Source organism: Streptosporangium minutum (assembly GCF_002149035.1).
GTDB lineage: Bacteria > Actinomycetota > Actinomycetes > Streptosporangiales > Streptosporangiaceae > Streptosporangium > Streptosporangium minutum.
In genome coordinates this window covers 1-57,671 of the sequence record NZ_NGFP01000015.1, presented here as the reverse complement: position 1 = coordinate 57,671, position 57,671 = coordinate 1, and the positions used below count along the sequence as shown (strand labels likewise).

At 71.5% G+C, this 57,671-nt stretch carries 48 protein-coding genes (1 of these 48 running past the window's edge); 24 read left to right on the top strand and 24 right to left on the bottom strand.

All coding sequences use genetic code 11. The annotated features are described in order from the left end of the window. From CA984_RS05640 to CA984_RS05615, 6 genes are all read left to right on the top strand, one after another. Positions 1 to 1,593: the 3' portion of an AAA family ATPase gene (locus CA984_RS05640; RefSeq protein WP_086568891.1), read on the top strand. It extends 750 nt beyond the left edge of the window; the window shows 1,593 of its 2,343 coding nt (coding positions 751-2,343); its start codon lies off the left edge, out of view; its stop codon occupies positions 1,591 to 1,593. Between the two features lie 287 nt (positions 1,594 to 1,880). Next, complete coding sequence (locus tag CA984_RS05635) at positions 1,881 to 2,864, top strand: ABC transporter permease (RefSeq protein ID WP_086568889.1); 984 nt, start codon at positions 1,881 to 1,883, stop codon at positions 2,862 to 2,864. 8 nt (positions 2,865 to 2,872) lie between these two features. Further along, entirely contained in the window at positions 2,873 to 3,784 is a 912-nt protein-coding gene (locus tag CA984_RS05630) for an ABC transporter permease (RefSeq protein WP_086568888.1), read from the top strand. Then, a complete protein-coding gene (locus CA984_RS05625; protein WP_242675755.1) occupies positions 3,781 to 5,937 on the top strand; it encodes a dipeptide ABC transporter ATP-binding protein in 2,157 nt (718 codons plus the stop codon). The genes CA984_RS05630 and CA984_RS05625 overlap by 4 nt, the downstream gene beginning before the upstream one ends. 13 nt (positions 5,938 to 5,950) lie before the next feature. Beyond that, positions 5,951 to 7,687: an ABC transporter family substrate-binding protein gene (locus CA984_RS05620; RefSeq protein WP_086568886.1), complete on the top strand. Its 1,737-nt coding sequence runs from the start codon at positions 5,951 to 5,953 to the stop codon at positions 7,685 to 7,687. Between the two features lie 60 nt (positions 7,688 to 7,747). Then, the gene (locus tag CA984_RS05615) at positions 7,748 to 8,836 is read left to right on the top strand and encodes a winged helix DNA-binding domain-containing protein (protein WP_086568884.1); all 1,089 of its coding nucleotides are present in this window, start codon (positions 7,748 to 7,750) and stop codon (positions 8,834 to 8,836) included. Here CA984_RS05615 and CA984_RS05610 read toward each other — a convergent pair. From CA984_RS05610 to CA984_RS05590, 5 genes are all read right to left on the bottom strand, one after another. Then, complete coding sequence (locus CA984_RS05610; RefSeq protein WP_242675754.1) at positions 8,833 to 9,930, bottom strand: 5-oxoprolinase subunit C family protein; 1,098 nt, start codon at positions 9,928 to 9,930, stop codon at positions 8,833 to 8,835. The genes CA984_RS05615 and CA984_RS05610 overlap by 4 nt on opposite strands. 25 nt (positions 9,931 to 9,955) lie before the next feature. Then, the gene (locus CA984_RS05605; RefSeq protein WP_086568882.1) at positions 9,956 to 10,585 is read right to left on the bottom strand and encodes a 5-oxoprolinase subunit B family protein; all 630 of its coding nucleotides are present in this window, start codon (positions 10,583 to 10,585) and stop codon (positions 9,956 to 9,958) included. Further along, a complete protein-coding gene (locus CA984_RS05600) occupies positions 10,582 to 11,337 on the bottom strand; it encodes a LamB/YcsF family protein (RefSeq protein WP_086568880.1) in 756 nt (251 codons plus the stop codon). The genes CA984_RS05605 and CA984_RS05600 overlap by 4 nt, the downstream gene beginning before the upstream one ends. Positions 11,338 to 11,344: 7 nt before the next feature. After that, complete coding sequence (locus CA984_RS05595; protein ID WP_242675758.1) at positions 11,345 to 12,856, bottom strand: hypothetical protein; 1,512 nt, start codon at positions 12,854 to 12,856, stop codon at positions 11,345 to 11,347. Positions 12,857 to 13,053: 197 nt separating this feature from the next. Continuing rightward, positions 13,054 to 13,296 (bottom strand): hypothetical protein, encoded by a 243-nt coding sequence (locus CA984_RS05590; RefSeq protein WP_086568876.1) that lies wholly within the window; start codon positions 13,294 to 13,296, stop codon positions 13,054 to 13,056. A 743-nt stretch (positions 13,297 to 14,039) separates the two neighbouring features. Between CA984_RS05590 and CA984_RS05585 the strand changes: the two genes are divergently transcribed. Together CA984_RS05585 and CA984_RS05580 are read left to right on the top strand one after the other, a co-directional pair. Beyond that, on the top strand, positions 14,040 to 16,133 hold the full coding sequence (locus CA984_RS05585) for a SpoIIE family protein phosphatase (protein ID WP_086568874.1): 2,094 nt from the start codon (positions 14,040 to 14,042) through the stop codon (positions 16,131 to 16,133). 242 nt (positions 16,134 to 16,375) lie between these two features. After that, positions 16,376 to 18,013: an RNA polymerase sigma factor gene (locus CA984_RS05580; RefSeq protein ID WP_086568917.1), complete on the top strand. Its 1,638-nt coding sequence runs from the start codon at positions 16,376 to 16,378 to the stop codon at positions 18,011 to 18,013. Positions 18,014 to 18,259: 246 nt separating this feature from the next. Here the strand turns inward: CA984_RS05580 and CA984_RS05575 are convergent, their stop codons facing one another. After that, a complete protein-coding gene (locus tag CA984_RS05575) occupies positions 18,260 to 19,000 on the bottom strand; it encodes a YaaA family protein (RefSeq protein WP_086568913.1) in 741 nt (246 codons plus the stop codon). A gap of 63 nt (positions 19,001 to 19,063) precedes the next feature. Between CA984_RS05575 and CA984_RS05570 the strand changes: the two genes are divergently transcribed. Beyond that, positions 19,064 to 19,774: a GNAT family N-acetyltransferase gene (locus CA984_RS05570; RefSeq protein ID WP_086568872.1), complete on the top strand. Its 711-nt coding sequence runs from the start codon at positions 19,064 to 19,066 to the stop codon at positions 19,772 to 19,774. Between the two features lie 3 nt (positions 19,775 to 19,777). Here the strand turns inward: CA984_RS05570 and CA984_RS47715 are convergent, their stop codons facing one another. Next, the gene (locus CA984_RS47715) at positions 19,778 to 20,008 is read right to left on the bottom strand and encodes a DUF7455 domain-containing protein (RefSeq protein WP_012893512.1); all 231 of its coding nucleotides are present in this window, start codon (positions 20,006 to 20,008) and stop codon (positions 19,778 to 19,780) included. Between the two features lie 239 nt (positions 20,009 to 20,247). Between CA984_RS47715 and CA984_RS05560 the strand changes: the two genes are divergently transcribed. Beyond that, positions 20,248 to 22,320 (top strand): DNA gyrase/topoisomerase IV subunit B, encoded by a 2,073-nt coding sequence (locus tag CA984_RS05560; RefSeq protein ID WP_207620746.1) that lies wholly within the window; start codon positions 20,248 to 20,250, stop codon positions 22,318 to 22,320. Positions 22,321 to 22,822: 502 nt separating this feature from the next. Here CA984_RS05560 and CA984_RS05555 read toward each other — a convergent pair. Next, a complete protein-coding gene (locus CA984_RS05555) occupies positions 22,823 to 23,317 on the bottom strand; it encodes a beta-class carbonic anhydrase (RefSeq protein ID WP_242675753.1) in 495 nt (164 codons plus the stop codon). A 166-nt stretch (positions 23,318 to 23,483) separates the two neighbouring features. Between CA984_RS05555 and CA984_RS05550 the strand changes: the two genes are divergently transcribed. Further along, positions 23,484 to 23,801: a hypothetical protein gene (locus tag CA984_RS05550; protein ID WP_086568864.1), complete on the top strand. Its 318-nt coding sequence runs from the start codon at positions 23,484 to 23,486 to the stop codon at positions 23,799 to 23,801. Positions 23,802 to 24,116: 315 nt separating this feature from the next. Then, on the top strand, positions 24,117 to 24,482 hold the full coding sequence (locus CA984_RS05545) for a VOC family protein (RefSeq protein ID WP_086568862.1): 366 nt from the start codon (positions 24,117 to 24,119) through the stop codon (positions 24,480 to 24,482). A gap of 93 nt (positions 24,483 to 24,575) precedes the next feature. Here CA984_RS05545 and CA984_RS05540 read toward each other — a convergent pair whose 3' ends face one another. Continuing rightward, the gene (locus tag CA984_RS05540; protein WP_086568860.1) at positions 24,576 to 27,071 is read right to left on the bottom strand and encodes a DNA gyrase/topoisomerase IV subunit A; all 2,496 of its coding nucleotides are present in this window, start codon (positions 27,069 to 27,071) and stop codon (positions 24,576 to 24,578) included. Between the two features lie 320 nt (positions 27,072 to 27,391). Beyond that, positions 27,392 to 27,997, bottom strand: coding sequence for a GNAT family N-acetyltransferase (locus CA984_RS05535; RefSeq protein WP_086568857.1), 606 nt, complete (start codon positions 27,995 to 27,997; stop codon positions 27,392 to 27,394). 271 nt (positions 27,998 to 28,268) lie between these two features. Between CA984_RS05535 and CA984_RS05530 the strand changes: the two genes are divergently transcribed. Beyond that, positions 28,269 to 29,117 (top strand): TauD/TfdA dioxygenase family protein, encoded by an 849-nt coding sequence (locus tag CA984_RS05530; RefSeq protein WP_031170059.1) that lies wholly within the window; start codon positions 28,269 to 28,271, stop codon positions 29,115 to 29,117. Here the strand turns inward: CA984_RS05530 and CA984_RS05525 are convergent. After that, on the bottom strand, positions 29,087 to 30,760 hold the full coding sequence (locus CA984_RS05525; protein WP_133061556.1) for a SulP family inorganic anion transporter: 1,674 nt from the start codon (positions 30,758 to 30,760) through the stop codon (positions 29,087 to 29,089). The genes CA984_RS05530 and CA984_RS05525 overlap by 31 nt on opposite strands. A gap of 140 nt (positions 30,761 to 30,900) precedes the next feature. On the opposite strand from CA984_RS05525, the gene CA984_RS05520 reads away from it, so the two are divergent. After that, on the top strand, positions 30,901 to 32,970 hold the full coding sequence (locus CA984_RS05520) for a RecQ family ATP-dependent DNA helicase (protein ID WP_086568910.1): 2,070 nt from the start codon (positions 30,901 to 30,903) through the stop codon (positions 32,968 to 32,970). Positions 32,971 to 33,289: 319 nt separating this feature from the next. Here the strand turns inward: CA984_RS05520 and CA984_RS05515 are convergent, their stop codons facing one another. After that, entirely contained in the window at positions 33,290 to 34,735 is a 1,446-nt protein-coding gene (locus tag CA984_RS05515; RefSeq protein ID WP_086568851.1) for an MFS transporter, read from the bottom strand. 152 nt (positions 34,736 to 34,887) lie between these two features. Between CA984_RS05515 and CA984_RS05510 the strand changes: the two genes are divergently transcribed. From CA984_RS05510 to CA984_RS05490, 5 genes are all read left to right on the top strand, one after another. Continuing rightward, the gene (locus tag CA984_RS05510) at positions 34,888 to 35,568 is read left to right on the top strand and encodes a TetR/AcrR family transcriptional regulator (protein ID WP_086568848.1); all 681 of its coding nucleotides are present in this window, start codon (positions 34,888 to 34,890) and stop codon (positions 35,566 to 35,568) included. A 48-nt stretch (positions 35,569 to 35,616) separates the two neighbouring features. Continuing rightward, positions 35,617 to 35,817: a ferredoxin gene (locus CA984_RS05505; RefSeq protein ID WP_086568846.1), complete on the top strand. Its 201-nt coding sequence runs from the start codon at positions 35,617 to 35,619 to the stop codon at positions 35,815 to 35,817. Continuing rightward, positions 35,814 to 37,004, top strand: a complete 1,191-nt coding sequence (locus CA984_RS05500) for an NAD(P)/FAD-dependent oxidoreductase (protein WP_165781113.1) — start codon at positions 35,814 to 35,816, stop codon at positions 37,002 to 37,004. The genes CA984_RS05505 and CA984_RS05500 overlap by 4 nt, the downstream gene beginning before the upstream one ends. Before the next feature lie 139 nt (positions 37,005 to 37,143). Further along, positions 37,144 to 38,370, top strand: coding sequence for a cytochrome P450 (locus tag CA984_RS05495; RefSeq protein WP_086568844.1), 1,227 nt, complete (start codon positions 37,144 to 37,146; stop codon positions 38,368 to 38,370). A 52-nt stretch (positions 38,371 to 38,422) separates the two neighbouring features. Then, positions 38,423 to 38,617: a ferredoxin gene (locus CA984_RS05490; RefSeq protein WP_031170073.1), complete on the top strand. Its 195-nt coding sequence runs from the start codon at positions 38,423 to 38,425 to the stop codon at positions 38,615 to 38,617. Between the two features lie 73 nt (positions 38,618 to 38,690). On the opposite strand, the gene CA984_RS05485 is transcribed toward CA984_RS05490, so the two are convergent. Beyond that, the gene (locus CA984_RS05485; RefSeq protein WP_086568842.1) at positions 38,691 to 39,584 is read right to left on the bottom strand and encodes a carbohydrate kinase family protein; all 894 of its coding nucleotides are present in this window, start codon (positions 39,582 to 39,584) and stop codon (positions 38,691 to 38,693) included. Between the two features lie 148 nt (positions 39,585 to 39,732). Between CA984_RS05485 and CA984_RS05480 the strand changes: the two genes are divergently transcribed. From CA984_RS05480 to CA984_RS05465, 4 genes are all read left to right on the top strand, one after another. Then, on the top strand, positions 39,733 to 42,378 hold the full coding sequence (locus tag CA984_RS05480) for a bifunctional acetate--CoA ligase family protein/GNAT family N-acetyltransferase (protein WP_086568840.1): 2,646 nt from the start codon (positions 39,733 to 39,735) through the stop codon (positions 42,376 to 42,378). 236 nt (positions 42,379 to 42,614) lie between these two features. Then, on the top strand, positions 42,615 to 43,205 hold the full coding sequence (locus CA984_RS05475) for a DUF5998 family protein (RefSeq protein WP_012893495.1): 591 nt from the start codon (positions 42,615 to 42,617) through the stop codon (positions 43,203 to 43,205). Further along, complete coding sequence (locus tag CA984_RS05470) at positions 43,202 to 44,317, top strand: alkaline phosphatase family protein (RefSeq protein WP_086568838.1); 1,116 nt, start codon at positions 43,202 to 43,204, stop codon at positions 44,315 to 44,317. Before CA984_RS05475 ends, CA984_RS05470 begins: the two co-directional genes overlap by 4 nt. Beyond that, the gene (locus CA984_RS05465) at positions 44,314 to 45,126 is read left to right on the top strand and encodes a sulfurtransferase (RefSeq protein WP_086568836.1); all 813 of its coding nucleotides are present in this window, start codon (positions 44,314 to 44,316) and stop codon (positions 45,124 to 45,126) included. The genes CA984_RS05470 and CA984_RS05465 overlap by 4 nt, the downstream gene beginning before the upstream one ends. On the opposite strand, the gene CA984_RS05460 is transcribed toward CA984_RS05465, so the two are convergent. The 4 genes from CA984_RS05460 to CA984_RS05445 all read right to left on the bottom strand — a co-directional run bounded on the left by CA984_RS05460 (position 45,066) and on the right by CA984_RS05445 (position 49,637). Then, on the bottom strand, positions 45,066 to 47,489 hold the full coding sequence (locus CA984_RS05460; RefSeq protein WP_086568834.1) for a CHAT domain-containing protein: 2,424 nt from the start codon (positions 47,487 to 47,489) through the stop codon (positions 45,066 to 45,068). The genes CA984_RS05465 and CA984_RS05460 overlap by 61 nt on opposite strands. Next, the gene (locus tag CA984_RS05455) at positions 47,490 to 47,954 is read right to left on the bottom strand and encodes a hypothetical protein (RefSeq protein ID WP_086568832.1); all 465 of its coding nucleotides are present in this window, start codon (positions 47,952 to 47,954) and stop codon (positions 47,490 to 47,492) included. Further along, complete coding sequence (locus CA984_RS05450) at positions 47,951 to 48,523, bottom strand: RNA polymerase sigma factor (RefSeq protein ID WP_086568906.1); 573 nt, start codon at positions 48,521 to 48,523, stop codon at positions 47,951 to 47,953. The genes CA984_RS05455 and CA984_RS05450 overlap by 4 nt, the downstream gene beginning before the upstream one ends. Positions 48,524 to 48,584: 61 nt before the next feature. After that, positions 48,585 to 49,637, bottom strand: a complete 1,053-nt coding sequence (locus CA984_RS05445) for a S8 family peptidase (RefSeq protein WP_086568830.1) — start codon at positions 49,635 to 49,637, stop codon at positions 48,585 to 48,587. Between the two features lie 205 nt (positions 49,638 to 49,842). Between CA984_RS05445 and CA984_RS05440 the strand changes: the two genes are divergently transcribed. Beyond that, positions 49,843 to 50,337 (top strand): DUF3145 domain-containing protein, encoded by a 495-nt coding sequence (locus tag CA984_RS05440; protein WP_086568828.1) that lies wholly within the window; start codon positions 49,843 to 49,845, stop codon positions 50,335 to 50,337. A gap of 404 nt (positions 50,338 to 50,741) precedes the next feature. Here CA984_RS05440 and CA984_RS05435 read toward each other — a convergent pair whose 3' ends face one another. The 7 genes from CA984_RS05435 to CA984_RS05405 form a co-directional block, all read right to left on the bottom strand. Then, on the bottom strand, positions 50,742 to 52,163 hold the full coding sequence (locus CA984_RS05435; RefSeq protein WP_086568826.1) for a carboxyl transferase domain-containing protein: 1,422 nt from the start codon (positions 52,161 to 52,163) through the stop codon (positions 50,742 to 50,744). Positions 52,164 to 52,176: 13 nt separating this feature from the next. Next, positions 52,177 to 53,409, bottom strand: a complete 1,233-nt coding sequence (gene fabF, locus CA984_RS05430) for a beta-ketoacyl-ACP synthase II (RefSeq protein WP_086568824.1) — start codon at positions 53,407 to 53,409, stop codon at positions 52,177 to 52,179. A gap of 52 nt (positions 53,410 to 53,461) precedes the next feature. Beyond that, the gene (locus tag CA984_RS05425; RefSeq protein ID WP_012893485.1) at positions 53,462 to 53,701 is read right to left on the bottom strand and encodes an acyl carrier protein; all 240 of its coding nucleotides are present in this window, start codon (positions 53,699 to 53,701) and stop codon (positions 53,462 to 53,464) included. A 91-nt stretch (positions 53,702 to 53,792) separates the two neighbouring features. Continuing rightward, entirely contained in the window at positions 53,793 to 54,749 is a 957-nt protein-coding gene (locus CA984_RS05420) for a beta-ketoacyl-ACP synthase III (protein WP_086568822.1), read from the bottom strand. 74 nt (positions 54,750 to 54,823) lie between these two features. Next, on the bottom strand, positions 54,824 to 55,729 hold the full coding sequence (locus CA984_RS05415) for an ACP S-malonyltransferase (protein ID WP_086568820.1): 906 nt from the start codon (positions 55,727 to 55,729) through the stop codon (positions 54,824 to 54,826). A 117-nt stretch (positions 55,730 to 55,846) separates the two neighbouring features. Continuing rightward, the gene (locus CA984_RS05410; protein WP_165781114.1) at positions 55,847 to 56,956 is read right to left on the bottom strand and encodes a PucR family transcriptional regulator; all 1,110 of its coding nucleotides are present in this window, start codon (positions 56,954 to 56,956) and stop codon (positions 55,847 to 55,849) included. A 242-nt stretch (positions 56,957 to 57,198) separates the two neighbouring features. Continuing rightward, positions 57,199 to 57,671, bottom strand: a 473-nt coding sequence (locus tag CA984_RS05405; RefSeq protein ID WP_242675752.1) for a DUF350 domain-containing protein, incomplete at its 5' end; no start/stop codon positions are given.

Genomic DNA, 57,671 nt, shown 5'->3' with positions numbered 1-57,671 from the left:
TACTCCACCGAGCCGCCGATGCGCCACTTCGTGTTCGTCGGCCCCCCGGGCACCGGCAAGACCAGCGTGGCCAGGACCGTGGCGAAGATCTTCTACGCGTTCGGCCTGCTGGAGACCCCCTACGTGGTGGAGGCCCAGCGTGCCGACCTCGTCGGGGAGTTCCTCGGCGCCACCGCGATCAAGACCAACGAGCTGGTGGACCGGGCGCTGGGCGGGGTGCTGTTCGTCGACGAGGCCTACAGCCTGATCAACTCGGGCGACGGCCAGCCCGACCGCTTCGGCGCCGAGGCCGTGCAGACGCTGCTCAAGCGGGCCGAGGACGACCGCGACCGCCTGGTCATCATCCTGGCCGGCTACGAGAAGGAGATGGCCTCCTTCCTGTCCTCCAACCCCGGCCTGTCCAGCCGGTTCGCCAGCCGGGTCCGCTTCCCCAGCTACGCGCCGGAGGAGCTGCTCCAGATCACCGAGCTGCTGCAGCGGCGGCGCGGCGACCGGATGGCCGGGGACGCCGGGCCCGCGCTGCTCGCCCGCTTCGAGGACGTGCACCGGCGCACGATCGTCGACGAGCTGGGCAACGCCCGGTTCGTGCGCAGCCTCGTGGAGGCCGCGGCCCAGGCCCGGGACGTGCGGGTGGTGGGCGCGGGCGGCTCGCCCACCACCGAGGACCTGGTGACCACCTCCGCGCACGACGTCGCCAAGGCCTTCGACGAGCTCACCGCCCGCTTCCGGGGCTACCAGGCCACGCCCAGCCTGGAGGAGGCGCTCGCCGACCTGGACCGGATGGCCGGTCTGGAGCCGGTCAAGAGGCAGGTGCACGCGATCACCGCGCAGCTCAGGGTGGCCAGGATGCGCCAGGAGCGAGGACTGCCGACCCCGGTGCAGATGCGGCACTTCGTCTTCGCCGGGCCGCCGGGCACCGGCAAGACCACGGTGGCCCGCATCCTGGGCCGCATCTTCGCCGCGCTGGGGCTGCTCGCCCAGCCCGACGTGGTGGAGGCCCAGCGTGCCGATCTGGTCGGCCAGCATCTCGGCGCCACCGCGATCAAGACCAACGAGCTGGTGGACCGGGCGCTGGGCGGGGTGCTGTTCGTCGACGAGGCCTACAGCCTGATCAACACCGGCTACGCCGGGGGTGACGCCTTCGGCGCCGAGGCCGTGCAGACGCTGCTCAAGCGGGCCGAGGACGACCGAGACCGGCTGGTGATCATCCTGGCCGGATACGAGCGCGAGATGGACGGGTTCCTGGCGACCAACCCCGGCCTGGCCAGCAGGTTCAGCCAGCGCGTGCAGTTCCCCTCCTACCAGTCGGGTGAGCTCGCCGAGATCGCCGAGCTGCTCGCCGAGAGGTCGGGTGACCGGTTCGACGAGGCCGCCCGCCGGGACCTGGCCGAGGTCTTCACCTGGGTCTGCGACGAGGGCCTGATCGACGGCCTCGGCAACGGCCGGTTCGCCCGCTCGCTGTTCGAGCGTGCCGCGATGCGCCGCGACGTGCGTCTGGCCGCCCTGGGCGGCGGCACCGCCAGCGCCGCTGACCTGACCACGATCACCAGTGCCGACCTGCGCGCCGCCGTGGACGAGCTCGCCGGACGGTGACCCACGTGCCGTCGCCGGACGGCGCCCGGGGCGTCCCGGGAGCGGTCGTCGGACGGCTCCGCCGGACGGTGATGCCCGGCGGGCCGTCGTGGACAGGCCCGTCGCGCGGTGACCTGCGGGCCGTTGTGGACGGACCCGCCGTGCGGCGCCCGCGCGCTCATGACGCGCGGGCGGCGAACACGGCCCTTGACTGAGATCGCACCCCCGATTGAGAACTCTCTGTAGTTGAGTGGACGCAACATGTAGCAGGATGGCCACCGACAGCAGGGACCGCGGAAGGGGAGGCGATGGCGGGATTCCTTCTGCGCCGGCTGCTCAACTACCTGGTGCTGATCGTCGTTGCCACGAGCCTGGCCTACATGCTGGCGGCCGGCGCGCTCGATCCCCGGTCCAACTACGAGGGCCGCAACCCGCCGATCCCGCAGGCGGTCATCGACGCGCGCCTCACCGAGCTCAACCTGAACGACAGGACGCCGCTGTTCGACCGCTATCTGACCTGGGCGGGCGGCGTCGTCCACGGAGACTTCGGCAAGACGGTGGCCGGCGGCTCGGTCGGCGAGGACCTGGGGCGGCGGGCCGGTGTCACCCTGCGCCTGATCACCATAGGGCTGATCCTGGGCAGCGTCACCGGCGTGTTCGTCGGCGCCTACGCGGCGGTCAAGCAGTACGGCGTGTTCGACCGGCTGTCGACCGGCGCCTCCTTCGTCGTCCTCGCGGTCCCCACGGTCGTGCTGGCCAACATCCTGATCATCGCCGGGGTCTGGTTCAACGGGCTGGTCGGCGCGCAGGTCTTCCTGGTCAGCGGCGAGGCCACCCCCGGGCTGCAGGGAGGCTTCGCCACCCAGGCGGCGGACCGGCTCCAGCACCTGATCCTGCCCACCCTGTCACTCTCGCTGGGGCTGATCGCCGTCTACAGCCGCTACCAGCGCAACATGATGCTCGACGTGCTCGGCGCCGACTTCATCCGTACGGCCATGGCCAAGGGGTTGCGCCGCCGTACCGCGCTGACCAGGCACGCGTTGCGCACCGCGCTGATCCCGGCGGTCACCTACTTCGCCTTCACCTTCGGCTCGCTGCTGGTCGGCACCACCTTCACCGAGAAGATCTTCGGCTGGCACGGCATGGGCGAGCAGCTCGTCAACTCCATCTCCACCAACGACGTCAACACCGTCGCCGCGATCAGCTGCTTCGCGGCCTTCGCGGTCCTGGCGGCCTCCCTGGCCTCCGATGTCCTCCATGCCGTCCTCGATCCCCGGGTCCGGGTGGGGTGAGCGAGAAGATGACCATCTCCGACGAGGAACTCGCCGAGCAGCGGGCGGGCATCGACAGGATCAAGGCGCCTTCGCGGCTCCGGGTGGTGGCCGGCCGCTTCTCGCGCTCGGTCCAGGGACGGATCGGGTTCGCGCTGCTGGCGCTGATGTTCCTGCTGGCCTTCGCCGGCCCCTACCTCGGCAGGTGGACCTACACCGACAAGGACTTCATGGCCTTCCTGCAGCCGCCCTCCGCCGAACACTGGTGGGGCACCCTGCAGACCGGCGCCGACGTCTACGCGGTCACGCTGCGCGGCATGCAGAAGTCGCTGATCGTGGGCCTGCTCGCGGCGGTGATCGGCACCACGCTGGCGGCCGTGGTCGGCGCCTTCGCCGGATACTTCATGGGCTGGGCCGACAGGTCGCTGACCTGGATCACCGACCTGATGCTGGTGCTCCCGGCCTTCCTGATCCTGGCGATCATGTCGCCCCTCTTCGCCGAGGGCCAGTGGCCGCTGTTCGTGCTCGTCCTGGCGCTGTTCCTCTGGATGGTCACCTCGAAGATCGTCCGGAGCATGACCATCTCGCTGAAGGAGCGTGAGTTCATCCAGGCCGCCAGGTTCATGGGCGTGTCGCCGGTGAGGATCATCTTCCGGCACGTCATCCCGAACATGTCCTCGCTGCTGGCCGTGGACGCCACGCTGAACGTCAGCGCCGCGATCCTCACCGAGACCTCCCTGTCCTACTTCGGCTTCGGCATCCAGCCGCCCGACGTCTCGCTGGGCAGCCTCATCGCCGACGGCGCCAAGACGGCCGTCTACGCCCCGTGGACGTTCTGGTTCTGCGCCGGCCTGCTGATCGTCACCGTGCTCGCGGTGAACCTCGTCGGTGACTCCCTGCGCGACGCCTTCGACCCCACCGCGAAGAGAGCGGGACAATGAGAGAGTGTGACGAACGCCAGGCGGGCACGGGAGCCCGGCCAGGCACGAACGGCCGGGCAGACCTGGCCGACCCGGTCCTCGAGGTGACCGACCTCGATGTCACCTTCGGGTCCGGCCCTGACGCGGTGCGCGCCGTCCGGGGGGTGAGCTACGCGGTCCGCCCGGGCGAGGTGCTCGGCATCGTCGGCGAGTCGGGGTCCGGCAAGTCGGTCACCTCGCTGGCGGTGATGGGCCTGCTCCCGCCGCACGCCCACGTCACCGGCTCGGTCCGGCTGCGGGGCCAGGAGATCCTCGGGGCGACGGAGAAGACGCTCACCGCATTCCGGGGCAAGACGATCTCGATGGTCTTCCAGGACCCGCTCTCCGCGCTCACCCCGGTCTACCGGGTGGGCGACCAGATCGCGGAGGCCGTGCGGATCCACCAGAAGGTCACCGGGCAGCAGGCCGCGAGACGGGCCGTCGAGCTGCTCGACCTGGTCGGCATCCCCAACGCCGCGCAGCGCGCCAAGGCGTTCCCGCACGAGTTCTCCGGCGGCATGCGCCAGCGCGCGGTGATCGCGATGGCGATCGCCAACGACCCCGACGTGATCCTCTGCGACGAGCCGACCACCGCGCTCGACGTCACCATCCAGGCCCAGGTGCTGGAGGTGCTGAAGAGGGCGCAGCGGGAGACCGGCGCGGCGATCGTCCTGATCACCCACGACCTGGGGGTGGTGGCCGGGTCCGTCGACCGGGTCCTGGTCATGTACGCCGGGCGGCCCGTCGAGGTCGGCTCGGTGGACGACGTCTACTACCGCGTGCGCATGCCGTACACCATGGGCCTGCTCGCCTCCGTCCCGCGACTGGACCGGGGCGGCGGGCAACCGCTCGTCCCGATCGAGGGGAACCCGCCGTCGCCGTCGGCGCTGCCACCCGGCTGCCCCTTCGAACCCCGCTGCCCGATAGCCGTCCCTGCCTGCGCCGAGGCGGAGCCGGCGCTGGAGCCGGTGGGCTCGCCCGGCCATCTGGCCGCGTGCGTCCGCGCGGGCGAGATCGAGGCCGAGGGCTGGTCGCCCGCCCAGGTCTACCACGCCGGGACCGGCGGCCCGGACGAGCAAGGGCCGGAGACGCCCCCCGTCCACCTGCGGCCGGTACGGCTGCCGCGCGACGAACGCGACGTGGTCCTGGAGGTGAAGGACCTGACCAAGCACCACCCCCTGATGAAGGGGGCGCTCTTCAGGCGGCGGGTCGGCACCGTCCACGCGGTGGACGGCATCAGCTTCGACATCCGCAGGATGGAGACGCTCGGCCTGGTCGGCGAGTCGGGCTGCGGCAAGACGACCACGCTGATGGAGATCCTGCAGCTGACCAGGCCGCAGCACGGCACGATCGCGGTGCTGGGACACGACACGGCCAGACTGACCGCCCGCGAGCGGATGGCGATCCGCCGGGACATGCAGGTCGTCTTCCAGGACCCGCTGGCCTCGCTGGACCCGAGGATGACCGTCTACGACATCATCGCCGAGCCGCTGCGCACGCACGGGATCCGGGACCCGGGGCCGAGGATCAGGGAGCTGATCCGCCTGGTCGGCCTCGACGCCGCCCATGCCGCCCGCTACCCGCAGGACTTCTCCGGCGGCCAGCGCCAGCGCATCGGCATCGCCCGGGCACTCGCGCTGGAGCCCAGGCTGCTCGTGCTGGACGAGCCGGTCTCGGCGCTCGACGTGTCCATCCAGGCAGGCGTGATCAACCTGCTGGAGGACCTCAAGAACCGGCTGGGCCTGTCCTACCTGTTCGTGGCGCACGACCTGGCCGTGGTCAGGCACATCGCCGACCGGGTCGCGGTCATGTATCTCGGCAAGATCGCCGAGATCGGCCAGGTCGGCCAGGTCTACGACGCCCCGATGCACCCCTACACCCAGGCGCTGCTGTCGGCGATCCCGCTGCCCGACCCCGGAAAGGAACGTTCCAGGAGACGCATCCTGCTCGAAGGCGACCTGCCCAGCCCGGCCAGCCCCCCCTCCGGCTGCCGCTTCCGCACCCGCTGTCCCAAGTTCAAGACCCTCGACGAGACCGACCAGGCGCGGTGCGTCGACGAGGAGCCCCAGGTCCGCCGGCTCGGGGAGGACCACGGCGTCTCATGTCACTTCGCAGAGAAGCTCGACGTCGTATGACCCAGGAGGAACCGTGATATCAATCCGGCGCGTGGGCGCGTTCGCCGCCGCCCTGAGCGTGGCCGGCTCGTTGGCGCTGGCCGGCTGCGGCAGCCAGGGCGGGAGCGGCGGAGGCGGCCGGAGCGGCACGGGAGAGGAGTCGTCAACCGGGTCCGCCTCGGCGGTCAAGGCCTACGACATCAACCCGGTCCCCCGGGACAGGGTCCGCGACGGAGGACTGCTCCGCTGGGGGCTCAACGAGTATCCGACCAACTGGAACCTCAACCACGTCGACGGCAACCTGGCGATGGTCAAGAAGGTCATCGACGCGCTCATGCCCTCCGCCTTCCGCTCCAACGAGAAGGGGGAGATCTCGGCGAACACCGACTACCTGTCGGAGGGGGAGATCACGGCCCGCAAGCCCAAGCAGGTCGTCAGGCTGACCCTCAACCGGAGCGCCCGGTGGTCCGACGGCAAGCCGATCACCTGGGAGGACTACAAGGCCCAGTGGCAGGCGATGAACGGTAGGAACGGCGACTACCGCGTCGCGGGCACCACCGGCTACCAGGACATCGAGAGCGTGGCGAAGGGCAAGGACGACCACGAGGTCGTCATCACCTTCGCCAAGCCCTTCGGCGACTGGCAGTCGCTGTTCGGGCCGCTCTACCCCAAGGGGACCAACGCCACCCCCGACGGGTTCAACAACGGATGGCTGAACAAGATCCCGGTGACCGCGGGCCCGTTCAAGTTCGTCTCGTTCGACCAGACGGCCAAGACCGTCACCATCGTCAGGGACGACGCCTGGTGGGGGGACAGGGCCAAGCTGGACCAGATCATCTACCGGGCGCTGGAGAGCGACGCGCTGGTCGGCGCCTTCAGCAACGGCGAGCTCGACACCTTCGACGTCGGCCCCTCCGCGCCCGACTACGCGCGGGCCAAGAGCACCCAGGGCGCCATCGTGCGGCAGGCGGCCGGCCCCGACTTCCGGCACATCACGATGAACGGCGAGAGCGCCGTGCTCTCCGACGTCAACGTCCGCCGGGCCGTCGCGATGGCCATCAACCGCCAGGCCATCGCCCAGTCCGACCTGCAGGGCCTGGACTGGCCGATCGTCCTGCTGAACAACCACTTCTTCATGAACACCCAGGAGGGCTACCAGGACAACGCGGGCGAGGTCGGCGTCTACAACGTCGACAGGGCCAGGCAGCTGCTGGACGCCGCCGGCTGGAGGCTGGAGGGCCAGACCCGCAAGAAGGACGGCAGGGAGCTGACCCTGCGTTTCGTGATGCCCTCAGGCCTGCAGCTCACCAAGTCCGAAGCCGAGATCACCCAGAGCATGCTGGCCCAGGTCGGCGTCAAGGTCACCCTCCACGCGGTGCCCAGCGACGACTACTTCACCAGATACATCATCCCCGGCAACTACGACATCACCGCCTTCGCCTACGTCGGCACACCCTTCCCCGTCTCCAGCGGCTACGGCCAGTACGCCGACGCCACCAAGGACTCCAAGGGCCGGCCGCAGTGGAACGCCAACCTCGGCCGCATCGGCTCCCCGCAGATCGACGCCGCCATGGACAAGGCGACCGCCGACCTCGACGGCGCCCAGGCCATCGCCGACACCAACGCCGCGGACAAGCTGATCTGGGAGGCGGTCAACGTGGTGACCCTCTACCAGCGCCCGCAGAACGTCGCGGTCAAGAACACCCTCGCCAACTACGGCGCCCGCGGCTTCTACGACCTGAGGTACCAGGACATCGGCTTCACGGGCTGACGCCCTCGCCGCTCGGGGAGGGCACGGCTTCTGTCGGAGCGGTGGTGTAGGAGATAGTCCATGACGATCTCAGTGACCTGGCCCCAGGTGCTCGCATGGCGGTTGAAGCGCCAGTTCGTCGATCCGGCGACCGGCCCTGACGCGGTGTCTGTCGTCCGGCGGCTCACCGGGGTCCAGGCCCAGGTGGCCTCCTCGGCGGAGCTGGCGGTGGCCGTACGGCACTCGGACCCGCGTCCCGGCGAGATCGACGGCGCCCTGTGGCAGGACCGCACCCTGGTCAAGACCTGGACGGCGCGCGGCACCCTGCACCTGGTCCCCGCCGACGAGCTGCCCTCCTACACCGCGGTCCTGGGCGCCTTCCGAAACTGGGACAAGGGGTCCTGGCAGCGCGGTCACGGCGTCACCGCCGCCGAGGTCGCCGCCATCCTCGACGCGGTCCCCAAGGCGCTCGACGGCCGTACCCTCACCCGGGAGGAGCTGGTGGAGGGGGTGATCGAGGTCACCGGCGACGCCCATCTGAAGGAGGCGCTCACCTCCGGCTGGGGCGCCCTGCTCAAGCCGCTGAGCTTCCTCGGCGAGCTCTGCTACGGCCCGCCGCGCGACGGCCGCGTGACCTTCGTCAGCCCCCGCGACTGGGTGCCCGGCTGGCCGGCCGAGCCGCTGCCGGCGGAGGAGGGCGGCATGCGCCTGGTCCGGTCCTTCCTCGGCGCTCACGGCCCCGGCACACCGGAGACCTTCGACGCCTGGCTCTACCGGGGCGCCGCCCGCAAGGCCATGCTGCGCGGCTGGTTCCGCGACCTCGCCCCCGAGCTGGCGGAGGTCGAGGTGGAAGGCCGGCCGATGGTCCTGCTCGCCGAGCACCTCGACGACCTGGTCGCGACCACGCCCTCCACCAGGGTCCATCTGCTGCCCGGCTTCGACCAGTACATCCTCGCCGCCCCCCGCGACCTCGAACCGCTCCTGCCCAAGGAGGCCAGGCCCAGGGTGAGCCGGGCCGCCGGCTGGATCTCCCCCGTCGTGGTCCACCGGGGCAGGGTGGCAGGGGTCTGGGAGGCGAAGAACGGCGAGCTCGCCTTCGACCTCCTGGAAGACGTCCCCGCCGACGCCCTGGCCGCCGAGGCCCGGCGGGTCGCCGCGCTCCTGCCCTAGAGCGACGCCCCGGGCCCCCGGCCGAGACGGAAGCGGACCCGGTCCCCGGGGCGGAGCTGCGCGGCTCCGGCGAGGTCCGCCGAGACGAGGACGGCGATGACCGGGTAGCCGCCCGTCGGCGGATGGTCGGCGAGAAACACGATCGGCAGGCCGTCCGGCGGCACCTGGAGAGCTCCGGCGACCATGCCCTCACTGGGCAGCTCCCCGTCGTGGACGCGCTCCAGGCGGGCGCCCTCCAGCCGCACGCCGACCCGGTTGCTGTCCTGGCTCACCCGGTACGGCCCGGCGCACAGGGCCGCCAGCGCGCCGGGGACGAACCAGTCGTCGCGGGGGCCCGGCAGGATCCGCAGGACCTCCGGCGGGGCCGCGGTGGGCGGCGCCGCGTCCACGTTGATGGCCGACAGCGCGCCGGTCGGGCCGACGGGCAGGACGGTGCCGGGGCGGAGCGGGGGAGGGCCGAGGCCGGAGAGCGAGTCGGTCGAGCGGCTTCCCATGACGAGGGGCGTGTCGAGACCGCCCCGGACCGCGACATAGGTCCGCAGGCCGACCGGCGGCGTCCCGACCCGGAGCTCGCCTCCCGCCGGGACCCAGACGGGCGCGTACGGTCCCACGGCCCTGGTCCGAGGCCCCGGCCCGCCTGGCGGGAGGCCCTCCCGCCCCGCGCCGCCCGGAAGCCCGGTGCTCGGCAGCTCGCCGGTCCGGAACCCGGTGCTCGGCAGCTCGCCGGTCCGGAGCTCGGTGCTCGGAAGCCCGGTGCCCGGCAGCTCACCGGTCCGGAGCCCGGTATCCGGAAGCCCGGTATCCGGAAGCCCGGTGGCCGGAAGCCCGGTGGCCGGGGGTCCGGCGGTCCGGAGCTCGACGGGGCAGGGGGCTCCGGTGACGGCGGCCCAGGCTCCGGAGGTGAACCGCAGGCAGGCCCCGCCGAAGGTCAGCTCGATCCCGGCGGCACCCTCCGGATTGCCGACCAGGCGGTTGGCCAGCCGCAGGCTCGGCGCGTCGGCGGCGCCGGACCGGGGGACGCCGAGATGGCCGTAGCCGGGCCGGCCGAGATCCTGCACGGTGGCGTACGGCCCCGGCACGAGCACCTCGATCACGGGACGTCCCGGAGCGGAGGACAGGTCATCCCGCGACCGCCCGGAAACGCACCCGCGTGCCCGGCGTCAGGACGGCGGGCGGGTCGGCGGTCACGTCCCACACCGCCATGAGGGAGCGCCCGAGCAGCCGCCAGCCTCCCGGCGAGGCCGAGGGGTAGACCGCCGAGTAGGGACCGGCGACCGCCACCGCGCCGGCGGGCACCGCGGTCCGGGGGGTGGGCAACCGGGGCACGTGCAGCGCCGGGTCCAGCCCGGTGAGGTAGGCGAACCCCGGCGCGAAGCCGAGCCAGCCCACCACGAGCTCCCGCCGGGTGTGCCGCTCGACCACCTCCTCGGCGGACAGCCCGCTCAGGGCGGCCACGTCGGCCAGGTCGGCGCCGTCGTAGACCACCGGGACCGTCACGGACCTTCCGGCCATGGAGGCGCCGGCGCCCGCGTCGCGTGCCGTGTCCAGCAGGTGGGAGAGCAGGGAACGGAGCCCGGACAGGTCGGCGCCCGGCGCGGTGACCAGGACGGTCTCCGGGCCGGGCACGATCTCGACCACCCCGGCCGGGCGGTCGGCCCGCAGGAGGGCGTCCAGCCGGTGGGAGGCCTCCAGCGACCCGGTCTCCACCAGCAGAGAGTCTTCTCCGGCCCGGCGGATCCGGGACGTCAAGTGAAGGCCTTCAGGGTCACCCCGGCGGCGATCAGGCCGTCGCGGACGGCCCGCGCCAGCAGCACGGCGTCCGGGGTGTCGCCGTGCACGCAGATCGAGCGCGCGTCCACCGGGACCTGGGAGCCGTCCACCGCGGTCACCGTGCGGGCGGTCGCCATGCGCACGGCCCGGGCCGCGACCGCGGCGGGGTCGTGCAGCACCGCGCCGGGGGAGCGCCGGGGGAGCAGGGTCCCGGCGGGGGTGTAGGCGCGGTCGGCGAAGGCCTCCGTGACGGTGGCGACGCCCTCCCTGGCGGCGATCTCGTGGACGGCCGAACCGGGCAGGGTGAGCAGCGGCAGGTCGCGGTCGTAGTCGGCCACGGCCTCCACGACCGCGTCGGCCTGCTCGGGGTCGCGGCAGATCCGGTTGTAGAGCGCGCCGTGCGGCTTGACGTAGGAGACCCGGCCGCCCATCGCCCTGGCGATCCCGTCCACCGCCGCGAGCTGGTAGAGCACCTCGGCGCAGAGCTCCTCCGGATCCACCTCCATCTCGCGCCGCCCGAATCCGGCCAGGTCCCGGTAGGACACCTGGGCGCCGATCATCACCCCCCGGTCCACCGCGGCCGCGCAGGTGCGGCGGATGGTCAGCGGGTCGCCCGCATGGAACCCGCAGGCGATGTTCGCGCTGGTCACCACGTCGAGCAGGGCCATGTCGTCGCCCAGCCGCCAGATACCGAAGCCCTCACCGAGGTCGGCGTTGAGGTCGATCACCATGGCTCACCTACACCGGAGGCTCGTCGGGAATGTCAGCGATGTCGTCGAGGGCGATGGCCAGCTCCTCGGGGTCGTCGCCGATCCGCTCGGCGATCTCGATCAGCACGTGCAGCACGTCGTGCCGGTCGTGGCCGAGATCCAGCAGCCGCTGGGCGGCCTCCCAGAGCTGCGGAGGGTCGCCCTCCCAGAGCCGGCCGGCGATCTCCTCGTGCCAGGCGAGGTGCTCGTCGTAGTCCGGCCGGTTGAGCTCGCCCCCGTGGTCGATGCCCAGCAGCACCCGCCGGTCGGTCTCGTCGGCCGGGTTCAGCAGGTCGAGCTTGACCTCGCCGTGTGTGCCCTGCAGGAACGGGAACGCGAACACCCGCCGGGCCAGCGCCGACAGGTCGCCGTCCGGCAGCAGCCGGTCCAGCAGGCCCTGGTCGAGGCCGAAGGTCGTCGGATCGCGGTAGGTCTCGGCGAACCTGGCCGTCGTCTCCCAGATCCTGTCGAGCGTGGCGCGCAGGCCCTCGTCCGCCAGCCCGGTCCGGCGCGCGGCGAAGCGCGCCCAGGCCCCCAGCACGTACGGCACGGCCTCCTGCTCGGCCGGGCTGAGCAGGACCTTGCGCGGCAGCCAGTCGAGCAGGAACGTCTCGCACTTGGTCGGGCTTACCCGCAGCGGGCGGCCGAAATCCTGGTCGCAGCCGTAGTCGATGATGTGGTCGGCGCAGCGCGAGGCCGCCGAGGGGTCCGACAGGTGCTCGGCCGCGTCCGAGGAGAGGAACTCCGCGGCCAGCATCGCCCGGCGGTCACGGCTGTAGGGAGCCTCGCTGTGCAGCGGCGCCGGGCGCTTGCGGCCGGGCGGCAGCGCCTTGATCCGGGACCGGGCGAAGGCGTGGTAGGCGCTGTAGCTGTCGCTGACCGGCGCGGTCGTCCTGCGGTGGCCGTACTCCACGGTGGCCTTCATGGCGGATTCGAGCAGCGCTCTGGCCTGCTGCGGCTCGATCTCCTCGAACCTGAGCATCGGGTTGGCCTCGGCCTCGGCCGCGGCCTGCTCCAGGAGCTTCTCCACGTGTGAGGAGACCCAGGCGTCGCGGGCGATCCCCCGCATGTTGTAGTCGACGATCACGACCAGCGCGTGCCGGTCCTCGCCGCTGTCGGCGCCCCGGTAGGCGAAGGTGCACACCACGGTGTCCTGGTCGCCGTAGGCGTCGCGGGAGACGAAGCACCCGGTCGGCTTGACCGCGCCCAGCCGGTCGGCCCAGCGGGGTCTGGCCACGTCGCGCTCGATGAGCGCCAGCGCCGCGCCCTCGGCCTTGGCCGCCTGGCGGGCCGTACCGAGATAGGCCAGGGCGATCAGCAGGGTCAGCGCGGCCGGCGACCCCGCCTTGGCCGCGTAGTCGACCAGCCCCTCGCCGAGGACCTGCTCGGCGTCCCCGCGCCGCAGGCGCCGCCCCCACCAGGCTCCGACCATGTCGGAGACCATGAGCTCGGCGTCCAGCGGACTGCGTACGGCCAGCAGCTCGCGAGCGGCCAGCAACATCTCGGAGAACACCTCGTCCGGGGACTGGCTCTCTCGGGGATCTCGACGGTGTCGCCGGCTCAAGCAGCCTCCTCCGTCGGCCGTATGAGCCCAGTGCCGCCGCGCTGATTGGCTCGCTCGCTTCGCTCGCTCACGTCCCAACCTTCTCGCATTCCCGGGCCAAACGGTGCGTGGAACACGGCCCGGTGATCCCGATGTTACCGGGGACTTCGCGGTGGCGGCGCGGAGTTCACGAGGGCGAGCAGATGCTCGCGGGCGACACGTTCGATCACCTCGGGCGTCGCGTCGACCCCCAGATGCTCGGCGCAGGCCCGTACGTCGGCCACGCACCGTGCCACGGTGCCGAGCGGGACGGTGAGGAACTCGGCGGTCAGACGGGCGCTCACCGGGTCGTGGAACGTCGTTGTGCCGCCGGTGAAGCGGATCGCGAGAGCGGGCATGGGCGTCGCATTCCTCCGGGTTTCCGGGGGGCATCACCCCGGATGGACGGCGGGGACGTGCGTTTTCATTCCACAACTTATCCCGTGAGTGTCAACCCTTGGATGGGTGACATGCGAAGCTGACCCCAACCCTGACTCGATTTGTCGACCCGGGAGTAAACGAGTGTCCCCGAAGGGGCAGCCAAATCGCCAACGAGTCAGTAGCCTGATCTTGCTTGGGACGCTGACGGAGGCGAGGTGGGCAGTTGTCGGGACGGTCCGGCTTGATCCTGCTAGGGTCCTGGCCGCATACGTTCGAAGGCGTCGGCGATGATCACGCCGGCGTTCCGGGAGGGCAGTGGGAGCGGCGTCAAGCCCAGGTCGGCGCAGGTCGGCGGGGGTGAGGACGCGAAGCAGTCGGAAGAGTCCGGAACCGGGCCGATCGCACCGCGGTGCGGCTGCCGCTGCGGCCCCCGGAGGGGGGCGGACGCGGTGGGAGACGGCACCACCATTCGGGATCGGCGGAATGCCGGTCGGACGGCGCCCATGCCGGGGAGCCGGCGCGTTAGCGTGGGGATCCCGGTCTTCGGACCCGGGAGGTTCGCGGGATGCGCTGACCGCATCACGGGCAGGGCTTCCGTCCGCACGCACCCATCGCCGATGATGTACTGCAGGATCCGGTCCCCCGGAGCTGCGCTACGCCAATTCGCAAGTTTGGAGATGTGCCTCGTGGGAGACCCTGGCACGCGACGGAGGTGCCGACCATGAGCGCCGAAACCTCCGTGCCCCGTCCCCGGGAGTCGGGTGTGGACATCTCAGACCCCGGCCTGTTGCAGGGCCTGTTGTCGCAGTCGCCGTTCGCCTTCGCGTTCTTCGACCCCGACGGCCGCTTCCAGCGGGTCGACGAGGTCTTCGCCGACGTGGTCGGTCTCCCCGTCGAGCGCCTGGTCGGCCGGGCCCCGGGCGAGCTGCTCTCCGCCGACCTCACCGCGCTGGTGGAGGGGTCGGTCCGCGGCGTCGTCGAAGGGACCGGGGCCGAGGCGGACCAGCGGATCCGGGTGCGCACCGCCGACGGGCAGACCCGTCACTGGTCGCTGACGTTCTCCCCGATCCACGACGACAAGAGCGAGCTCCGCGCGGTCTGCCTGGTCGGCGTGGACATCACCGAGAGCAGGCAGGTCGAGGAGGACCTGCGGCGCAGCGAGGAGCGCTACCGCTCGCTGGTCGAGGCCCAGTCCCAGCTCGTGTGGATCACCGCCCCGACCGGGGCCGTGGTGGAGGACGCGCCGCAGTGGCGCGCCATCACCGGCCAGGGCCTGGAGGAATACCTCGCCCATGGCTGGCTGGAGGCCGTCCATCCCGACGACCGGCCGCACGCGGAGGAGGCCTGGCGCGAGGCGCTGCGCGGCCGGACCATGTTCGAGTGGAACTACCGGGTCCGCACCCGGGCCAGCGGTTACCGCCACTTCGAGGTGCGCGCGGTCCCGATCATCCGCCACGGCCGGGTGGTCGAGTGGGTGGGCGCCAACACCGACGTCACCCCCCAGCGTGAGGCCGAGGAGATGCGCGGCCGGCTCACCGACCAGCTCGGCGCGGCCGCCCTGCGTACGGCGCGGCTGCAGGGCGCCACGGCGCAGCTCGCCGAGGCGCTCACCGTCGAGCAGGTCGTCCAGGTCATCATCGACGTGGGCCGTACGGCACTGGCGGCCGACCGCTCGGCGGTGGCCCTGCTCGACGTCGAGCGGGCCGCGCTGAAGCTGGTCAACAGCGGCGGCATCCCCGATGTTCCCGGTGCGCCCGGCGAGGAGATCCCGCTGTCGCACTCCAGCGTGATGACCATGGCGGTCAACAGCCGCCGTCCGGTCTTCGCCGAATCGCCCGACAGCCTGCGCTCCCAGCTCATGGACGCCGGGGGCGACGACGAGGCCGTCACCGGTTTCATCGACCACAGCGACGAGCGGGCCTGGGTGGGCCTGCCGCTGCTGGCCGCGGGACGCGCGCTCGGCGCGCTGAGGTTCTCCTTCACCCGCCCGCAGAAGATCTCCCAGGAAGACGGCGTGTTCCTGGAGGCGCTCGCCGGGCAGTGCGCCCTGGCCGTGGAGCGCGCCACCCTGTTCGAGCGCGAGCACCGCACCGCCGAGACGCTCCAGCGCAGCCTCCTGCCCGATCGCCTGCCGGTGGTGCGCGGCCTGGTGCTGGCCCAGCGCTTCCGTTCGGGCAGCCGCCACGTGCAGGTCGGCGGAGACTGGTACGACGCGTTCGTCCTGCAGGACGGCCGGGTCGCCGCGGTGGTCGGCGACGTCATGGGCAAGGGCGTCAAGGCCGCGGCCGGCATGGGCCGCATCCGCAACGCCATGCGGGCCCTGGCACTGACCAACCCGCCGCCCGCGGCGGTCCTCACCGGCCTGGACCGGGTCTTCGAGGCCACAGAGGAGGAAGAGCAGGTCACCACCCTCGCCTACATGGTCGTCGAACCCGGCACGGGAGAGGGCACGCTGGCGCTGGCCGGTCACCCGCCGCCCCTGCTGGTCTCACCGCAGGGCATGCCGCTGCTGTGCGACGGCGAGCCGGGCACCCCGCTCGGCTGGCCGACGAGCCGCAGGCAGTTCCGGTTCTGCGTCCCACCGGGGCACACCGCTGTCCTTTATTCGGATGGTCTGGTGGAGAACCGGAAGCGTGGGCTGGATGCCGGACTTGCCGAACTTTGCTCTGTTGTGACCGAAGCGCCGCCCGAAGTCGTGGGAAGTCCGCATATGTTGCTGGATTTCCTTGTGGATCGGATGCTGTCGGGGTATGAGCAGGATGATGACGTCACGGTGCTGGCGATTCACGTTCCTCCGGCCACGAAGAGTGACTGAATGAAACAGTCATAACGGTTGCTTTCGGGTATCGGTGCCTCGCTTCCGTACGCACTACTCTCTTGGTCGGCCTAGGGTGGAGGGCAACCGCCAGGAGGCGGCCGTATGGATCACGGTGTCGTGCCACAATGCTGGACAGGTGCGTCGCGGTTCGCGGCCTCGTTCATCATGACAACTAGAGGTATCTGCCCCTAGTGGGCATCTGGGTCCATTCTCGTCACGCTTTCCTTCGAGAGGTGTTCGTGTCGCCTGCAAGTTCGACTCGCTCGAAGCCATCCGAGCTGAACGAGCCCGTCATTCAGCAGCTGATGGAGCGGGGGCGCTCGCAGGGGTTCCTCGAGTCCGAGGATGTCCGCAAGGCCGTCGAGGAAGCGGACATTCCGATGGCGCAGGTCGCTGGAATCCTGCGCAGCCTCAGCAAAGAGGGCATCACCGTACGACTGACTGCTGAGGACTCCGCGGCTCCCAAGAAGTCTCGGACTTCGACCAAGCGCCGTACCCCCGCCGCTCCCGCCACAGTCAAAAAGACCAAGACCGCCGCGGCGGCCAAGGAGCAGCCGGAGACCGTCACCGCGGTCGTCGGCGGCTCCGAGCCCACGCCCGCGGCCAAGAAGCCGACGGCTCCCGCCAAGAAGGTCGCCCCGGCTGCCAAGAAGCCGATCCCCGGACCGCCGCCGAAGAAGGCCGGACCCGAGGGGCCCGCACTCGCGGCCAAGTCCGAGCCCAAGCCCAAGACGGCCGGCGGCGAGGACGACGAGGTCATCGAGCTCGAGGACGACGTCGAGATCGAGGACTTCGACCTCGAGGTGGAGGTCGAGACGGAAGTCGAGGTCGAAGTCGAGGCTGAGACCGAGACCGAGACCGAAGAGGAGCCGAAGGTCGAGGCCGTCGAGCAGAACGAGGACGAGGTCCTCATCCTCTCCGACGACGACGACGACGCCCCCGTGCCGCAGGTCGCCGCCGCCGGCGCCACGGCCGACCCGGTCAAGGACTACCTCAAGCAGATCGGCAAGGTCCCCCTGCTCAACGCCGAGCAGGAGGTCGAGCTCGCCAAGCGCATCGAGGCAGGTCTGTTCGCCGAGGAGCAGCTCGGCACCGACGGGGACAAGCTTCCGGTGGACGTCCGCGCCGAACTCGAATGGATCGCCGAGGACGGCCGCCGGGCCAAGAACCACCTGCTGGAGGCCAACCTCCGTCTGGTGGTCTCGCTGGCCAAGCGCTACACCGGCCGCGGCATGCTCTTCCTGGACCTGATCCAGGAGGGCAACCTGGGCCTGATCCGTGCGGTCGAGAAGTTCGACTACACCAAGGGTTACAAGTTCTCCACCTACGCCACGTGGTGGATCCGGCAGGCGATCACCCGCGCCATGGCCGACCAGGCGCGGACCATCCGCATCCCGGTCCACATGGTCGAAGTGATCAACAAGCTCGCCCGGGTCCAGCGGCAGATGCTGCAGGACCTCGGCCGTGAGCCCACTCCCGAGGAGTTGGCGCGCGAGCTCGACATGACCCCTGAGAAGGTCGTCGAGGTCCAGAAGTACGGTCGTGAGCCGATCTCCCTGCACACCCCGCTGGGTGAGGAGGGCGACAGCGAGTTCGGTGACCTCATCGAGGACTCCGAGGCGATCGTCCCGGCCGACGCGGTCAGTTTCACGCTCCTGCAGGAGCAGCTCCACTCCGTTCTGGACACCTTGTCCGAGCGTGAGGCGGGCGTGGTCTCGATGCGTTTCGGTCTCACCGACGGTCAGCCGAAGACGCTGGACGAGATCGGCAAGGTCTACGGGGTGACGCGCGAGCGCATCCGGCAGATCGAGTCCAAGACCATGTCCAAGCTCCGCCACCCGTCCCGGTCCCAGGTCCTGCGCGACTACCTGGACTGAGGTCTCTTCCGGCGAGGGCCCGTGCCATCCGGCGCGGGCCCTGCGTCGTTGGAGGAGGAGAGGCCGGGCTCCCGGCCGGACGCGACGTCCCGGCGCTGTCCCGCGGCGTGTCGCGACGCGGCCGGCAAGGGCCTGCCGGATGCCGTGACGCGGCCGCGGATCACAGCGTGCCGGATGTCGTGACGCGCCGCAGGTCGTGACGCGCCGCAGGTCGCACCGTGCCGGATGCTGCGACGTGGTCGCGGGTCACACCGTGACGTCGAGAGTCCATGACCGCCTGCCCGTGGGGGCCTGGCCGAGGGCGACGGTGTGGCCGAGGCTGTCCAGGACCTTGACCAGCTCCTCCGGGGTCTGCGGGTCGCAGTCTCCCTCCAGGAGGGAACGGGCGATCACTCCCCGGGTGGCCTTGGCCATGTGGCTGACGACCTTGCCGTCCTTGAGCACCCGTACGGCCACGGCCCGGCCGCCGGGCTGCCAGGCCGTCGCGTAGGTGCTGGAGCGCATGTCCACCACCAGGCCGGGTTCGGCGTCGAGAACCGGGGTGACGGACCGGCGCCAGTAGGCGCCCAGTCCGCCCAGCGGCGGCAGCTTCACGCCCATGGACAGGCGGTACGGCGGCACCCGGTCGCCGATCCGCAGCAGACCCCAGAGACCGGAGAAGATCACGAGGCTCTCCGCCGCGCGCCCGGCCGCCCCGGAAGACAGTGAGGCCAGGCCGAGATGGTCGTAGAGCACCCCGGTGTAGAGCTCGGCGGCCGTCAGGGTGGGTGCCCCCCGCAGATCCCGGTTCTTGCCGATCTCGCCCAGCTGTCCCTGCGACAGTCCGAGCACGGTCTGCGCCCCGGATCTCGCGCAGAGCGCGGCGAGCGCCTCCAGGACGACCTCCCGGGAGGCGTTCAGGGACGGGAAACTCAGCCGGGACAGCTCAAGAGCGGGGCCGTTGCCCAGCTCGGCCTTCCCCTCCGACGGCGGCAGCAGAATCAGCACAGTCACCGAGGGTAGTGCGACGGACGGTGGCTAGGCTCCACGGCTATGAACGGATCCACGGCTGTGAACGATGAAGTCTTCGCCCGTCTTGTCGATCAGGCATGGCCCGCCGCCGACCGGGTGGATACGGGGGGATGGGTGCTGCGTGCCATGGACGGGGTGACCAAGCGGGCCAACTCGGTGCTGCCGCTGGGGGAGCCGGAGGATCTGGAGGCGGCCATCGCCGAGGCCGAGAAGTTCTACGCCGACCGGGGGCTGCCGAGCGTGTTCTCCATGGGCGGAGGCGCGACTCCCGGGCTGGACGAGGCGCTGCGGGCGCGTGATTATCGGATGGTGGACCCCACACTGGTGATGACGGCGCCGCTGGCGCGCGCCGTACCGGCAGCGGAAGGGGTCGAGCTCGCGCAGACGCCGTCACAGGCGTGGCTGGACACCTGGTGGAGCGTGGACGGGAGATTCGGTGACGAGGGCTTGGCGACGGCCGCGCGGATCCTCACCGGCGTGCCCGCTGTGTACGCCTCGCTGGGACGCCAGGCCGTCGGGCGGGGCGTCAAGCAGGGAGAATGGTTCGGGATCTACTCCATGGCGGTGGTGCCGCACGCGCGGCGCCAGGGCCATGGCCGAGAGATATTGCGTGCCCTGCTCTCACATGCGCGGGAGCAGGGCACACGGAAGGCATATTTGGTCGTGGTGGAATCGAACGCCGCGGCCCGGTCGCTCTACGAGCAACAGGGCTTCACGGTGTCGGGCCGATATCACTACCGGGTCCGGTGATTCCTACCGTTCGTCATTGTTCGCGGTTGCAGGGGTGTCGCTGAGGCGTGCCGACTCGTCCTGGATGTCGGCGCCCTTGGCTCTCAGCACAGCTACGTGCTGCCGCCCGTGGTGGGCGCAGAAGAGCAGCTCCCCACCTACGGGCAAGGTTGCGCGGATGTAGGCCTGGGCGCCACACCGGTCACAGCGGTCCGTGGCCGTCAGCTGCTTGGCGGGGGCGAGGGTTCCAGTCACGTATCGCCTTTCAGGTCATCCCCTTGTGGAGGATCTGGCGTCAGTCACTTGAGAGAACATCTAACCCGATGCGAACGTTCCCAACCGACCCCCCGCTACGCCGAGAGCGGAAAGTGTCCGAAAGTAACGGCGAGCACGCCGGAAGTAACACTGTTGGCTACCGGATGGCAAGCTTGTACACGCCGCGCCGGGAAGGACGGTAGGCTGCGCACACGTGTTCGAGCAGAGTGGGAGTGGGTGTGACCGCAGTTAGCGTGGAGGCGGGTTATACAGCCCGTCATCTGTCGGTTCTGGAGGGTCTCGAAGCCGTCCGCAAACGCCCGGGCATGTACATCGGGTCGACCGACAGTCGCGGTCTCATGCACTGCCTCTGGGAGATCGTGGACAACGGGGTCGACGAGGCCCTGGCCGGGCACTGCGACCGCATCGAGGTCGAGCTGCACGCCGACGGATCGATCGAGGTGCGCGACAACGGCCGGGGCATCCCCGTCGACGTCGAGCCCAAGAGCGGCCTGGCCGGAGTCGAGCTCGTCTACACCAAGCTGCACGCGGGCGGGAAGTTCGGCGGCGGCTCCTACGGCGCCTCGGGCGGCCTGCACGGCGTCGGCGCCTCCGTGGTCAACGCCCTGTCCTCCCGGCTGGACGTCGAGGTCGACCGCGACGGCCGGATCCACGAGATCAGCTTCCGCAGGGGCGTTCCCGGCGTCTTCGACGGCGACGGGCCCACCGCCAAGTTCAAGAAGAAGTCCGGTCTGCGCGACGGCGGCAAGCTCGCCCGCAAGGTCACCGGCACCCGCGTCCGCTTCTGGGTGGACCACCAGATCTTCCTGCCCGAGGCCGAGGTCTCCCTCGACGAGATCCACGTCCGCCTCCGCCAGACCGCCTTCCTGGTCCCCGGTCTCACCCTGGCCGTGCGCGACAGCCGGGGCGAGGAGGCCACCGAGGAGGAGTTCCACTTCGACGGCGGGATCTCGGAGTTCACCGAGTTCCTCGCCCGCGACGAGGGCGTCTGCCAGGTGCTGCGGCTGCAGGGCGTCGGCCACTTCCACGAGACCGTTCCGGTCCTCGACGACCTGGGGCACATGACCCCCACCGAGGTCCAGCGCGAGCTCACCGTGGACGTCGCGCTGCGCTGGGGCAAGGGCTACGACACCACCGTCCGGTCCTTCGTCAACGTGATCGCCACCCCCAAGGGGGGCACCCACGTCAACGGCTTCGAGCGCGCCCTGGTCCGCACGCTCAACGAGCAGCTGCGCGAGACCCGTCTGCTGAAGAACGGCGACGCCCCGGTCACCCGGGAGGACATCCTGGAGGGCCTCACCGGAGTGGTGACCGTCCGGGTGCCCGAGCCGCAGTTCGAGGGGCAGACCAAGGAGGTCCTGGGCACCTCGGCCGCCTCCCGGATCGTCTCCCACGTCGTCTCCCGTGAGCTCAAGGAGTTGTTCACCAACCCCTCGCGCGCGCTCAAGCCGCAGTTGCGGGCGGCCCTGGAGAAGATCGTCGCAGCGGCCAAGGCCCGCATCGCCGCCCGCGAGCACCGCGACAACCAGCGGCGCAAGACCGCCCTGGAGAACTCCGCGCTCCCCGCCAAGCTGGTCGACTGCCGTAGCGACGACGTGGACCGCAGCGAGCTGTTCATCGTCGAGGGCGACTCGGCGCTGGGCACCGCCCGCGCGGCGCGTGACTCGGAGTTCCAGGCGCTGCTGCCGATCCGCGGCAAGATCCTGAACGTGCAGAAGGCGTCCGTCGCCGACATGCTCAAGAACACCGAGTGCGCTGCGATCATCCAGGTCATCGGCGCGGGCTCGGGCCGCTCGTTCGACATCGAGGCCGCACGCTACGGCAAGGTCATCCTGATGGCCGACGCCGATGTGGACGGCGCGCACATCCGCTGCCTGCTGCTCACCCTGTTCCACCGCTACATGAGGCCGATGGTCGAGGCCGGCCGCGTCTTCGCCGCAGTCCCGCCGCTGCACCGGATCGAGGTCACCAACCCCGGTCGCGGTCAGAGCAAATACGTCTACTGCTACTCCGACGCCGAGCTGCACCGGGTCCTGCGCGACCTGGAGCGTCGCGGCAAGCGCTGGAAGGACCCTGTGCAGCGCTACAAGGGTCTGGGTGAGATGGACGCCGACCAGCTGGCCGAGACGACCATGGAACCCCGTCACCGGACCCTGCGCCGGGTCAGGATCGAGGACATCGAGGCGGCCGAGCGCATCTTCGATCTCCTGATGGGCAGCGATGTGGCCCCCCGCCGGGAGTTCATCGTGGGCAGCGCGGCCGAGGTCGACCGCGACCACATCGACGCCTAGCCCCGCCTCCGCACGCAACCCCCGTCGACCTGGGAAGACTACGTGCAGCGTTGGCTCTTGCATAGAGTCTGACCTGCGACGATGTCGCACGTGTGGAAAACGGGCCTAGCCGTGTCGATCACGGGTGTCGTCGCCGGTCGGACCTGATCGGTAGGAAGGCCTCCGGATGTGGTGGATGCCGTCTTCACCGTTCGACCGGAGGTCTTCACGGCCCACGCTGACGCCCGCCTGACCGTTCACGGCCGCCTCCTGCCGGTACGGCGCGTCCGCACCGACGGCTGAGCCGTACGGCAGCCGCCACCGGTTGAGCCGGGCCGGCGGGCGGCAGCCTCCGGGCAGGGACGACGTCTGCGGTCGCGCTGCCCCCTGGCGCCGCCGACCCGGTCACAGGTGACGGCCGGTCTGCCCCGTCACCGGACCGGCGGTGTAGCCGGTCCGGTCGCGGGCCGGGGCCCGTGCTCGGCGTGCTCTCCGGTGCGCCCGCCCCGCGACGGGCGGGCCGCTACAACTCGACCGGCATGAGCTTGCCGGTGCGCACGTCGTAGATGGCGCCCCCGATGGCCAGGTCCGGCGGCAGGAACGGGCTGGTCCTGATGCGGGTCAGATCATGGCGCAGGGCGGCATCCTGGTCGGGGACGGTGTGGAAGTCCAGGCTCCGGGTGTCGACGCCGTGCTGCGCGGCGAGCTTGTGCACGTCGTCGTCGGTGCTTTTCGCCATGCCGCAGTCGGTGTGCGGCATGACCAGCACCCGGTTCACGCCCAGGAGGTAGACCGCCAGCACGAGGGTCCGTAACACGTCGTCAGTCACCCGGGCGCCGGCGTTGCGCAGGATCTTGGCGTCGCCGGCCTTCAGGCCGAACACCCCCAGCGGATCGATCCGGGAGTCCATGCAGGTGACCACTGCCAGGCCGCGTGCTGCCTTACCGGTCAGGGCGGCATCGGTGAAGGTGGTGGAGAACTCCTTGTTGGCGGCCAGCAGGTCGTCGAAGGCACTCACGTGAACACCTTTCGGTCGGCGGAATCGACGCATTTATGATCCTGCATGCTCTTTTCGGAAAAGCTGCCGGGGGGCCTGTCCGGCTCGACTTGGGGAAGATCCCACACTTCTCCTTCACCATGGGTGATGATGTCGTGACGCAAAGCGCGGAAATCTGGAGAGGGTCATGAGCAGGATCGAATCCCTGGCCGAATATCTGCGTGCCGAGGGCAGGCGGAAGCTGGACCGGGTGGAGGTCCGCGACGGGGGCCGCAACGCCCGCTCGGCGCTCGCCCTGCTCGACGCGGCGGCCTACACCCGGTCGCTCGGCGATGACGACCCGCTCGTGACCGTTCTCGTGGAGACAGGCTGCTTCGGCCCGCACGGCTTCGACGACTTCCAGCCCGGAGAGCAGGTGGCGGGGCTCGTCCGTTCGTGGGAGTCCGGTGAGCCCTGGCAGTTGCTGACGGCGATCCGGTCCGCTCTCCAGGGGTCGCTGACCTGATCGGCGACGCTCCGTCGCCCGGTCTCCCCGGCAGCCGGAGCTGCGGTCGGGATTCCCTGAGGATCAGGACGGCCGGACCGGGTTCCCCGGCTCCGGCGAGCCGTCCGCTCCAGGTCGCCGTACGGGCGGCGTCGGACCCGGGAGACGCGGCGGCGCTCGGTTTGAACCCGCCCGCCGGGGAAACACGGATCAAGGCCGTGGTGGCACTGGCCCGGCGTGCTCCGTGGGCGCTGACCGTGCTCGGCGCCAAGCATCGTTGAAACCTCAGACGACACCGCCATAAACTTGATGACGGTGTCAAACCTTGGAGGCGACATGGCAATCGTGCGGATGCGGTCGGTGGTTCTCGACTGCCAGGACCCGAAGCGTCTGGCTGATTTCTACAGCGCCATCCTGGGCTGGGCGATCACCTCGGTCGAGGACGACTGGGTGGTCGTCACCGACGGGCGGCCTGAACGGATCTGCTTCCAGCTCGTCAAGGACCACCAGCCGCCCGACTGGCCCCACCCCGACCGGCCCCAGCAGCTACACCTGGACCTGACGGTGGACGACCTCGAACAGGCGGAGGCCGAGGTGCTCGCCCTGGGGGCGGTCAAACACCGGTACCAGCCGAGTGAGAACGACAGTTTCCGCGTCTTCCTCGACCCGGCCGGGCACCCGTTCTGCCTCTGCGCGGACTAGGCGCTCCGTGCGGGCCGAGGGCTCCCCGGGGTCTTCCGCGTGGAGCTCTCAGGACTTCCCGTCTCTGAGAGCTCCACGGAAGGACCCGGAGGGTCACTGCTCCGAGGGGGCCGGCTTCTCGGAGGCGGGCTCCCCGCCGGACGCGCCGAGGGCGCCGCCCACGGCCGCCACCGTGTGGGTGAGACGGACACCGGAACCGTCACGGCGGCCGAGCTCCTCCGGCAGCGGGACCGGCTTGCCGACGGTGGAGACCGCGCGGGCCGGTGCGGGGCCCGCCCAGGCGAGGAGCAGAACGTCTTCGCCCTTGAGGAAACGCTGGACCCGGACGCCGCCGGTGGCGCGCCCCTTGGCCGGATACTCGGCGTAGTCGGAGATCTTGGCGCCGCCGATCTGGGTGCCGGGCAGCGCGGTGGAGGACCCCGCGATCGTCACGACCCGGGACTCGCGCGTCGGATCGACGACACCGAACCAGATCACGGTGGCACCGCCGTCCAGGCGGACGCCCGCCATGCCGCCCGCCGGGCGGCCCTGCGGGCGGACGTTGACGGCGGGGTAGCGCAGCAGCTGGGCCTCGGAGGTGATGAATACCAGGTCGTGATCCTCGGCGGTCAGCTCCACCGCCCCGACCACGGTGTCGCCGTCCTTGAGCCCGATGACCTCGAAGTCGTCGCGGTTGGCCGGGTAGTCGGGGACGACCCGCTTGACCACGCCCTGCGCGGTCCCCAGCGCCAGGCCGGGGCCGTCGGGATCGAGTGAGCCGATGCCGACGACCGTCTCACCCGGGTTCAGCGTGACGTACTCGGACACGGGGTGCCCGCCGGACAGCGACGGCGGGTTGGCCGAGGGGGGCAGCGTCGGCAGGTCGACCACCTGGACGCGGATCATCCGGCCCTGGTTGGTGACCACGCCCACCTCGCCCCTGACCGTGCTGTTCACCACCGAGACCAGCACGTCGTGGGCCGAGCGGTCACCCTCACCGGCCAGCGGGGAGGCGTCGGTCGTACGGGCCAGCAGCCCGGTCGAGGAGAACAGCACCAGGCAGGGGTCGTCGGCCACCTCCAGCGGAACCGAGGCGTTCCTGGTGATGCCGGAGGACTCCAGCAGCACCGTACGGCGCGGCGTGCCGAAGGTCTTGGAGACCTGGGCGAGCTCGTCGGAGACGACCTTGCGGAGCTTGTCCTCCGACGACAGGATCGCGGTCAGCTCGGCGATCTCGCCCTCCAGGGTCTCCTTCTCCCCGTCGAGCTCCAGCTTGTCGAAGCGGGTCAGGCGGCGCAGCGGGGTGTCCAGGATGTAGGCGGCCTGGATCTCCGACAGCTCGAAGACCTCCATCAGCCGCTCGCGGGCCTGGGACGAGTCGTCCGAGGAGCGGATGACCTGGATGACCTCGTCGATGTTGAGCAGGGCGATGATGAGGCCCTCGACGAGGTGGAGACGGTCCTCGCGCTTGCGGCGGCGGTAGGCCGAACGGCGGCGGACCACGTCGAGGCGGTGGTCCACGTAGACCTGGAGCAGCTCGCGGAGGCCCAGCGTCCGCGGCTGGCCGTCCACCAGCGCGACGTTGTTGATGCCGAAGGTCTCCTCCATCGGCGTCAGCCGGTAGAGCTCCTCCAGCACGGCCTCGGGGATGAAGCCGTTCTTGATCTCGATGACCAGGTTCAGGCCCTTGTGCCGGTCGCTGAGGTCCTTCAGGTCGGAGATGCCCTGGAGCTTCTTGGCGGTGACCAGCTCTCTGATCTTGGTGACCACCCGCTCGGGGCCCACGTTGAACGGCAGCTCGGTGACGATGATGCCCTTGCGCCGGGGGCTGACCTGCTCCACGGAGCACTTGGCGCGCATCCGGAAGGTCCCCCGCCCCTTGGCGTAGGCGTCGCGGATGCCGTCCAGGCCGATGATGGTGCCACCGGTGGGCAGGTCGGGGCCCGGGATGAACCGCATCAGGTCGTCGAGCGTGGCGTCGGGCTTCTTGATCAGATGGCGGGCCGCGGCGACGACCTCGACGAGGTTGTGCGGCGCCATGTTGGTCGCCATGCCGACCGCGATGCCGGTGGCCCCGTTGACCAGCAGGTTCGGGAACGCCGACGGCATGACCGTGGGCTCGGTCTCCTGGCCGTCGTAGTTGGGCTTGAAGTCGACGGTGTCCTCGTCGATCGACTGCACCATGGCCATGGCCGCGGCGGCCAGCCGGGCCTCGGTGTAACGCATCGCGGCGGGCAGGTCGTCGGGGGAGCCGAAGTTGCCGTGCCCGTCGATCAGCGGCAGCCGCATCGAGAACGGCTGGGCCATGCGGACCAGCGCGTCGTAGATGGCGGTGTCGCCGTGCGGATGCAGCTTGCCCATCACGTCGCCGACGACCCGTGACGACTTGACGTGTCCCCGGTCGGGCCGCAGGCCCATCTCGCTCATGGAATAGAGGATGCGGCGCTGGACCGGCTTGAGGCCGTCCCTGGCATCGGGCAGCGCGCGCTGGTAGATGACCGAGTATGCGTATTCGAGGAAGCTGGTGCGCATCTCGGCGGAGACGTCGATGTCGACGATCCGCTCCTCGAAATCCTCGTCAGTCGGGGGTGTGGTCGTCCGTCGGGCCATCTGATTTCCTGCGCGGGCACCTCGGCTTTCAGACCGAGAGGGAAGCGCATCCTCCTTCTGTCTTCGTGGTGTGACGGTGGCCGTCGGCTCGCTGGAGGAGCGTCGGGCCGGGGTGCGGGGTATCGGTATATCCCGTGCGGGTGGCGATGCGGTAGCGTACGGCGACGCGTTCTGTGCGCTCACGCGCGGGGAACGGAGCCATCGCAGGCACCTCCTTGATGATGACGGTGGTGATCCGCGGGCTCAACCCCGATCGAGGCGACCGGACACTGCGCCGCGACTCGATACCATACTCACGCCGTCCGACACTTACGGACCCTCTAGCCGGCATCCGGTGAGGCGCCGGGCGTGCGGCGGAGGCGGGGACCGGCTCCCGGCCACGGACCGGGCGCGGGTCCCTCGTGCTCGTCTCCGGGGACGTTCAGCCTGCTGTCGTAGATCCGGAACCCTCGCGCCCGGTAGTTGGCGAGCGCGACCGGACTGTCGAGGGAGCAGGTGTGCAGCCACACCCGCCGGGTGGGCTCCCGGTCCAGCTGCCGTTCGGCCAGGTCCCAGGCGCGAGCCGTACCGGTCTCGAGCAGGTGGCCGCCCAGGCCCTTGCCGATCGCCCAGGGCAGGAGGCCGAAGCAGGTGATCTCGACGGCCGCGTCGTCATCGGGCATGAGCTCGACGTAGCCCGCCGGGGTGCCGCGGTGGTAGGCCACCCAGGTCTCCACGCCGCGCTCCAGCCAGTCCGCCCACTGCTGCCAGGTCCACGGCAGTCTCTCGGTCCAGTGCCAGTCGCCGCCCACGGCCGTGTTCAGGAACCTGCTGAACTCGGGCGAGACGACCTCGGCGCGCACGATGTCGACCTCGATCGCCGGCGGCTTGGCGGTGAGCAGGTCGGAGCGTGAGGTCTGCTCGAGGTACCAGGTTGTGACGTCCATAATGAGATGCATCAAACCATGGCGCGGAGCCCGGGTGATCCGTCCGTCCGCCTCCCGGCCTCCCGCCCGCCGTGCCGGAGGCCCTCCTCCGTGTCTCCGTTCCCCCGCCCCGGATGCCCGAAGACACTTTCTCCCCGGGCGGGGCAGGACATATCCTTGACCAAGCGGTTGCTTGATTGGCGCGGTCGGGCAATGCTCGTGACAAGGGGTCGGACAGGACTTCCCGGCCCCCGGGACCGGCGTGTGGCCACAAACGGAGGGCGTCCACAAGATGATCGAGTTCAAGCCCGTCACCAGGCACATCGGCGCCGAGGTGAGCGGTGTCGACCTGCGCAAGCCACTGTCGGAGGGCGAGGTCCAGGAGATCCGCCGGGGCTGGCTGGAGCACAAGGTCCTCTTCTTCCGCGACCAGCACATCAACGACGAGGAGCACGTCCGCTTCGCCGAGAACTTCGGCTCGATCAACCACCCGGCCTTCAAGAAGGACGGCGGCAGCCCGATCCACGTCCTCGACCAGACCGACCCCAAGGGGGAGGGCGGCGACGAGTGGCACAGCGACAACACCTTCGAGCCGGTCCCGCCGATGGGTTCGCTGCTGCGCTGCGTGCAACTCCCCAGTGTCGGCGGCGACACCATGTGGGCCAACTCCTACCTGGCCTACGAGACGCTCTCCCCGCCCATCCAGCGGCTGTGCGACGAGCTCACCGCGATCCACGACATCACGGCCTCGATGAAGAAGGCCATCTCCAAGGGCCACGACTTCGACCTCGCCGAGATCCAGGCCAAATGGCCGCCGATCGAGCGCCCCGTGGTGCGGGTGCACGCCGAGACCGGGCGCAAGGCGCTGTTCGTCAACCGGGCCTCCACCACGCGGCTGGTGCAGCTGTCCGACCGGGAGAACGAGGCGCTGCTGCCGTACCTGATCGACCACATCCGCTCTCCCGAATACCAGGTCCGGCTCAAGTGGCGGCCGGGCACGCTGGCCTTCTGGGACAACCGCAGCACCCAGCACTACGCGGTGGCCGACTACACCGAGCGCCGCCGCATGCACCGGGTGACCGTCAACGCCTTCCCCGAGCACGCGGACGCTCAGGGGCCGGAGGAGCCGGAGGCGCGGTAGGCGGCGACGGCGGCGTCCACGGCCGGGTGCACCCGTCCCCGGCCCGACAGCCGGTCCCAGGCGCCCGTGCGCCTGAGCATCTCGACGGGCTCGCGGCTGTCGAGGGCGACCCAGAGGTCGACGCCGCGCTGCTCCATCACGCCGTGGAACTCCCGGGCCGCCGACAGCGCGGTGAGGTCCATGCCGGGCACTCCGGTCAGGTCGAGGAGCAGCGCGTGCGGGCGGGGGTCGGCGGCCCCGACGAGCGCCGTCACCCGTTCCGCCACCCGGCGGGCGTTGGCGAAGTACAGGCGGCTCTCGATGCGCACGATCAGCAGCCCCGGCTCGGTCTCGTCCGAGGGATGGCGCCTGAGGTCCCGGTAGGCCCCCGAGGCGGGATCGCGGCCCAGCGGGTAGATCGCCGGATTGTCCACCTGGTGCAGCAGCAGGAGTATCGAGATCAGGACCGCGACCGGCACGCTCTGCATGATGCCGAAGCCGACCGCCACCAGCATCGTGAGGCAGGCGAGCGCGGCCTCGGACCGCCTCGCCCGCCAGATCGCCGCCAGCCCGCGGACGTCGATCAGGCGTGCCGCGATGGTCATGACGAGCCCGCCCAGGGCGGCTCCGGGCAGCGGGGCCAGGGCCGGGGCGAGGAAGACGAGCACCAGCGCCGCGCAGAGCGCGGTCACGATCTCGGCCCGCTGGCTCCGGGCGCCGGAGGCGTCGTTCACCTCGGTCTGCGTCATACCGCCTGCCGCCGGGTAGGCCCGGAAGATCCCGCCCGCGGCGTTCGCCAGCCCGAGTGCCAGCAGTTCCCGGTCGGCGTCGAGCGGCGGGTCGTCCCGGTGCCGGAAGATCCTCGCCGCGCTGATCGACTCCACGAAGGCGAGCAGTGCCATGCCGAGGGCCATCGGCGCCAGGACCCGGACCAGGCCGGGATCGGGCAGGAGCGGGGCCGGCAGGCCGCCGGGCACCTCGCCGACGGTGGCCACGCCGTACGAGGGCAGGTCCGCGAGGGCGCTGACCAGCGTGACGGCCGCGATCGCGACCAGCGGGCCCGGCACGTGGGGCACGCGCCGCAGCACGACGAGCAGCAGGATGGTCGAGCCCGCCACGAGCATCGTCGGCACGTGGGCGTCGCCCAGCCTGCCGAGGGCGGACAGCAGCCGGTCGACGACCTTGTCCCCCTCCGTCCGGACGCCGATGACCGTGCCGAGCTGGCCGGCCGCGATGGTCAGGCCGATGCCGCTCTTCAGGCCGGTCATCACCGGGTCGGAGATGAAGTCGGCGAGGAACCCCAGCCGCAGGACGCCGGCGATCAGAAGGGCCGCCCCGGTCAGTACGGCCAGCGTGGCGGCGGCCGTCGTCGGCCAGGTGCCCGGCGGGGTCGCCGCGAGGGCGGCGGCCGTCAGGGCGGACAGGGTGGAGGTGGTGCTCACCGACAGCGGGCGGGAGGTGCCGGCCAGCGCGTAGGCGACCATGGGGACCAGCGCGCAGTACAGGCCCGCCTGCACCGGCAGCCCGGCGATGGTCGCGTAGGCCGCGGCCTGGGGCAGGACGACGGACGCCGTCGTCACCCCCGCGACCGTGTCGGCGCGCAGCCTGCTGACGTTCGGCATGTAGGTGAAGCGCAATTCTCGTCGGTGTGCCGGGTTGGTCACCCCACTCTCCTACCGGTGCCCGGGGACGGAGCCGAAGGCGGCCCGGCGGTTCGGTCAAGGTTCGGCCATCGCCGCCGGGCGGCGTCCGGAGCGAAACAGTCGGCGGGACCTGGTACCAATGACCGGTGAGCGAAGAGCAGATGCTGCGAGAAGAGGCCGAAGGGCGGCTGCGGGCGCTGGCGGGCGAGCACGCCCGGCTGCGCGAGGACCAGTGGGCGGCGATCAAGGCGTTGGTCATGGACCGCCGCAGGGTGCTCGTGGTGCAGCGGACCGGCTGGGGCAAGTCGGCGGTCTACTTCATCGCCACCGCGCTCCTGCGCGAGCTGGGCGAGGGGCCGACCGTCATCGTGTCGCCGCTGCTGGCGCTGATGCGCAACCAGATCGCCGCCGCCGAGCGGGCCGGGATCAACGCGGTCACGATCAACTCGGCCAACCCCGAGGAGTGGGAGCAGATCTACGGCCAGGTCGCCGAGGGCATGGTCGACGTGCTGCTGGTCAGTCCCGAGCGGCTCAACAACCCCGACTTCCGTGACCAGGTCCTGCCCGAGCTGGCCGAGAGCGCGGGGCTGGTCGTGGTGGACGAGGCGCACTGCATCTCCGACTGGGGCCACGACTTCCGCCCCGACTACCGCCGGCTGCGCACGATGTTCGAGGAGCTGCCCGAGGGCGTGCCGATCCTGGCCACCACCGCCACGGCCAACGCCCGGGTCACCCACGACGTCGCCGAGCAGATGGGTGAGGAGACGCTCGTCCTGCGCGGGGCGCTGGAGCGCGAGAGCCTCCATCTGGGTGTCGTACGGCTGCGCGGCGCCGAGCAGCGCCTGGCCTGGCTCGCCCAGACCCTGCACGAGCTGCCCGGTTCCGGGATCATCTACACGCTCACCGTGGCGGCCGCTCAGGAGATCGCCGCCTACCTGCGTGAGCAGGGGCACGAGGTGGCGGCCTACTCCGGGCAGACCGAACAGGCCGAGCGGCTCGCCGCCGAGCAGGCCCTGCTCGACAACAAGATCAAGGCGCTGGTCGCCACCTCCGCGCTGGGCATGGGATACGACAAGCCCGACCTCGGCTTCGTCGTCCACGTCGGCGCGCCGCCGTCGCCGGTGGCCTACTACCAGCAGGTCGGCCGGGCGGGGCGCGGGGTCGAGCGGGCCGAGGTGATCCTGCTGCCCGGCGCCGAGGACCGGGAGATCTGGGCCTACTTCGCCTCCCTGGCCTTCCCGCCCGAGCCGGTCGTGCGGACCGTGCTCGCCGCCCTTGAGGAGGGGGGCGTGCTGTCCACGGCCGCGCTGGAGAACAGGGTGGACCTCAGCCGCACCCGGCTGGAGACCATGCTCAAGGTGCTCGACGTGGACGGCGCGGTGCGCAGGGTCAAGGGCGGCTGGGAGGCCACCGGCGAGGCCTGGGGCTACGACGCCGACCGCTATGCCCGGGTCGCCGCGGAGCGCGAGGCCGAGCAGCGTGCCATGCTCGACTACCTCGACAGCACCGAGTGCCGGGAGATGTTCCTCCGCCACCGCCTGGACGACGACACCGCCACGCCGTGCGGGCGGTGTGACAACTGCACCGGCGCGCACCGCTCGCCCGAGGTCGAGGAGCGGGCGGTGGAGCGCGCGGCCGAGAGCCTGCAGCGGCCCGGTGTGGAGATCGAGGCGCGGAAGCAGTGGCCGACCGGGCTGACCGACCTCAAGGGCCGGATCAAGCCCGAGCTGGGCGCCGAGCCCGGCCGCGCCCTGGGGCGGCTGACCGACATCGGCTGGGGCAACCGCCTGCGCGGCCTCCTGGCCGAGGGCGCCCCCGACGGCCCGGTCCCCGACGACGTCTTCGCCGCGGTGGTGAAGGTGCTGTCGTCCTGGGAGTGGACCCAGCGCCCGATCGCGGTGGTCGCGATGCCCTCCGCGGGCCGCCCCCAGCTTGTCCGCAGCCTGGCGGAGCGGCTGGCCCAGGTCGGGCGCCTGTCCTATCTGGGCGACCTCGGATACCGGTCGGGTCCGCCCGGCCGCCAGTTCAACAGCGCGCAGCGCGTCCAGGCCATCCGCGGCACGCTCGCCATGCCCTCGGCGCTCGGTGCCGCCGTGGCCGAGGCGGGCGGTCCGGTCCTGCTGGTCGACGACCGCGTCGACACCGGCTGGAGCATGACGCTCGCCGCCGCCATGATCCGCCACGCCGGGGCCCCCGCCGTGCTGCCGCTCGCCCTGGCGGTGACGAGTTAGGGCGCGTCGGGCGTTCACCGGGCCGGTGCCGGTGCCGGAGCGGTCCGCGTGGGCGGCAACCGGTCGCCGCGTGCTCTTCGGCATACGGCGTGCTCGACCGGGCACCGGATACGAGCCGGTCGAGCACCCGCGCCACCCGAGGGGTGACCCGGCCGGCCGCGGGCCGGGCAACAGCCGGAGCGGCAGCCGACGGCACCGTGAGGTTCTCGTGCGGAGATCCGTACACGCCCCGGTTCCGTCCCTGACTACGGAGCGGCTGCCGACGGCACCGTGAGGTTCTCGTGCGGAGATCCGTACACGCCCCTGGTTCCGTCCCTGGTTACGGAGCGGCGTCGGCGGTTACCGCGGAGGCCGCGTGCCTTGCCGGCGTGGCGGAGGCCGGGCGCCGGCCGAGGCCGGGCAGGAAGGCGGCGAGGGCGAAGGCGACGAGGGCCGCGCCTGCGCCGATGGCCATGACCAGGCGAAGGCCGTTCTCGGAGGGGACGGTGGCGGAGCCGAGCGTGATGGTCATCTGGGCCAGGACGACGCCGGCCACCGCGCTGGAGGTCGAGGTGCCGATGGACCGCATCAGCGTGTTGAGGCTGTTGGCGGCGGCTGTCTCCGACACGGGTACGGCCGCCATGATGAGCCCGGGCATCGCCCCGTACGCGAGACCGATGCCGGCTCCGATCACGGCGGAGACGAGCACGAGATGCCATATGGCGGACATCATCGCGACGCTCAGGCCGTAGCCGGCGGCGACCACGACGGCGCCGATCATCAGCGTCACCTTGGGGCCCCTGGCTTTCGAGATCCGCGCGGACAGCGGCGCCATGGCCATCATCACCAGCCCGGAGGGCGCCATCACCAGACCCATGGCCAGCATCGACTGTCCCAGCCCGTAGCCGGTGGCCTCCGGCATCTGCAGGAGTTGCGGGAGCACCAGGGACATCGCGAACATCGCGAACCCGAACACGGCGGACGCGAGGTTGGTGAACAGCACCTGGCGGCGTGCGGTGGTGCGCAGGTCCACCAGCGGTTCCCTGGTGCGCAGTTCCCACCAGCCCCACAGCATCAGCACGACGACCGAGGCCCCGAACAGGCCGGTGGTGAGGGCACTGGTCCAGCCCCAGTCGGCGCCCTTGGAGATCACCAGCAGCAGGCAGAACAGCCCGGTCGACAGTCCGGCCGCACCCACCAGGTCGAAGCGGCCTCCGCTGCGGACCGCGGACTCCGGCACGAGCGTCAGCACGAGCACGGCGGCGAGGGCGCCGAGACCCGCCGACACCCAGAACAGCACGTGCCAGTCGGTGTATTCGGCCAGGAGGGCGGCGGCGGGCAGGCCGAGCGCGCCGCCCACGCCCAGCGAGGCGCTCATCAGCGCGGTCGCCGCGCCGAGCCGTTCGCTCGGCAGCTCGTCGCGCATGATGCTGATCCCCAGCGGGATGACACCGGCTGCCAGCCCCTGAAGCGCCCGTCCGACGATCATGGGCGCCAAGGTGTGGCTGAGAGCGGCGACGACCGAACCGGTCACCAGCAGGACAAGGCTGATCAGGAGCATGAGCCGCTTGCCGTACATGTCTCCCAGCCGTCCCACCACCGGCGTCGAGACGGCGCCCGCCAGCAGCGTGGCGGTGATCGCCCAGGTGCTGTCGGCCGCCGAGGCGCTCAAGAGTTTCGGGAGTTGGGGGATCAGCGGGATCACGAGGGTCTGCATCAGCGAGACCACGATCCCGGCGAGGGCGAGCACCACTACGACGGTGTTCGCCCGCGGCGGGACGGACATCCCGGCAGGTTCGGCAGGGGCATGGGGCACGGGTAAGCCTCCGTTTTGGCGGGTGCGGATTGCGCGACTCGAAAGATTTTAAATCAGTCGCTTGACTTAAATTAGCAGCCCAGGTTAACTGACGATGAGATGAGGGTCGGTTCGGGGAGGTCATGGTGGGCAGGACTGTCCGGGCTGAGCGGGTCGGTGCGACGCGGGAGTCGATCCTGGCGGCGGCGGAGCGGTTGTTCGCCGAGCACGGTGTGGTCGCCGTTTCCAACCGTCAGGTCAGCGAGGCCGCGGGGCAGGGAAACAACGCCGCGGTCGGCTACCACTTCGGCACCAAGGCCGATCTGGTCCGCGCCATAGTGCGCAAACACGCCGCGCAGGTCGAGCAGGTGCGCCTGCGGATGCTGGCCGAGATCGGCGACAGCTCGGATGTGCGGGACTGGGTGGCCTGCCTGGTGCGCCCGAGCGCCGAGCATCTGGCCGCCCTGGGCAGTCCCCCCACGTGGTACGCCCGCTTCGGCGCCCAGGTGATGACCGACCCCGCGTTCCGCGAAATCATGGTCGACGAGTCTCTCACCTCGCCCTCGTTGCACCGGGTCATCGACGGGCTGAACCGGTGCCTTCCCGAACTGCCGGCCGAGGTGCGTGCCGAGCGCGGCGACATGGCCCGGCAGCTGATGGTGCACATGTACGCCGAGCGTGAGCGCGCTCTCGCCGAAGGCGCCCCCACCCCCCGGTCCAGCTGGCATGACGCCGCGACCGGATTGATCGACGCGATCGTCGGACTGTGGCTCGCACCGGTCACGTCCCGCCCCGTGACGGAGCCGCAGCCGACCCTTCCGTAACTGGATCCGCTGTGCCTCAGCGGATCGTGGACAGAGGAGGAACCGACGTTGAAAGTCACTGTGGACGAGGACAAGTGCTGCGGGGCCGGCCAGTGCGTGCTGATCGCACCGGAGGTGTTCGATCAGCGGGAGGACGACGGGATCGTGATCCTGCTCGACGCGGAACCCTCTGAGCGGCTGCATGTCCCGATCCGCGAAGCCACCAGCGTGTGCCCGGCCGCCGCGATCGTGCTGAGCGAGACCGCATGAACGCCCCCTCCAGCGTGCTGGTGGTCGGCGCGTCCGCCGCCGGGCTCGCCACCGCGGAAGCGCTGCGGCGCAAGGGCTACCAGGGCGGCCTTACCGTACTCGGCGCCGAGCCGCACCTGCCCTACGATCGGCCGCCCCTGTCCAAACAGGTCCTCTCCGGCACCTGGGAGCCCGAACGGGCCCGGTTACGACCACAAGCGGCCCTGTCCGCCTTGGACGCCGAGTTCGTCCTCGCCGACCCGGCCGTCGGCCTGGACACGGCCGCCCGCACCGTCCACACCGCATCCGGGCGTGCCCTGCGGGCCGGCGCCGTCGTCGTCGCCACGGGAGTGCGACCCCGGATGCTCGCCGGACAGGCGGATCTGGCCGGGGTCCACGTGCTGCGCACTCTCGACGACGCGCTGGCGCTGCGGGCCGATCTGCTGGACTCCTCGCGGCTCGTGGTCGTCGGGGAGGGCGTGCTCGGCGCCGAAATCGCCGCCACCGCGCGCGGCATGGGCTTGGAGGTCACCATGGCCGGCCCCCAGCCGGCGCCCATGGCGGGCCAGATCGGGCCCTCGGTCGCGAGCCTGCTCGCCGAACTGCACACCGAGCGCGGGGTCCGCCTGCGGCTCGGTGCCGGGGTCAGCCACCTGTCCGGCCACCACGGGAGGGTCACGGGCGTGTGCCTGGACACCGGCGAAGTGCTGCCGGCCGACGTGGTCGTGGTGGCGATCGGGGCCGACCCGGTGACCGGATGGCTCACGGGCAGCGGACTGCGGGCGGACAGCGGACTGGTGTGCGACTCCCGCTGCCGCGCGGCGGAGGGGATCTACGCGGTCGGTGACGTGGCCCGCTGGCACCACGACAGGCTCGGCACCTCGATGCGGCTGGAGAACCGGACCAACGCCACCGAGCAGGCCAACACCGTCGCAGCCAACATCCTCGGCGACGACCAGCCCTACAGGCCCGTGCCCTACTTCTGGACCGACCAGTTCGACGTCAAGATCCAAGTGCATGGAGTGCTGCCCGCCGGCGCCGAGGTGACCGTCGTGGACGGCGACCTGGCGAGCCGCCGCTTCGTCGCCCTCTACCGCCATGACGGCAGGGTCACCGGCGTACTCGGCTGGAACATGCCCAAGCAGACCCGTCTACGCCGGCAGGAGGTCGTCGACGCGCTTCCCGACCTCGCACCAGCCCTGGGGTGACCGCCGGGAAAAGCCGCTCCGCCACCACTCTCGTCCGACTCGCCGACTCGCCGACTCGCCGACCCGTCGTCTCGGCAGGCAGGTGCTCATCACCGCTTGCCGCGAACACGTCGCGCCACAGGTTTCACTGGAGGAATCAATGACCAGCAGGTTGAATCCGGCAAGTGAGCACTCCGCCGAGATCCCGGGATACCCGATGGACAGGGCGGCGGGCTGCCCGTTCGATCCGCCCCCGGCTCTGCGGGCCAAGCAGCAGGAGGGGCCGCTCGCCAAGGTCCGCCTGTGGGACGGCAGCACCCCGTGGCTGGTGACCCGTTATGCCGAGCAGCGGGCACTGCTGGCCGACCCGAGGGTCAGCGCGGACATCAGCCGGCCCGGCTATCCGAGCTCGGCCCCCGTCAACGGCTCGTCGACGGTCAGCTTCATTTTGATGGACGATCCTGAGCATGCCCGGCTGAGGCGGATGGTGACGGCGCCGTTCACCATCAAGAGGGTGGAGGCGCTGCGGCCGGCCGTGCAGAAGATCGTCGACGATCTGATCGACGACATGCTCGCCGGCTCGAAGCCGGTGGACCTGGTCGAGGCGTTCGCCCTGCCGGTGCCCTCGCTGGTGATCTGCGAGCTGCTCGGAGTGCCGTACACCGACCACGACTTCTTCCAGGACAACAGCAAGACCGTCATCAAGCGGGACGCGTCGCCCGAGCAGCGGATGGCCGCCCTCGGCCACCTGTCGGGCTATCTGAACAACCTGCTCGACGAGAAACTCGCCAACCCCGGCGACGACATGCTGTCCCGGCTGACCGAGCGGATCAAGGCCGGGGAGCTGTCCCGGCAGGAAGCGGCCCAGATGGGGGTGCTGCTGCTGATCGCCGGGCACGAGACCACCGCGAACATGATCGCGCTCGGCACGCTCGCCCTGCTGGAAAACCCCGACCAACTGGCCCTCCTGCGCGACACGGACGACGAGAAGCTGGTCGTCTCGGCGGTGGAGGAACTGCTGCGCTACCTGCACATCACGCACAACGGGCGGCGCCGGGTGGCGCTGGAGGACATCGAGATTGCCGGACAGCTCATCCGTGCCGGCGACGGGCTGATCATGGCCAACGACATCGGCAACCGCGACCCCGACGCCTTCCCCGACCCCGACCGGCTGGACATCCGGCGCGACGCCCGCCACCACGTGGCCTTCGGCTTCGGGGTGCACCAGTGCCTGGGCCAGCCGCTGGCCCGGCTGGAACTGCAGGTCGTCTACAGCACCCTCTACCGGCGCATCCCCACCCTGCGGCTGGCCGCGGATCTGGAACAGATCCCGTTCAAGCACGACGGGTCGGTCTACGGAGTCTACGAACTCCCCGTGACCTGGTGACTCTCCCTCCGTACTGCGGGCGGGCAACTACGACGACAACCAAGGGGATCTCATGAAAGTGACCATCGACCAGGACAAGTGCGTCGCTTCCGGGCAGTGCGTGGTCGCCGCCGCGGACGTGTTCGACCAGCGCGACGAGGACGGCATCGCCGTGCTGCTCAACCCCGACCCGCCGGCGGAGCAGGCCGCCGACGTCCGGCACGCGGCGGTGGTCTGCCCGGCGCTGGCCATCCACATCGAGGAGTGACCTCCTGGGCGGTCCAGTCGTGACCATGGCGCTTCCACCCCGGACCCGTCCGCGGTGGAAGCCCTCCGCGGGGTCAGAGGCGGGGGCGGGCGCCCAGGTGGGAGATGGCCCGGGATGCCAGGCGGCAGCCGGAGGCGAGGGCCTCGGCGGGGGGCTTGCCCTCCAGCCAGGCGGGCAGGAAACCGGCGGTGAACGCGTCACCGGCACCGGTGCCGTCGACCACGCGCTCCACGCTCTCGGCGGGGGTTCTGACCGGCTCGGCGCGGTTGTTGGTGTACCACAGCGCGCCCTCGTCGTTGAGCTTGACGACGACCTGGGGGAACCAGGCGGTGAGCACCTTCGCGGCGGCGGCGGGATCGTCGCGGCCGGTCAGGACCTTGGCCTGGTCGGTGTTGGCGAACAGCAGCTTGGCGTTCTGGGTCCACTCCAGGAACGGCTCCGCCCCCGTGCGCTCCAGGGGAGCGGAGGAGGAACAGTCGACCGAGACGGACATCCCGGCGCGGCCGGCCATCTCCAGGGCGGCGAGGCCGGCCTCACGGGAACCCTCATTGATCAAGGTGTAGCCCGACAGGTGCAGGTGGCCGCCCTGGGCGAACAGGTCGCGGGGCAGGTCCTCGGGGGACAGGGCGGCGTTCGCCCCCGGGTCGGAGAGCATGGTGCGCTCGCCCTTGTGCGTGACGAGCACCACGCAGGTGCCGGTCGGCCGCTCGGGATCCATGACGAGGCGGGCGTCGACGCCGTAGCCCATCAGCTCCATGTCGCGGTTACGCCCCGTGATGTCGGCGCCGCGACGGCCGATGAAGGCCACCTCGGCGCCCTCGACGGCGAGCCAGGAGGCGATGTTGGCCCCGGAACCCCCGCCGTGCATGGTGACGATCGCCGGTGTGTCGCTGGCTCTGGCCAACGGGTAGCGAGCCCGCGCGACCGCGTCGGTCATGAGATCGCCCACCACGACCACCCGCGTCATGATGTCACCACCTTGCTGCCTTCGATGCTGACGTGCCTCTAGCCGCGAAAAACTTAACAGCTTCCGGCCAGCGTATGGGGTCCGGACCGGACACCGGGCCATAGTCGATGCACAAGCGTTGCGTGAAGTCACCCTGCTGGTCCGATATATGGGATTCGCGTTTACTCTCGGGACTGTGGAGGTTTCTCACTATCCCGCTCACTGGGAGGCTGACGTCGTCCTGTCGGACGGCGGCACCGCTCACGTACGCCCGATCCGGCCCGCCGACGCCGACCGGTTGCGCTCCTTCTACTCCAGGTTGTCGGAGGAGTCGATCTACTTTCGCTTCTTCGGCCCCCGGCCCCGACTGTCGGACCGTGAGATCACCCGGTTCACCAACGTCGACTACGTGGACCGCGTCGCGCTGATCGCGACGATCGGCACGGAGATGGTGGCGGTGATCCGCTATGACCGGATCGATCCGGGAGAGGCCGAGGTGGCCTTCCTCGTCGAGGACGCCCACCAGGGGCGCGGGGTCGCCTCGGTGCTGCTGGAGCACCTGGCCGCGACCGCCAGGGAGCACGGCATCGCCCGGTTCGTCGCCGACGTGCTGCCCGCCAACCAGAAGATGATGGCGGTGCTCAAGCAGGTGGGCTACACCGCGCAGAGCCGCTTCGCCGACGGCGTGGTCCGGATGACCCTCGACCTCACCCCCACCGAGACCGCCCAGGAGGTGACCGCCTCACGCGAGCACCGCGCCGAGTCCCGCTCGATCGAGCGGCTGCTCTCCCCGGGGTCGGTGGCGGTCGTCGGCGCGGGCCGCGAGCCGGGCGGTGTCGGCCAGACCGTCCTGCGCAACCTGCTCGGCGCGGACTTCACCGGCCCGGTCTATCCCGTGCACCGCGAGGCGCGGGCCGTCGCCGGAGTGCGGGCCTACCCGAACGTGACGGCCATCGACGGCGAGGTGGACCTCGCCGTGCTGGCCGTACCCGCCGACGGGGTGATCGAGGTGGTGAAGGAGTGCGCGGAGAAGGGCGTGCGCGGGTTGATCGTGGTCTCCTCCGGATTCGGCGAGACCGGCGCGGAGGGGCGGGCCAGACAGGACGAGCTGGTCCGCATCGCCCGCGCGTACGGCCTGCGCGTCGTCGGCCCCAACTGTCTCGGCGTGGCCAACACCGACCCGGCGGTCCGGCTGAACGCCACGCTCGCCGAGACCATCCCCGGGCGGGGCCGGGTCGGCTTCTTCAGCCAGTCCGGCGCCCTGGGCACCGCCCTGCTGCAGCGGGTGGCCCAGCGCGGCATGGGCATCTCCTCGTTCGTGTCGGCGGGCAACCGCGCCGACGTCTCGGGCAACGACCTGCTCCAGTACTGGGAGGAGGACCCGCAGACCGATGTGATCCTGCTCTACCTGGAGTCGCTGGGAAACCCCCGCAAGTTCGCCCGCCTGGCCCGGCGGATCTCCCGGCGCAAGCCGATCGTGGTGGTCAAGAGCGGCGGCACCACCCAGGGCGTGCCCACCGGCCACGCCGCGCCCGTGCTCGGCCTGCCCGACACCGCGCTGAGCTCGCTGTTCGAGCAGGCCGGAGTGATCCGGGTCGACGACCTGATCCAGCAGTTCGACGTGGCGCAGCTCCTGGCCTACCAGCCGCTGCCGGCGGGCCCCCGGGTCGGTCTGGTGAGCAACTCCGACGCGCTGGCGCTGCTGGCCGCCGATGCCTGCGTGCGGGTCGGGCTCGAACCCGGCACGCCGGTCAACCTCGGCGCGCGGGCGGGAGCCGCCGCGTTCGGCGAGGCCCTGACCAGGCTGATCCCGGACGTGGACGCGGTGGTCGCGATCTACATGCCGCCGATCCCCGGCAGGGCCGACGAGGTCGCCGCCGAACTGCTGCGGGTCTCCCGCGACTGCGGCAAACCGGTGCTGGCCACCTTCGAAGGCAAGATCGGCATGCTGCCGGAGCTGCGGGTCGGCACCGTCCCCGAGCGTGGTTCGATCCCCTCCTACACGGCGCCCGAGGAGGCGGTCCGCGCCCTGGCCCATGTCGTACGGCACGCGCACTGGCTCAACCAGCCCGCCGGCCTGCACGAGGAGATCGAGGGCGTCGACACCGCCGCCGCACGGCGGATCGTGCTGTCCGGGCTGGGGGAGGCCCCGGCCGAGATCGAGGCCTCGGAGCTGCTCGCCTGCTACGGGCTCACCGTGTGGCCCGCGGAGGTGGTGGCCTCGCCGGAGGAGGCCGTCGAGGCGGCCGAGCGACTCGGATGGCCGGTGGTGCTGAAGGCCGCCGACCCCGAGGCGGCCAAGCGCGCGGGCACGGTGCGTCTGGGGCTGTCCGGCCCCGACGGGGTGCGTGAGGCCTTCGCCGGCCTGCGGGAACAGCTCGGCTCCGCCGCCGTGCTCGCGGTGCAGCGGATGGTCCCGCAGCCCGCGGTCCCGACCGTGGTCAGCGTCATCGAGGACTCCGCGTTCGGCGCGGTCGTCTCCTTCGGGCTCGGCGAGGTCACCGCGCGGCTGCTGCGCGACGAGGTCTACCGGCTCGCCCCGTTGACGCGCGAGGACGCGGCGGCCCTGGTCAGGTCGCCGCGCGCGGCGCCCCTGCTCTTCGGCGAGTACGGCTACCCGCCGGTCGCGGTCGAGGCGCTGGAGGACCTGCTGATCCGTGTCGGACGGCTGGCGGAGGACCTTCCCGAGGTGGCCAGGCTCGACCTCGACCCCGTGCTGGTGGGGGAGTCGGAGGTGATCGTGCTGGGGGCGCGTGCCGTGCTGAGCAGCCCGGTGGGGCCGCGGCTCGACGGCGGGCCACGCCGCCTCGGCTAGCGCGCCGCCCCGGGAGGCCAGGCCCGCTCCGGCCGGACACATCCGGGGCCGTTCAACTGATTCACTGTGAAAGGCGGACGACCAGCCAGAGAATGCCAATTAGTCATAAAAAATCGAATTAAATGCTTGTGTCGCGTAAAGGGGGCCGTGGTCGGTCACGGTCACGATTTGCGCCGACGGCCGAACGGCGTGCGCACAGGGTGAAAGCGCTGCCCCGGACAGGGCAGGATGGACCCATGAGGGAAACCCGACTCTCGGCCGCAGGCCTGCGTGACGCCATCGACCGCAGTGGCTACTATCCTGACCTGGTCGCCGACGCGGTCGACTCCGCCTTGGGCAAGGAACAGGTGGGCGCCTACGTGGTCCACCACGAGGCCACCTTCGACCCGGCCATGGAGGTGCGCAGACACGTCACCGTCCTGGTGCTCTCCCCCACCCGCCTGCTCGTCTGCCACACCGACGAGCACCCGCCGGTGGAAGGGGTCTCGGCCTCTCACGCCTCCACGACCACCGAGGCCGTGCGGCTCAGCCGGATCCAGTCGGTCGCCGTCACCCGGGTCGTCCCCGACCCCGCCTCCTACGTGCCGGGCGTGCCGCCCACGGAGGTCACGCTCACCATCGGCTGGGGAGCCATCTCCCACGTCGACCTGGAGCCGGCCACCTGCGGCGACGAGAACTGCGAGGCCGACCACGGCTACACCGGAGCCATCACGGCCGACGACCTCTCCCTGCGGGTGAGCGAGGCGGCGGACGGACCCGAGGCCGTCACCCACGTGCTGGCCTTCGCCAAGGCACTGTCGGAGGCGACCGCCCGCGCCGCCTCATGAACCCCCTGGTCCCCGCCTACGGCGTGGCCTCGCTCGCCGACCTCTCCTCCTCCCTCCTGACCGTGCTCGGGATGGAGGGGGACAACCCGCTGGAGCTCGCGCCGGCCGAGCGCGTCCTGCTGTTCCTCGTCGACGGGCTGGGAGCCGAGCTGCTCCGGGCGCACCCGGAGACCGCCCCCTTCCTGTCGGCCCAGCTCGGCAGGGTGCTCACCGCGGGCTTCCCCGCCACCACGGCGACCAGTCTCGGCACGCTGGGCACCGGCCTGCCGCCGGGCGAGCACGGCATGCTCGGCTACCGGATCGCCGTGCCCGGCGCCGGTTATCTGCTCAACTGCCTGCGCTGGACCGCCTCGGGCCCGCTGATCCCTCCCGACGAGTGGCAGCCCACCCCGACCGTCTACGAACGCGCCGTGGCGGCCGGGATCCCCATCAGCTACGTCGCCCCGTCGGCGTTCGAGCCCACCGCGTTCAACCGCGCCGTCTACCGGGGCGTGCACTTCATCGGCGCCGACGGGGTCGACGACCGGATCGAGGGCGTCCGCCGGGCGCTGGCCGAGCCCCGCTCACACGTGACGGTCTACTACGGCGACCTCGACAGCATGGGCCACCTGACCGGCTGGGGCACCCCGCAGTGGCTGGACCAGCTCGCCCTGGTCGACCGGATGGCCGAGCGGCTGGCGGGCACGCTCCCGCCCGGCTCGGCGATGTACGTCACCGCCGACCACGGCATGATCAACATCACCGAGCGGATCGACGTGGACGCCCTCCCCGAGCTGCGCGAGGGCGTCTCCCTGCTCGGCGGCGACACCCGCGCCCGGCACGTCTACACCGACCCGGGCGCGGCGGCGTCCGTGCTCGACGCCTGGCGTGACATCCTGGCCGGCAGGGCATGGGTGACCTCCCGCGAGGAGGCGGTCGAGTCGGGCTGGTTCGGGCCGCGTGTGCGTCCCGAATGGCTGCCCCGGATCGGCGACGTCCTCGCCGTGCCCTACACCGACTGCGCTATCGTCGCCTCGATCGCCGAGCCGTTCGAATCGTCGTTCACCGGCTGTCACGGCTCCCTCACGCCCGCTGAGCAGCATGTTCCCCTACTGGAGGTAAGCACCCGATGAGCCCGCTGATCACCCCTTCCGGACTGGCCGATCTGGCCGGTGCGACCGTCCTGGACGTGCGCTGGAAGCTCGGTGGGCCGCCCGGTGCCGATTCCTACCGCGAGGGGCACGTCCCCGGCGCCGTCTTCTGCGACCTCAACGCCGACCTCGCCGCGCCGGCCGGATCGGAAGGCCGTCATCCGCTGCCCTCCGCGGACCTGTTCCAGGACGCCATGCGCCGCCTGGGCGTGTCCGGCTCCCGGCCCGTCGTCGTCTACGACGGGGCCGACTCCACCGCCGCCGCCCGCGCCTGGTGGACGCTGCGCTACTTCGGTCACCCCGACGTCCGGGTCCTCGACGGCGGGTTCCGCGCGTGGGCCGCCGAAGGCCTGCCCGTCGCGGAGGGCGAGGAGACCGCCTCGCCCGGCGACTTCGTCGCGCGTCCGGGCGGGATGCCGGTGCTCGACGCCGCGCAGGCCCTGGAGCTGGCCGCCGACGGGGTCCTCCTGGACGCCCGCGCCGCCGAGCGCTACCGGGGCGAGGTCGAGCCGATCGATCCCGTCGCCGGGCACGTTCCCGGCGCGGTCAGCGCTCCCACCGGCGACAACGTCGATCCGGCGGGCCGTTTCCACCTGCCCGACTTCCTCCGCGAGCGGTTCAACACCCTCGGCGCCGTCCCCGGCGTGAGGGTCGGCGCCTACTGCGGCTCCGGCGTGACGGCGGCCCACGAGGTGCTGGCCCTGGAGCTGGCGGGCATCCCTGCCGCCCTCTACGTCGGATCCTGGTCCAACTGGGTGGCCGACCCCTCGCGGCCGGTCGCCACCGGCTGAGCGCCGTAGCCGAAACAGACGAACCCGGCCACCCCGGTCTTCCCACCCGCCGCGGTCAACGCCTGGGCGGGCGGGTGGCCGGCGGCCAGCAGCTCGTGGAAGACCGTCATCAGCGTCAGGGTCTCCTCGTCGCGGACCGGGACCAGACTGGCCACCACGCACTGCGACCCCAGCGACAGGAAGGTGCCCGCCAGCCCCAGCGGCGCCCCGTCGGCCGGAGCGTGCGCCATGCCCGCCTCACACGCCGACAGCACCACCAGCCGCGGTGGCGTGCGGAGCCGTAGCAGGTCGTAGGCCATCAGGGGGCCGTCGTCGAGGGCGATGCTGGACAGCAGCGGGCTGCGCGAGGAGAACATCCCGTGCGCGGCCAGGTGCGCCACCTCGGCCCGCTCCAGCGCCGCCATCACCTCCGCCCGTAGCGCGGTGACCCGCTCCGTCCCCGGATGGCAGCCGCCGACCATGTCCGCCTCGGCCTCCGCGCACCGCAGCCCCGGACCGGCCACCGCCACGATCCCCCCGCCCCGTACGGCCCGCATCCGGTGCCCGGCCAGCCAGGCGGCGGCACCGGATGCCACGGTGACCGGCCGACCGGCGTTCATCGGCAGGACCGGCCAGGGCAGGGTGTGCAGCGTCCCGGTCGGCACGATCACCAGTGGCCGGTCGCCCAGCCTGCCGCGTAGCGGGCCGAAGAGCAGCCGCTCCAGCAGCGCCGCCTCCCCGGCCAGCCCGGGCGCCTCCCCGTCGAGCAGATGGGTCCGGCGCAGGCCGTAGCGGATCCTGACCGTGGCCTCGGCGACCGCGGCGAAGGGGCCAAGGCGGCGCAGCATGACGCGGTCCGGGGTGACCACCACGGCGACCAGCTCACCGGCGTGACGGACGAACTCCACCAGCGCCGCCTCCCCGAGCGCGGCGCGCAGCTCCTCCACGTCGGGCGCGACGGGCTGACCGGTGCCTCCGACGACCGCCCTCCACCGTTCCGCCCAGGCCAGGAGCGTACGGCCCCGCCCGGTCCGCAGAGCCAGGGCCAGGCCGAACCCCGCCAGCGACTCACCGGCCCTGACGGCGTGGGCGCGCACCATCGGGTCGCTGAACGCCATCGCCTCGGCACCCACCTCCGCCAGCCCGGCCCGGACCACCGCGAAGGCCCCCCGCCGGTCTCCCGCCAGCGCCCGCCGCACCGCTGTCGCCTGGCGGGACACCACGCCGGGACCGGACGAGGCGAGGCGGGCGAGCTGCTCGTCGGCGGCGGGGCGGTCGCCGAGCCGGAGCGCGACCTCGGCGCCGGTGAACCTGAGCGCCCGGGAGGCCTGCGGGTGGCCCGCGTCGTCGAGGGCGCCGGCGCACGAGAGCATCTCGGCGAGCAGCTCCGCGGTGGGCGGGCCGAGCATGAGCCGGGCACGCAGGAGGATCTCCGCGGCGAGCGGCGCCAGGACCGTCCGGCCCTGCGCGGCCAGATCGACCGCGGCCCGCTCCGCGCTCTGCCGGGCGCGGTGCGGGTCGCCGGTGCGCAGCTCGGCCCGGGCGAGCAGAAGGCGGGCCTCGGCCAGGGCCACGTTCGCGCCCGCCGCGGTCAGCTCCGGCACCGCCAGGTCGAGCAGGGCCCGCGCCTCACCGGGCAGATGAGCGGCGATCAGCGCCTCGGCCAGGTCGCAGCGCATCGTCGCCAGCCGTTCCGGATATCCGGACAGGCTGCTCTCCGCGCGGTGGTAGGCGGTGAACGCGGCGGACAGGTCTCCCCGCCGCGCCGCCAGGAACGGCAGGTTGCCCTCGGCGAGCGTGAGCACGTGATCGAGACCCGCTTCCCGTGCGAGTTTCGCGCACCGGGTCAGGTCGGCCTCCGCCGCCTCGAACTCGCCGAGGAACACCCGGGCCAGCCCCCGGTTCAGCACCGCCCCGGCCAGGAACCTGACGTCGTCACCGAGGAAGTCCACCGCGCGGTCGCAGTGGCTGACGGCCTCGGCGTAGCGGCCGAGGCGGGTCAGCGCCACCGCCCGGTGGACGCCGAGCCTGGCCACCTCGACCGGTGTGAGGTGGGGCTCGGCGGAGTCGGCGATGGTCAGGGCCTGCCGTGGGTGGCCGAGCTCGGTGCGGACGTGGACCAGCGACAGGCGTGCCTGGGCGGCCCGGCGCGGAAGGCCGGCGGAGAGCGCGACGCTCACGGCCCGGTCCAGGTGCTCCTCGGCCAGCGGCAGGTCGCCCAGCTCGCGTGCGGCCACCGCCAGCGCCCGGTGGGCGACCGCCACGGCCTCGCAGTGAGGATCGGAGGCGAGCACGCTGTGCGCCAGTGCCCGGGCCCGTGCCGGGGCCGTGCCCGAGAGGTCCACCGCGTGCTCGGCGGCGGCGAGCGCGTCGTCGGGAATCACCTACGGGCGGATCCGGGTCCAGCTGGTGACGACCGGAGAGCGCTCCGGCCGGTGGCACACCACGCTGAACCAGCCCGGCGGCAGACCCGTGACGGCGAACTGGCCCGTCGCGGAGAGCTCGCGCGACTCGGTGAGATGCAGGGTGCGCACCTCCACCCGGGTGCCCGCCTCCGGAGACGGGGACACCTGCCCTGCCAGGTCCACCAGGCCGTCCATCGAGGTGACCTCCAGATCCACGGTGAGCTCGGCGGCGGTGAACCGGAGCAGCCTCGCCTCGTCGGCGGACCGGACGCCCCGCGGAGCGGGCGTGACCACCGGCCGGGCCGTGGCGGCACCGGGCAGCCGCAGGCCGAAGACCGCCCTGGCGGCGGCGGAGACGTGAGCGGGCACGGGATCCTGGCCGGCACTCAGACGGAGCGCGGCGATGAGGGACTCGTCGTCGATCGCCGGGGGATGTCGGGTCATGGCGTCGCCTCCTGGGCGGTGAGCACGGTGCGTAGTCGGTTCAGGCAACGTCCCCGGGTGGGGCCGTAACTTCCGCTGGGCATGCCCAGCCGCCCGGCGAGCTGGTGGACGCCCGCGTCGGGTGCGGTGGCCATCAGCCGGAACAGTGACCGGCAGGGTTCGTGCATCTCCTCGACGGCCAGCCACAGCCGACGGCCCTCGTCGGCGGTCAGCACCGCCACCGCCGGGTCGGGGTGGACGTGCCCGGCCAGCGCCGGATCGGAATGGGAATGCTCGGTGCCGGCGGGATCGGAGATCAGCCGTTCGCCCCGGTTCCGTCTGCTCAGAAGGGAGGCCTCGCGCTTGGCCGTGGTGAACAGCCAGGGGCCGATCCGATCCGGGTCACGGATGGTGTGCAGGCTCTCGACCAGCCGCAGCCATGCCCCCTGCACCGCGTCCGCCGCGTCCGCCGCGCTCAGGTCGTAGGCGCGCACGGCCGACCAGAGCGGCCCCGAGAACCGGTTGACCAGCACGTCCCACGCCGCCTGGTCGCCTGCCAGGACGGCATCGATCGCGTGCTGCTCACTCACCGGCGCCTCCGAGGCCACGTCGAACACTCTGAGTGTTCACGCGAAGACTTTGGGTGAGACTTTACCTCGGCATGGGCACCGCAACACCCAGATCCGGGATTTGCCGGGTCCTCAGTGGATCGAGGACGTGCGCGGCGGCCTCCCGCGGGGTCCTGTCCCGGGCCGCCGCCGCGATCACCCCGCTGACCACGGCCGCGGCGAAGGAGGTCCCGCTCCAGTGCGCGTAGCCCCGGAAGGCCCCGTGTTCGAGGAAGGAACTGGTCAGCCACTCGCCCCGGGCGCAGGCGTCCACCCACGGGCCGTACGCGGAGAAGGGGGCCCTGACCTCCTCGGCCGCGTCCAGCGCGCCGACGGCGATCACCTCGGGCAGCGCCGCGGGCCAGAACGGGCGGTCCGAGGCCGTGTTGCCCGCGCAGGCGACCACGGCGGTGGCGCGCAGCCCGGCCAGGGCGGCCTCCACCAGCGGCGAGGGGCGATCGTCGAAGGTGTGGCCGCCGAAGGAGAGGTTGAGAACCTGGGGCGGGTCGTCCCGCAGCCGGATCAGGGTCCGCAGCAGCCCCGCCTCGTCCCCGGTGCCGTGGCTGTCCAACACCCGCAGCGGGCGCACCCGCGCGCCGGGAGCCGAGCGCAGCACCAGCCCGGCGACGAACGTGCCGTGCCCGGCCTGGGCGTCCAGCTCGCCGTCGCCGTCCGAGTCGGGCAGCTCGGCGGCCTCGCGCCGCTGCTCCAGGAACCAGGCCTGCCTCCGCCACCAGGGGTGCGCGGTCAGGCCGGTGTCGGCCACGGCCACGGTCACCGCGTCTGCGGCAGCCTCGGGCAGCGGGAGGGGGTCGGCCGGAAAGGGGCGGGAGGCCGGGCCGCCGAAGAAGAGCGGCTGGCCCACCAGGACGTGGTTGGGGGAGGCGGGGTGGCCCCGGCCTCGCACCGCCGTCACCAGATCGCAGACGTCCACGCCGGGCGAGAGCCGTATGCGGAAGATCCCCTCGACCTCGGCCACGGCGGTGGTCCACCGGGAGACGGCGGCCATCCCCGAGGCGTCGGTCAGCAGCTGGCCAGGCCTGATCAGCGCGGGTGCTCCGGGCACGGGCTCCACCCGTATGATGTCGGCGTCCATCCGGCCCTCCGGGGTTGATCACCAGGTCGCTGCGTCTTCTCTCCTCCGAGAATGCCCCGAGCCAGGCGCCCGTGGCACAACATCTCGGTATGACCCCCCTCTGGTGCGGCGTCACAACCGACGGTAGTCTCTCCTTCAGTCACTTGTGATCATCCTGGGACGAGGCCGTTGGGGAAGGCGCACCTCGTACGAAACGGGAGGTCCGGTGTCTGCTCGTGGCGTGCTTTACGTCCACTCAGCTCAGCCTGCGCTGTGCCCTCATATCGAATGGGCGGTCGCGGGTGTCCTTGGCGTACCCGTGGACCTGACCTGGACTCCGCAGCCTGCCGCGCCCGGCCACGTGCGCGCACAGGCCGAATGGGAGGCCCGTGTCGGGACCGCAGCTGCCATCACCTCGTCGTTGATGGGCTGGCAGCGTATCCGCTTCGAGATCACCGAGGACGCCTCGCCGGGTGCCGACGGGTCCCGTCATGCCTACACCCCGTCCCTTGGCGCCTTCACGGCGGTGATCGGGGCCTCGGGTGACATCCTGGTGCCCGAGGACCGGCTGCGCTCGGCCATGTTGATGGCGCGTCAGGGCCGGGTGGTGCTGGAGGAGGAACTGGACCGCCTGCTCGGGAAGCAGTGGGACGCCGAGCTTGAGTCGTTCCGCTACGCGGGGGAGGGCGCCCCGGTCCGCTGGCTGCACGCCGCGGTCTGATCAGGCGATCCTCTCCGGGTACGCAGACCTCCGAGAACGGAAAGGGAAGGAGCCCGCGCCCCGGAGCCCGCCCACGCCCGGGCTCTGCCGCGCCTCCGGAGATCCTGTCCGCGCCTCCGAGCGGGCTCTCCGGGCCACCTCGGGCCATCTCCGGCCCCGAGCCGCCTCAAGCCCCCTCAGGCCGCCCCTCAGGCCGTCTCAGAACGGCTCATGACGTCTCTTCCGCTTCCCGGGCGGACAGGTCCGTGCTCTGACGTCCGTCTGAAGCGGACGGTTCCGTGCTCGACCGTTCCCTCGGGCGGGCTGAGGGATCACGCCCGTGCCGCGCGCCGGGGAGACGGCCCGTGCTGGGGAAAGCACGACGCCCCCGCCGGCGGGGCCGGCGGGGGCGTCGCTGAAGCGGGTCAGAGCGGGATGTTCCCGTGGGCGCCGCGGGCCGGGGTGGCCTGGGCCAGGATCCTGGCGATGGCGCCGCGGGTCTCCTCGGGCTTGATGACCTCGTCCACCACGCCGAGCTCGATGGCCCGGTCGAGGCCGCCGGCGAGGATCTCGTGCTCCTCGGCGAGCCTGGCCTCCACGGCCGCGCGCTCCTCCTCCGGTGCCGCCGCGAGCTCACGGCGCTTGAGGATGCGGACCGCGGCGACCGCTCCCATGACCGCGATCTGGGTGGTCGGCCAGCCGAAGACCCGGGTGGCGCCCAGCGAACGGGAGTTCATCGCGATGTAGGCGCCGCCGTACGCCTTGCGGGTCACCACCGTGATCCGCGGCACCGAGGCCTCGGCGAAGGCGTGCAGGAGCTTGGCGCCGCGGCGGACCACGCCGTCGTGCTCCTGGCCGACGCCGGGGAGGTAGCCGGGGACGTCCACCAGGACGACCAGCGGCACCCCGAAGGCATCGCACATCCGGACGAACCGGGCGGCCTTCTCGGCGGAGGCGGAGTCCAGGCAGCCGCCCAGACGCATGGGGTTGTTGGCGATCACACCGATGGTCCGGCCCCCGAGACGGCCCAGCGTGGTGACGATGTTGGGCGCCCACTTGGGGTGCAGCTCGACGCCCGGCTCGTCGAGCAGGCCTTTGACCAGCGGCTTGACGTCATAGGCGCGGCGGACGTTCTCCGGCAGCAGGCCGGAGAAGTCGACCTCCTCGATGTCGCCGCGGACCCGGCCCTGGTGGCCCAGGAGCACCGCCAGGCGGCGGGCCTGGACGTAGGCCTCGGTCTCGTTCTTGGTGACGATGTGCACGACGCCGCTGCGCTTGCTGTGCGGCTCGGGGCCGCCGAGCGCGGCCATGTCGATCTGCTCGCCGGTCACGCTGCGGACCACGTCGGGGCCGGTGACGAAGATGCGGCCCTCGTCGGCCAGGATCACGATGTCGGTCAGCGCCGGGCCGTACGCGGCGCCGCCGGCCGCGGGGCCGACCACCACGGACAGCTGCGGCACGACGCCGGAGGCCCGGGTCATCGCGGCGAAGACACGGCCGACCGCGTGCAGCGACTCGACGCCCTCGGCCAGGCGGGCGCCGCCCGAGTGCCAGACGCCGATGACCGGGACCCGCTCGCGGACCGCGACGTCGTAGGCGTGCACGATGTGCTCGCAGCCCTCGCTGCCCATCGCGCCGCCCTGGACACGGGCGTCGCTGACGAACACCACCACAGGCACGCCCTCCACGCGGCCCGTCGCGGCGAGCACGCCGCTGCGGTCCACGGGGGAGATCAGCCGGACCGAGCCCTCGTCGAGAAGGGCCGCGAGTCGCACCTGGGGATCGCGAGGATCGTCAACCTCCTTGTCGGAGGTGTCGGTCACCACCCTGTTGTCGAGCACGGTCATCACTGGCTCCCTGTCAGATACTCGTGAAGGCGACGGCGACGTCGTGTCCGCCGAACCCGAAAGAGTTGTTGATCGCGGCGATCTGGCCGTCGGGCAGCTTGCGCGGCGCACCGCGCACGATGTCCACCTCGACGCCGTCGTCGAGGTTGTCCACGTTGATGGTGCCGGGGGCGATCCGCTCGTGCAGCGCCAGGATGGTGAAGACGGACTCGATGCCGCCGGCACCGCCGAGCAGGTGGCCGGTCATCGACTTGGTGCTGGTGACCAGCGGGTGAGCGCCGATGACCTCCTTGATCGCGAGGGTCTCCACCACGTCACCCGCGGGGGTGGAGGTGGAGTGCGCGTTCACGTGCTTGATGTCCTGGCCGGTGAGGCCGGAGTTCTCCAGGGCGCGGCGCATGGCCAGCATGACCCCGGCGCCGGTCGGTTCCGGCTGGGCGATGTGGTGGGCGTCGGCGGAGTAGCCGACACCCGCGGCCACCGCGTAGATCTTGGCGCCGCGCGCGAGGGCGTGCTCCTCGGACTCCAGCACGACGATGCCGGCGCCCTCGCCGAGGACGAAGCCGTCACGGTCCTTGTCCCACGGCCGGGAGGCCAGCTGGGGCGCGTCGTTACGGGTGGACATCGCGCGCATGGCGGCGAAGGAGCCGATGTTCAGAGGATGGATGGCCGCCTCGGTGCCACCGGCCACGACCACGTCGGCGCGTCCGGAACGGATCATCTCGATGGCGTAGCCGATCGACTCGGCGCCGGTGGCGCAGGCGCTCACGGTGGCGTGCACGCCGGCGCGGGCGCCGACCTCGATGCCGATCCAGCCCGCCGCGCCGTTCGGCATCAGCATCGGGACGGTGTACGGCGAGAGCCGCTGCCAGCCCTTCTCCTTGAAGGTGTCGTAGGCGGCGAGGATCGTGGTGATGCCACCGATGCCGCTGCCCACGACCACACCGAGGCGCTCCGGATCGACCTTGTCGATCGCGGCGTGCGCCCAGGCCTCGCGGGCCGCGACCAGCGCGAACTGCTCGGCCCGGTCAAGCCGCCGTGCCTCCGGCCGGGGCAGCACCTCGGTCGGGTCCACGGCGGCCACGGCGGCGAACTTCACCGGGACCGAGTCGACCCAGTCCTCGGTGAGGTTGCGGACCCCGGACTGACCGGCGAGAAGCGCCGACCAGGTCGAGGCGACGTCTCCACCGAGGGGCGTCGTCGCGCCGAGCCCGGTGACGACGACACGTACCTGGTCTGTACTCACGTTCTGCGCTCCTTGTGAATCGCGGGTCAAATCCGGGAAATCTTCAGACGTCTCAGTTCTGGATGAAGTTGATGACGTCCTTGACGGTCTTCAGGTGCTTGAGCTGCTCGTCCGGGATCTCGACGCCGAACTCGTCCTGGGCGGCGACGGCGATCTCGACCATGGACAGCGAGTCGATGTCGAGGTCGTCCACGAAGTTCTTCTCCGGGCTGACCTCGGAGGCCGGGATGCCGGTGATCTCGTTGATGATCTTGCCGATACCAGCGAGGATCTCCTGCTCGGTCAGAGCCATGTCGCTTGTTCTCCTTGAATTCGGTTTCTTCTTGTTCTGCACGGCCGGAGCCGTACAAGCTTTGTTCCGCACGGCCGGAGCCGTACAGGTCTCAGGGGACCTCGATGACCTGACCGGCGTAGGTCAGGCCGGCGCCGAAGCCCAGCAGCAGGGCGAGGTCGCCCGACCGGACTTCGCCGCGCTCGATCATCCGGGACAGCGCCAGCGGGATCGAGGCCGCGGAGGTGTTGCCCGCCAGCACGATGTCCTTGGCGATGACGGCGTTGTCGGCGCCGAGCTTACGTGCGATGGCCTCGATGATGCGCAGGTTGGCCTGGTGGGGCACGAAGGCCGCGAGGTCGGAGGGGGCCACCCCGGCGCGCTCGCAGATCTCCTTGGCCACCGGGTGAAGCGCGGTGGTGGCCCAGCGGAACACGGCCTGGCCTTCCTGGTGCAGGAAGGAGTCACGGTCCTTGATGATGATCGCGTCGGACTTGTCGCCGGCGCTGCCCCACACCACCGGGCCGATCCGGGGGGTGTCGGACGGGCCGACGACCGCGGCACCCGCGCCGTCGGCGAAGATCACCGCGGTGGCCCGGTCGGTCCAGTCGATCCACTGGGAGAGCTTCTCGGTGCCGATCACCAGCACGTTGGTGGCCGAGCCCGCGCGGACCGCGTCGTTGGCGACGGCCAGCGCGTAACAGAAGCCGGAGCAGGCGGTGTTCACGTCGAAGGCGCCGGGGGCGTCGATGCCGAGCCGGGTGGCCACCCGGCCGGCCGCGTTGGGGATCTGCGTCTCCAGCGTGCAGGTGGCGACGATCACCAGGTCGATGTCGGTGACCGCCAGCCCGCTCGCGGCGAGGGCCTTGCCGCCCGCCTGAACGGCCAGATCGATCTCGGACTCGCCCTCGGGGGCGATCCGGCGCTCCTTGATGCCGACGCGGCTCTGGATCCACGCGTCGTTGGTCTCCATGGTCGCCGACAGATCGTCGTTGGTGACCACCTTGGACGGCTGATAGTGGCCGAAGGCCAGGATCTTCGCGCCAGGAGCGCCATTCATGATCTTCATCCGTCGCTCACCACTCCTCGTTAGCTGCGGAGGCCACTCGTGCCTCGTGGACCACCGCGCTCACCGCGCCGGCTTCACGCCGACCCACTGAGAACCCCGCGGGCCGCGTCCAGGTCGTCAGGGGTCTTCAGAGCGACGGTGGCCACCCCGCGCAGGGCGCGCTTGGCCAGGCCGGTGAGGGTGCCGCCGGGGACCAGCTCGATCATCGCGGTGACGCCCCGGTCGGCCATCGTGGCCATGCAGGCGTCCCAGCGTACCGGGTTGGCGACCTGATTGATCAGACGCTCCACGAACTCGGCGCCGCTGGTGACCGCCGCGCCGTCCGCGTTGGACAGCAGGGTGGTGGACGGGTCGCCGGGTGTGATGCCGGCGGCGGCCTTGCGCAGGTGGTCGACCGCGGGGGCCATGTGCACCGTGTGGAAGGCGCCGGCCACCGAGAGCGGGATCAGCCGGGCCCGCGCGGGCGGCTCGGCCCTGAACGCCTCCAGCTGCGCCAGCGTGCCACCGGCCACGATCTGCCCGGCGCCGTTGATGTTGGCCGGGGTGAGACCGTGCCCGGCGATGGCCGCCAGCACGTCGTCCTCGGCGCCGCCGAGGACGGCGAGCATGCCGGTCTCGGTGACCGCGGCGGCCTTGGCCATGGCCTGGCCGCGCTCGCGGACGAGGGTCAGGGCCTGCTCGGGGGTGAGGACTCCGGCCAGGGCGGCGGCGGTCAGCTCCCCGACGCTGTGCCCGGCGACGATGGCGGGGGAGGCCCCGAGGACCTCCGCCACGGCCAGTCCGGCGGCCACGAGCAGTGGCTGGGCGACCGCGGTGTCACGGATCTCGTCCGCGCCGGCGGTGGTCCCGTAGGCGACCAGATCGAGGCCGACCAGGTCGGACCACGCGGACAGGCGATCCGCCAGGCCCGGTATTTCGAGCCATGGGGCGAGGAAACCTGGGGTCTGGGCGCCTTGGCCCGGAGCGACGATGACGAGCACGAAATCCAGCCTGCCCTGTAGGAGTCTGCTACACGGATAAGGATACGAACGAACTTTATCCACACCTTTTTGTAGGAAGGCTACAGCGGAGGTTTCGCTGAGGTTAAGTAAGGACCTCTAGGTCGCGATTGTTTCGGACAGGCGGCCGAGGATGAGTCCCACCTGGAGGGTGAAGGCGGAACGCCCCTCCGTGGGCTGGTACCCGGTCAGCTCGGTGATCTTACGAAGACGGTAGCGCACCGTGTTCGGATGCACGAAAAGCAGCCGGGCCGTGGCCTCCAGGGAGGTGCCCTGTTCGAGGTAGGTCGCGAGCGTGTCGAGAAGCGGCGTGCCCACCAGCGGAAGGTAGACGTTCTCCACCAGCTGGCCCCTGGCGTCGGCGTCCCCGTCGATCGCGCGCTCGGCCAGCAGGTCCTCTGCGTGGACCGGCCGGGGCGCGTCCGGCCAGCCGCCGGCGGCCCGCAGGCCGGCGATCGCGGCCCGGGCCGAGCGCGCGGCCGCGTGCAGGTCGTTCACCTCGGGCCCGATCACGATCGGCCCGGGACCGAAGCGCGGCACCACGTGCCTGGCCGCGGCGCTGACGCTGTCGGCACCGCCCACGATCACGATCAGCCGGTCGCCCTGGACCCCCGCCAGCATGTCCAGCCCGGACCTGCGGCCCCGGTCACGCAGCCCGTCGATCACCGTCTGAGGGTCGTTGTCGGGCGTCTGCCCGGCCAGCACGACGACGGGGGAGGAGATCCAGCCGAGCGCCGCGGCCCACGAGTGCAGGCCGTCGTCGACCTCGCCCCGGACCAGCGCGTCCACGATCAGCGCCTCCAGCCGCGCGTCCCAGGCGCCCCGCGCCTCGGCCTCCCGCGCGTAGACCTGGGCGGCGGCGAAAGCGACGTCGCGGGTGTAGCGGAGCATCGCCTGCTGGAGCTGGTCCTCCCCGCCGGGCGCGGCCAGATCCCCGGTCTGCGCCTCGACCACCTCGACCACGATCCGCACGATGTCCACGGTCTGCTGCAGCGAGATGGAGCGCTTGAGCTCGCGGGGGGCGGTGCCGAAGAACTCGATGCTGGGGGTCGGACGGCCCTCCCCGGCGTGCTGGAACCACTCCACGAACGCGGCGATCCCTGCCTGGGCCACCAGCCCGACCCAGGACCTGTCCTCGGCGGACAGGACGCGGAACCACATCAGCCGGTCTTCCATCCTCGCCATGGCGGCCGTGCCCAGCGTGCCCATGGCCCGTTCGAGCCTGCGCGTGGTGTCCTCCCTGACCCGGTCCGGGTCGGGCTCCCTCCTGGCGGGCTCCTTCCCGCCGGGCTCGACCACGACGTCGCTGTGTCTGCTGCCTCGCTCGTTCCGCTCCCTCACGTCACTAAGAGTGCCAGGTCGCATGGGATGCGCCAGCCGCTGCGCCGTACAGGGTGCGGGCTCCTGTTCTGTACGGTTCCGCGCACGGCCGGGCGCCGGAGGGCCTCCGCTCAGATGACGGCGACGGCGGTGATCAGACCGATGACCAGGTGGGTGATCGCCAGCAGGCGTGCGCCGGGCTGGAGCTCGGGCTCGCTGACCAGATCGCGGACCGACATCCCGGCGACCTTGTCGAAGGCGATCATCGCCACCGTCTGCACGGCGATGCCCACCAGGCCGAAGACCGCGGTCGCGAGCAGGCCCTCGTGCAGGGCTCCGCCCGATGACCAGATGGAGGCCGCGACGATGAGCCCGACGGCGGCCAGGCCGGAGGCGGTGAGCAGGGTGGCGTTGGGGTTGCGGTCGGACTTGATCAGATGGCTGAGCTTGCCGGGGATGGCCATGTCGATCACGTAGAAGCCGATGATCAGCAGGATCACGCCGAGCGCGGCGTAGGCGGCGATGGCGAGCGCGCCGCGCCCGAGGGTCTCGGCCAGCGAGATCGCCTCGACGCCGATCGGGCTCGGGAGGGGCAGGGGGGTGG

Coding starts and splice junctions, on each gene's coding strand:
- CA984_RS05425 (WP_012893485.1), bottom strand. CDS start 53,701: ATGGCTCTGACCGAGCAGGAGATCCTCGCTGGTATCGGCAAGATCATC.
- CA984_RS05530 (WP_031170059.1), top strand. CDS start 28,269: ATGATCGAGTTCAAGCCCGTCACCAGGCACATCGGCGCCGAGGTGAGC.
- CA984_RS05480 (WP_086568840.1), top strand. CDS start 39,733: ATGGGATTCGCGTTTACTCTCGGGACTGTGGAGGTTTCTCACTATCCC.
- CA984_RS05615 (WP_086568884.1), top strand. CDS start 7,748: ATGACGATCTCAGTGACCTGGCCCCAGGTGCTCGCATGGCGGTTGAAG.
- CA984_RS05550 (WP_086568864.1), top strand. CDS start 23,484: ATGAGCAGGATCGAATCCCTGGCCGAATATCTGCGTGCCGAGGGCAGG.
- CA984_RS05475 (WP_012893495.1), top strand. CDS start 42,615: ATGAGGGAAACCCGACTCTCGGCCGCAGGCCTGCGTGACGCCATCGAC.
- CA984_RS05490 (WP_031170073.1), top strand. CDS start 38,423: ATGAAAGTGACCATCGACCAGGACAAGTGCGTCGCTTCCGGGCAGTGC.
- CA984_RS05585 (WP_086568874.1), top strand. CDS start 14,040: ATGAGCGCCGAAACCTCCGTGCCCCGTCCCCGGGAGTCGGGTGTGGAC.
- CA984_RS05595 (WP_242675758.1), bottom strand. CDS start 12,856: ATGTTGCTGGCCGCTCGCGAGCTGCTGGCCGTACGCAGTCCGCTGGAC.
- CA984_RS05495 (WP_086568844.1), top strand. CDS start 37,144: ATGACCAGCAGGTTGAATCCGGCAAGTGAGCACTCCGCCGAGATCCCG.
- CA984_RS05465 (WP_086568836.1), top strand. CDS start 44,314: ATGAGCCCGCTGATCACCCCTTCCGGACTGGCCGATCTGGCCGGTGCG.
- CA984_RS05500 (WP_165781113.1), top strand. CDS start 35,814: ATGAACGCCCCCTCCAGCGTGCTGGTGGTCGGCGCGTCCGCCGCCGGG.
- CA984_RS05435 (WP_086568826.1), bottom strand. CDS start 52,163: ATGACCGTGCTCGACAACAGGGTGGTGACCGACACCTCCGACAAGGAG.
- CA984_RS05445 (WP_086568830.1), bottom strand. CDS start 49,637: ATGGACGCCGACATCATACGGGTGGAGCCCGTGCCCGGAGCACCCGCG.
- CA984_RS05410 (WP_165781114.1), bottom strand. CDS start 56,956: ATGGGCACGCTGGGCACGGCCGCCATGGCGAGGATGGAAGACCGGCTG.
- CA984_RS05535 (WP_086568857.1), bottom strand. CDS start 27,997: ATGGACGTCACAACCTGGTACCTCGAGCAGACCTCACGCTCCGACCTG.
- CA984_RS05625 (WP_242675755.1), top strand. CDS start 3,781: ATGAGAGAGTGTGACGAACGCCAGGCGGGCACGGGAGCCCGGCCAGGC.
- CA984_RS05455 (WP_086568832.1), bottom strand. CDS start 47,954: ATGACCCGACATCCCCCGGCGATCGACGACGAGTCCCTCATCGCCGCG.
- CA984_RS05630 (WP_086568888.1), top strand. CDS start 2,873: ATGACCATCTCCGACGAGGAACTCGCCGAGCAGCGGGCGGGCATCGAC.
- CA984_RS05540 (WP_086568860.1), bottom strand. CDS start 27,071: ATGGCCCGACGGACGACCACACCCCCGACTGACGAGGATTTCGAGGAG.
- CA984_RS05635 (WP_086568889.1), top strand. CDS start 1,881: ATGGCGGGATTCCTTCTGCGCCGGCTGCTCAACTACCTGGTGCTGATC.
- CA984_RS05420 (WP_086568822.1), bottom strand. CDS start 54,749: ATGAAGATCATGAATGGCGCTCCTGGCGCGAAGATCCTGGCCTTCGGC.
- CA984_RS05545 (WP_086568862.1), top strand. CDS start 24,117: ATGGCAATCGTGCGGATGCGGTCGGTGGTTCTCGACTGCCAGGACCCG.
- CA984_RS05510 (WP_086568848.1), top strand. CDS start 34,888: ATGGTGGGCAGGACTGTCCGGGCTGAGCGGGTCGGTGCGACGCGGGAG.
- CA984_RS05600 (WP_086568880.1), bottom strand. CDS start 11,337: ATGGTGATCGACCTCAACGCCGACCTCGGTGAGGGCTTCGGTATCTGG.
- CA984_RS05520 (WP_086568910.1), top strand. CDS start 30,901: ATGCTGCGAGAAGAGGCCGAAGGGCGGCTGCGGGCGCTGGCGGGCGAG.
- CA984_RS05485 (WP_086568842.1), bottom strand. CDS start 39,584: ATGACGCGGGTGGTCGTGGTGGGCGATCTCATGACCGACGCGGTCGCG.
- CA984_RS05470 (WP_086568838.1), top strand. CDS start 43,202: ATGAACCCCCTGGTCCCCGCCTACGGCGTGGCCTCGCTCGCCGACCTC.
- CA984_RS05515 (WP_086568851.1), bottom strand. CDS start 34,735: ATGTCCGTCCCGCCGCGGGCGAACACCGTCGTAGTGGTGCTCGCCCTC.
- CA984_RS05590 (WP_086568876.1), bottom strand. CDS start 13,296: ATGCCCGCTCTCGCGATCCGCTTCACCGGCGGCACAACGACGTTCCAC.